The 57,671-nt window shown below is 47.6% G+C and carries 43 protein-coding genes and 1 pseudogene (1 of these 44 running past the window's edge); 31 read left to right on the top strand and 13 right to left on the bottom strand.

Annotated features, from left to right (window positions below; translation table 11 throughout):
- From BC349_RS11390 to BC349_RS11405, 4 genes are all read right to left on the bottom strand, one after another.
- Positions 1-7,070: beta strand repeat-containing protein (locus BC349_RS11390; protein ID WP_343063687.1), on the bottom strand; the 7,070-nt coding region annotated here is incomplete at its 3' end.
- A 534-nt stretch (positions 7,071-7,604) separates the two neighbouring features.
- Positions 7,605-8,669: a TraR/DksA family transcriptional regulator gene (locus BC349_RS11395; protein WP_187256898.1), complete on the bottom strand. Its 1,065-nt coding sequence runs from the start codon at positions 8,667-8,669 to the stop codon at positions 7,605-7,607.
- Positions 8,670-8,706: 37 nt separating this feature from the next.
- Entirely contained in the window at positions 8,707-12,102 is a 3,396-nt protein-coding gene (ileS, locus tag BC349_RS11400) for an isoleucine--tRNA ligase (protein ID WP_187256899.1), read from the bottom strand.
- Positions 12,103-12,629: 527 nt separating this feature from the next.
- Positions 12,630-14,822 carry a TonB-dependent receptor family protein gene (locus BC349_RS11405; RefSeq protein ID WP_187256900.1) on the bottom strand — a complete coding sequence of 731 codons (2,193 nt, stop codon included), beginning with the start codon at positions 14,820-14,822 and terminating at the stop codon, positions 12,630-12,632.
- Positions 14,823-15,034: 212 nt separating this feature from the next.
- Here BC349_RS11405 and hemN point away from each other — a divergent pair, with 212 nt between their 5' ends.
- From hemN to BC349_RS11460, 10 genes and pseudogenes are all read left to right on the top strand, one after another.
- Complete coding sequence (hemN, locus tag BC349_RS11410; RefSeq protein WP_187256901.1) at positions 15,035-16,423, top strand: oxygen-independent coproporphyrinogen III oxidase; 1,389 nt, start codon at positions 15,035-15,037, stop codon at positions 16,421-16,423.
- A gap of 105 nt (positions 16,424-16,528) precedes the next feature.
- Positions 16,529-17,368, top strand: coding sequence for an ATP cone domain-containing protein (locus tag BC349_RS11415; protein ID WP_187256902.1), 840 nt, complete (start codon positions 16,529-16,531; stop codon positions 17,366-17,368).
- A gap of 87 nt (positions 17,369-17,455) precedes the next feature.
- Positions 17,456-17,854 carry an HYC_CC_PP family protein gene (locus BC349_RS11420; protein ID WP_187256903.1) on the top strand — a complete coding sequence of 133 codons (399 nt, stop codon included), beginning with the start codon at positions 17,456-17,458 and terminating at the stop codon, positions 17,852-17,854.
- Between the two features lie 109 nt (positions 17,855-17,963).
- Positions 17,964-18,410, top strand: coding sequence for a DUF3347 domain-containing protein (locus tag BC349_RS11425; protein ID WP_187256904.1), 447 nt, complete (start codon positions 17,964-17,966; stop codon positions 18,408-18,410).
- 197 nt (positions 18,411-18,607) lie between these two features.
- Positions 18,608-21,826 (top strand): annotated as a pseudogene (locus BC349_RS19980) (efflux RND transporter permease subunit).
- The gene (locus BC349_RS11440) at positions 21,813-23,066 is read left to right on the top strand and encodes a TolC family protein (RefSeq protein WP_187256907.1); all 1,254 of its coding nucleotides are present in this window, start codon (positions 21,813-21,815) and stop codon (positions 23,064-23,066) included. Before BC349_RS19980 ends, BC349_RS11440 begins: the two are co-directional and overlap by 14 nt.
- 14 nt (positions 23,067-23,080) lie before the next feature.
- Positions 23,081-24,340: a heavy metal-binding domain-containing protein gene (locus tag BC349_RS11445; RefSeq protein WP_187256908.1), complete on the top strand. Its 1,260-nt coding sequence runs from the start codon at positions 23,081-23,083 to the stop codon at positions 24,338-24,340.
- Between the two features lie 2 nt (positions 24,341-24,342).
- Positions 24,343-25,539 carry an efflux RND transporter periplasmic adaptor subunit gene (locus tag BC349_RS11450; protein WP_187256909.1) on the top strand — a complete coding sequence of 399 codons (1,197 nt, stop codon included), beginning with the start codon at positions 24,343-24,345 and terminating at the stop codon, positions 25,537-25,539.
- Between the two features lie 24 nt (positions 25,540-25,563).
- A complete protein-coding gene (locus BC349_RS11455) occupies positions 25,564-26,124 on the top strand; it encodes a TlpA family protein disulfide reductase (protein WP_187256910.1) in 561 nt (186 codons plus the stop codon).
- Positions 26,121-27,356 carry a sialidase family protein gene (locus BC349_RS11460; protein WP_187256911.1) on the top strand — a complete coding sequence of 412 codons (1,236 nt, stop codon included), beginning with the start codon at positions 26,121-26,123 and terminating at the stop codon, positions 27,354-27,356. The genes BC349_RS11455 and BC349_RS11460 overlap by 4 nt, the downstream gene beginning before the upstream one ends.
- 4 nt (positions 27,357-27,360) lie before the next feature.
- Here BC349_RS11460 and BC349_RS11465 read toward each other — a convergent pair whose 3' ends face one another.
- The 3 genes from BC349_RS11465 to hemH form a co-directional block, all read right to left on the bottom strand.
- Complete coding sequence (locus BC349_RS11465) at positions 27,361-27,903, bottom strand: CopD family protein (RefSeq protein ID WP_222840158.1); 543 nt, start codon at positions 27,901-27,903, stop codon at positions 27,361-27,363.
- Between the two features lie 43 nt (positions 27,904-27,946).
- The gene (locus BC349_RS11470; RefSeq protein ID WP_187256912.1) at positions 27,947-28,354 is read right to left on the bottom strand and encodes a four helix bundle protein; all 408 of its coding nucleotides are present in this window, start codon (positions 28,352-28,354) and stop codon (positions 27,947-27,949) included.
- Positions 28,355-28,440: 86 nt separating this feature from the next.
- The gene (gene hemH, locus BC349_RS11475) at positions 28,441-29,451 is read right to left on the bottom strand and encodes a ferrochelatase (RefSeq protein WP_187256913.1); all 1,011 of its coding nucleotides are present in this window, start codon (positions 29,449-29,451) and stop codon (positions 28,441-28,443) included.
- Positions 29,452-29,679: 228 nt separating this feature from the next.
- Between hemH and hemA the strand changes: the two genes are divergently transcribed.
- The 8 genes from hemA to hemL all read left to right on the top strand — a co-directional run bounded on the left by hemA (position 29,680) and on the right by hemL (position 37,271).
- Entirely contained in the window at positions 29,680-30,933 is a 1,254-nt protein-coding gene (gene hemA / locus BC349_RS11480) for a glutamyl-tRNA reductase (RefSeq protein ID WP_187256914.1), read from the top strand.
- A 1-nt stretch (position 30,934) separates the two neighbouring features.
- Positions 30,935-31,867 (top strand): hydroxymethylbilane synthase, encoded by a 933-nt coding sequence (gene hemC, locus BC349_RS11485; RefSeq protein WP_187256915.1) that lies wholly within the window; start codon positions 30,935-30,937, stop codon positions 31,865-31,867.
- On the top strand, positions 31,857-32,579 hold the full coding sequence (locus BC349_RS11490) for a uroporphyrinogen-III synthase (protein WP_187256916.1): 723 nt from the start codon (positions 31,857-31,859) through the stop codon (positions 32,577-32,579). The genes hemC and BC349_RS11490 overlap by 11 nt, the downstream gene beginning before the upstream one ends.
- Positions 32,580-32,641: 62 nt before the next feature.
- A complete protein-coding gene (gene hemE, locus BC349_RS11495) occupies positions 32,642-33,685 on the top strand; it encodes a uroporphyrinogen decarboxylase (protein WP_187256917.1) in 1,044 nt (347 codons plus the stop codon).
- A 22-nt stretch (positions 33,686-33,707) separates the two neighbouring features.
- Positions 33,708-34,619: an oxygen-dependent coproporphyrinogen oxidase gene (hemF, locus tag BC349_RS11500; RefSeq protein WP_187256918.1), complete on the top strand. Its 912-nt coding sequence runs from the start codon at positions 33,708-33,710 to the stop codon at positions 34,617-34,619.
- Between the two features lie 48 nt (positions 34,620-34,667).
- Entirely contained in the window at positions 34,668-35,642 is a 975-nt protein-coding gene (gene hemB / locus BC349_RS11505; protein ID WP_187256919.1) for a porphobilinogen synthase, read from the top strand.
- A gap of 33 nt (positions 35,643-35,675) precedes the next feature.
- Positions 35,676-35,969, top strand: coding sequence for a YciI family protein (locus tag BC349_RS11510; RefSeq protein WP_187256920.1), 294 nt, complete (start codon positions 35,676-35,678; stop codon positions 35,967-35,969).
- Between the two features lie 12 nt (positions 35,970-35,981).
- Entirely contained in the window at positions 35,982-37,271 is a 1,290-nt protein-coding gene (gene hemL / locus BC349_RS11515; protein ID WP_187256921.1) for a glutamate-1-semialdehyde 2,1-aminomutase, read from the top strand.
- Between the two features lie 91 nt (positions 37,272-37,362).
- Here hemL and BC349_RS11520 read toward each other — a convergent pair whose 3' ends face one another.
- Positions 37,363-39,789 (bottom strand): TonB-dependent receptor, encoded by a 2,427-nt coding sequence (locus tag BC349_RS11520; protein WP_246456923.1) that lies wholly within the window; start codon positions 39,787-39,789, stop codon positions 37,363-37,365.
- A gap of 140 nt (positions 39,790-39,929) precedes the next feature.
- Between BC349_RS11520 and BC349_RS11525 the strand changes: the two genes are divergently transcribed.
- Positions 39,930-40,433, top strand: a complete 504-nt coding sequence (locus BC349_RS11525) for a ferritin (protein WP_187256922.1) — start codon at positions 39,930-39,932, stop codon at positions 40,431-40,433.
- Positions 40,434-40,440: 7 nt separating this feature from the next.
- Here the strand turns inward: BC349_RS11525 and BC349_RS11530 are convergent, their stop codons facing one another.
- Positions 40,441-41,331, bottom strand: a complete 891-nt coding sequence (locus tag BC349_RS11530; RefSeq protein ID WP_246456925.1) for a helix-turn-helix domain-containing protein — start codon at positions 41,329-41,331, stop codon at positions 40,441-40,443.
- Positions 41,332-41,678: 347 nt separating this feature from the next.
- On the opposite strand from BC349_RS11530, the gene gyrB reads away from it, so the two are divergent.
- The 4 genes from gyrB to BC349_RS11550 all read left to right on the top strand — a co-directional run bounded on the left by gyrB (position 41,679) and on the right by BC349_RS11550 (position 46,792).
- Positions 41,679-43,658, top strand: coding sequence for a DNA topoisomerase (ATP-hydrolyzing) subunit B (gene gyrB, locus BC349_RS11535; protein ID WP_187256924.1), 1,980 nt, complete (start codon positions 41,679-41,681; stop codon positions 43,656-43,658).
- 102 nt (positions 43,659-43,760) lie between these two features.
- Positions 43,761-43,964 carry a hypothetical protein gene (locus BC349_RS11540; protein ID WP_039133489.1) on the top strand — a complete coding sequence of 68 codons (204 nt, stop codon included), beginning with the start codon at positions 43,761-43,763 and terminating at the stop codon, positions 43,962-43,964.
- A 75-nt stretch (positions 43,965-44,039) separates the two neighbouring features.
- A complete protein-coding gene (locus tag BC349_RS11545) occupies positions 44,040-45,992 on the top strand; it encodes a lectin-like domain-containing protein (RefSeq protein WP_187256925.1) in 1,953 nt (650 codons plus the stop codon).
- A gap of 65 nt (positions 45,993-46,057) precedes the next feature.
- Positions 46,058-46,792: a 3-keto-disaccharide hydrolase gene (locus BC349_RS11550; protein ID WP_187256926.1), complete on the top strand. Its 735-nt coding sequence runs from the start codon at positions 46,058-46,060 to the stop codon at positions 46,790-46,792.
- Positions 46,793-46,862: 70 nt separating this feature from the next.
- Here the strand turns inward: BC349_RS11550 and BC349_RS11555 are convergent, their stop codons facing one another.
- Complete coding sequence (locus BC349_RS11555; protein ID WP_187256927.1) at positions 46,863-48,059, bottom strand: DUF1501 domain-containing protein; 1,197 nt, start codon at positions 48,057-48,059, stop codon at positions 46,863-46,865.
- A gap of 54 nt (positions 48,060-48,113) precedes the next feature.
- Positions 48,114-49,526 carry a DUF1800 family protein gene (locus tag BC349_RS11560; protein ID WP_187256928.1) on the bottom strand — a complete coding sequence of 471 codons (1,413 nt, stop codon included), beginning with the start codon at positions 49,524-49,526 and terminating at the stop codon, positions 48,114-48,116.
- A gap of 82 nt (positions 49,527-49,608) precedes the next feature.
- On the opposite strand from BC349_RS11560, the gene BC349_RS11565 reads away from it, so the two are divergent.
- Positions 49,609-50,664, top strand: coding sequence for an alkane 1-monooxygenase (locus BC349_RS11565; protein ID WP_187256929.1), 1,056 nt, complete (start codon positions 49,609-49,611; stop codon positions 50,662-50,664).
- A gap of 175 nt (positions 50,665-50,839) precedes the next feature.
- On the top strand, positions 50,840-51,817 hold the full coding sequence (locus tag BC349_RS11570) for a zinc metalloprotease (RefSeq protein ID WP_187256930.1): 978 nt from the start codon (positions 50,840-50,842) through the stop codon (positions 51,815-51,817).
- A 164-nt stretch (positions 51,818-51,981) separates the two neighbouring features.
- Here BC349_RS11570 and serS read toward each other — a convergent pair whose 3' ends face one another.
- Positions 51,982-53,253, bottom strand: coding sequence for a serine--tRNA ligase (serS, locus tag BC349_RS11575; RefSeq protein WP_187256931.1), 1,272 nt, complete (start codon positions 53,251-53,253; stop codon positions 51,982-51,984).
- A gap of 53 nt (positions 53,254-53,306) precedes the next feature.
- Here serS and BC349_RS11580 point away from each other — a divergent pair, with 53 nt between their 5' ends.
- The 5 genes from BC349_RS11580 to BC349_RS11600 all read left to right on the top strand — a co-directional run bounded on the left by BC349_RS11580 (position 53,307) and on the right by BC349_RS11600 (position 55,740).
- Positions 53,307-53,651 carry a hypothetical protein gene (locus BC349_RS11580; RefSeq protein ID WP_187256932.1) on the top strand — a complete coding sequence of 115 codons (345 nt, stop codon included), beginning with the start codon at positions 53,307-53,309 and terminating at the stop codon, positions 53,649-53,651.
- A gap of 18 nt (positions 53,652-53,669) precedes the next feature.
- Positions 53,670-54,362 (top strand): peptidylprolyl isomerase, encoded by a 693-nt coding sequence (locus tag BC349_RS11585; RefSeq protein ID WP_187256933.1) that lies wholly within the window; start codon positions 53,670-53,672, stop codon positions 54,360-54,362.
- An 83-nt stretch (positions 54,363-54,445) separates the two neighbouring features.
- A complete protein-coding gene (gene gcvH, locus BC349_RS11590; protein WP_187256934.1) occupies positions 54,446-54,823 on the top strand; it encodes a glycine cleavage system protein GcvH in 378 nt (125 codons plus the stop codon).
- Positions 54,824-54,832: 9 nt separating this feature from the next.
- Positions 54,833-55,096 (top strand): hypothetical protein, encoded by a 264-nt coding sequence (locus tag BC349_RS11595; RefSeq protein WP_187256935.1) that lies wholly within the window; start codon positions 54,833-54,835, stop codon positions 55,094-55,096.
- Between the two features lie 221 nt (positions 55,097-55,317).
- Positions 55,318-55,740 carry a VanZ family protein gene (locus BC349_RS11600; protein WP_187256936.1) on the top strand — a complete coding sequence of 141 codons (423 nt, stop codon included), beginning with the start codon at positions 55,318-55,320 and terminating at the stop codon, positions 55,738-55,740.
- A 445-nt stretch (positions 55,741-56,185) separates the two neighbouring features.
- Here the strand turns inward: BC349_RS11600 and prfA are convergent, their stop codons facing one another.
- On the bottom strand, positions 56,186-57,250 hold the full coding sequence (gene prfA, locus BC349_RS11605) for a peptide chain release factor 1 (RefSeq protein ID WP_187256937.1): 1,065 nt from the start codon (positions 57,248-57,250) through the stop codon (positions 56,186-56,188).
- 95 nt (positions 57,251-57,345) lie between these two features.
- On the opposite strand from prfA, the gene BC349_RS11610 reads away from it, so the two are divergent.
- A protein-coding gene (locus BC349_RS11610; protein WP_187256938.1) for an amidohydrolase family protein crosses the window boundary here: on the top strand, positions 57,346-57,671 show its start. The gene runs 874 nt beyond the window's last position; the window shows 326 of its 1,200 coding nt (coding positions 1-326); it begins with the start codon at positions 57,346-57,348; its stop codon lies beyond the right edge, outside the window.

Consider the following 57,671-nt stretch of genomic DNA (forward strand, 5'->3'; position numbering starts at 1 on the left):
TGTCCCGCACAATTTGAATAGGTGAACGTATAAACCTTGGTTCCAACACAGGCAGGATCTGAACTCTCAGTCATCACAGGACTAACCGCTGCACCACACGCATCTACCACAGTAGGCGCTGTTGGCACAACAGCATCTGACAGACAGCTAACCACAGATGAACCATTTGCCGGTAAGGTAAATTCTGGTACAGGGAAGGTATAGGTATACACCCAGGTCTGGCTGGCCCCGGAACAATCCGTGTAAGTAAACTCATAGGTCTTCGTTCCTCCACAGGAAGGATCTGCACTTACCACAGGAGCAGATGGTACAAGCGTACGTCCGCAATTATCTGTCACAACAGGGGGAACAGGAACCACCGCATCAGCAATACATGCTACTATAGAAGCACCATTGGCTGGAAGCGTGAAGACCGGAGCACTGATCGTGTACGTATAGGTCCATATTTGGCTACCACCCGAACAATCTTCATAAGTGAAAGTATACACTTTAGTACCGATACACTCGGGATCAACACCTTCGGAAACCGTTGGATCGATTATACGACCACAGTTGTCCGTTACAGCAGGAGCGGTTGGAACTACAGCCTCAGCCACACAGGCAACCACAGATCCTCCATTCGCAGGTAAAGTAAATACTGGTGAACTTAAAGTATAGGTATACACCCAATCCTGGGTATTGCCTTCACAATCGGTATAAGTATAAGTGTAGGTCCTTGTTCCCTCACAGGCTGGCTTTGCACTGATCACAGGAGCTGATGGTGTCAATACATTACCGCAGTTATCCGTTACCGTTGGTAACACTGGTGCGATATCCGTCGCATCCGGACAAGCCACTGTTGATCCCGCATCCACAGGATCTACAAAGGGTTCAAACTCCACAGTATAGGTATACACCCAATCCTGGGTATTTCCTTCACAATCAGTATAAGTATAGGTGTAAGTCCTGGTTCCTTCGCAGGTTGGCTTCGCACTGATGACAGGGGCAGATGGTGTCAATACATTACCGCAGTTATCCGTTACCCTCGGTAACACTGGTGCGATATCCGTCGCATCCGGACAAGCCACTGTTGATCCCGCATCCACAGGATCAGCAAAGGGTTCAAACTCCACAGTATAAGTATACACCCAATCCTGGGTATTGCCTTCACAATCAGTATAAGTATAGGTGTACCTCCTTGTTCCTTCGCAGGTTGGCTTCGCACTGATGACAGGGGCAGATGGCGTCAACACCCTGCCGCAGTTATCCGTTACCGTTGGTAACACTGGTGCGATATCAGTAGCATCCGGACAAGCCACTGTTGATCCGGCATCCACAGGATCAGCAAAGGGCTCAAACTCCACAGTATAGGTATACACCCAATTCTGGGTATTTCCTTCACAATCGGTATAAGTATAAGTGTACCTCCTTGTTCCCTCACAGGTCGGCTTCGCACTGATCACAGGGGCAGATGGTGTCAATACATTACCGCAGTTATCCGTTACCGTTGGTAATACTGGTGCGATATCCGTCGCATCCGGACAAGTCACTGTTGATCCGGCATCCACAGGATCAGCAAAGGGCAAACGCTCCACAGTATAGGTATAAATCCAAACTGAAGACAGACCGGAGCAATCCGTGAATGTGTACCTGTAAGTCCTGGTTCCCTCACAACCTGGTTTCACACTTACTTCAGGTGCAGATGGTGTTAATACATTACCACAAACATCTGTAACCACTGGTAATACCGGAGCTATATCGGTAGCATCAGGGCAGGAAACAATTGAACCCGCATTAGCAGGAACAACTGGCGGTGTTATCCGGTCAATTATATAAGTATAAACCCAGTTGCTGAACAATCCTGCACAATCCGTATAAGTAAACGTATAGGTCTTTGTTCCTTCGCATTCCGGATCTTCACTTGATATAACAGTGGGAGTTATAGGCGTTCCACATGCATCATATACCGTGAATGCAGGGGTAGGCTGAACAGCGTCAGCCGGACATTGAACAGTTGATCCCGCATTAGCCGGAACCTGAGGCGGAGCTGTATTGTTTACCGTTATAGTCTGGTCGCAGGTTATTGAATTACCACAAGCATCGGACGCGCGATATCTCCTGGTTATTGTATAACTATTTACGCAATTGGGATCCTGATTACTGATTATATCTTCTATCCAGGTAATCACTGGTTGCGCATCACAAAGATCAGAGGCTGTTCCCCCGGCAGCTATGAACTGGGCATAATTGACAGCAGGTGCAGGAACATCAGATGGACAGCTAACATTCAAGGCCGGAGGACATGAAATATTAGGCGGCGTTTGGTCAATTACTATGATATCTGCTGTAGCGGTGCCGATATTCCCGCACACATCCGTTGCACTGAAAGTAATGGTTCGAACAAGGTTACATGATTGCGAAAAATTCTGATAATTATTTGTTACAGTTAACTGTACACCAGGATCGGTTGCATCTGTTGCTGTTGCTGTTGCAAGCCATGCCTGTATCACAGCCTGAGCATTCGGATCATTACATTCGATAGTAAGTGGTGATGGCGGTATAACAAAAGGATTAGTAAGATCAAATACCACATCAAAGTTGGCAGTATCAGTATTGCACAAAATGCCGCTTTGAATTTCAGTAACAACTACCGAATACTGACCGGCCGCAGTAGGTTTGTAATTTGCGCTACCACTTGAAACCAAACTACCTGCACCATCATACGCATTGAACCATCGGTAATTAAAAATGGAAGAAGCGGGAGTTGTTACAGCCTGCAGGGTTGGGATATTGTTAGGACAAACAAATGGCGGCACTTCAACTGTAACATTAATCGGAGCCAGAACCTGTACAGTCACCTCCTTACAATCAACTATTGGCTGACCATCGCAAAGCAGGCTACTTGGCAGAGTACCACAAACCTTATAAACAATAGATGCAGGGGCATTTGCATCGGGTGTAAAAGTTGGAGTAAGGCAGTCTGTACAGGATAAATAAGATAGCAGGCTTTGATCATTAGGGCTAACAACAGACCAGCTAACAGTATTGGGATCAACGCCTGTGAAAGACAACTGCCCATTACATTTTGCATCTGCCCTTGTTGTCAGGCCTTCCTGTCCGGTCAAACCACTGATGGACCTGATCGAATATTCGTTTTGATTATTTCCCGGCTTACAGAATGTGATGGTATAGAATTGGTTGCCCGCCAAACAGATCGGCTCTCCAACCGGAATTTCCGGTCCACAGTTAATCTGGTAAAACAATGCGCCAGAAGGGGGTGCGCCAGAATAAATGTCGAAGATGATTCCGACAGCATCCTTATCAAGAAATACGTTAAATGAAATACACCTTGGAGGCGGAGGTCCTGTTACGCCGCAACAAAGACCTTCCCTTATCACTTGAGGTGAAATGTACAAGCTATCGGGATTTCCTTCAAGATTCACTGGAAAGAAAGGAACATTTGACTGGCAAACTGTACAGTTGGATACATCATTCACCGTAATCGTCTGCACACAGGTTGAAGTGTTGCCACAGGCATCGGTTGCCTTCCAGGTGCGCAATACGCTGCTTGGACAAAATCCAGGTTTACCTTGAAGACCTGTATATGTTTCGCTAATTAATTCAATGGTAACCGGCCCGCCGCAGTTATCAATAACTGTAATAGTGTTGTTATCAGGAGGGGGTATATCATTCGGTGTATTTACACTAAAATTAGTACAGGTAATTGTTGGCGGGATTATATCATCAACATTGATGGTTTGAGTTCCGGTAGAAGTATTATTATTTACATCAATGGCAGTCCAGGTGCGGGTAATGGTATACCTTCCGGCGCAGTTACCGGCAATTGTTACATCGCTGTAGTTAATTGTGACTGAACCGGAGCAGTTATCGGTAGCCGTTGCCTGTCCGGTATTGGCAGGCAAAATACTCTGTCCGCATTGAATGTTTGCTGTTGCAGGTATTATAAGAACAGGTGCTATTGCATCATTCACTACTACCGTAGTAGTGGTAGAGAATGAAGCACAACCGTTGGCAGCAGTAATTTGGTAGGTTACAGTATAAGTACCTGGTGTTGTAGCATTCGTATTTATATTACCGTTAGAAGCATTAATTATCAGACCGGGAGTAGACGAAAACGTTCCACCTGTTGTGCCTGTTATGGTAACAGGTTTATTCCCGGTATTCGGACAGAAAGGTCCGCCTGCATAGCTAATGGTAGCTGATGGTGCCTGGGTAATTGTAACAGTAGTTGTTGAAACCAGGTTAGCGCATCCTCCCGATCCGGGTTTTGTATAGGTTACAATATAAGTTCCTGCGGCACTGGTTGAAGGAGTGATTGATCCTGTTGATGAACTAATTGTAAGTCCTGGTGAAGATGCAGAGTATGTGCCACCAGAGTAATTGCCGCTACCAGTAAGTGTAACAGGCTGTGGACTGGTTACACTTGTACAAAAAGGTGTGCCAGCATAAGAAATTATAGCAGTGGGTAATTCTGTTATTGTAACTGAAGTAGTGGTACTAACCTGAGCACAACCTCCGGAAGCAGGAATGGTATAGGTTATTGTATAAACACCTGGGGTACTTCCATTGGGTACAAAAGAACCAGTTGTTGAATTAATAGCAAGTCCGGTTGCAGGGGAAACAGAAAATATTCCGCCACTTGTTCCTGACAAAGTAACATTCCTGGCTGTATTATCATTTTCACAGAATGGACCTCCAAGGTAGGTTATGCCAGCAGTTGGAAGTTCTGTTATCGTTACTGTTGTTGTAACGGGTATGGCCGGACAACCACCAGATGCAGGTATGGTATAAGTGATAGTATAGGTGCCCGCTGCGCTGGTACTGGGTGTAATTGCGCCTGTAGCCGGGTTTAGTGCCAGGCCGGCAGGTGATGAAGAATAGGATCCTCCGGTATAGGCGGCGGTTCCTGTTAGAAATACAGGTTGAGCAGTATTCACTGTACGACAGAATGCCGTTGCAGGATAGTTAATTGTAGCGGTAGGAATCGGGGTAACAGAAATTGTAAATGACTGCGATGGTCCAGCACAACTATTGGCTGTAGGTGTTACTGTAATAGTTGCTGTTACTGGAACAACACCAGTATTTGAAGCAATAAATGAAGGTATATCACCAGTACCATTTGCAGCCAGGCCAATGCTGGTATTATTATTAGTCCAGTTATAGGTAGTGCCATTCACAGCACCAGAAAAATTGATAGCAGTTGTTGCAGCAGCACTGCAAAGTATTTGATTTGCAGGATCAACTACAGTAGGTGTCGGGTTTACTGTGATAGTAAATGTCTGCGGAGTGCCGATACAACTATTCGCTGTCGGTGTTACAGTTATGGTGGCAGTGATCGGAGTTGATCCGGTGTTTACAGCAGTGAACGCAGGTATGTTACCAATGCCGCTGGCACCAAGACCAATCGCAGTATTGTCATTGGTCCAGCTATAGGTAGTGCCAGTTACAGCACCCGTAAAACTAACCGCAGCAGTAGATGACCCGTTACATACTGTCTGGTTTGCTGGATCGGTAACCGTTGCAGTCGGGTTTACTGTGATAGTAAATGTCTGCGGAGTGCCGATACAACTATTCGCTGTCGGTGTTACCGTAATGGTGGCAGTGATCGGAGTTGTTCCGGTATTGGTGGCAGTGAACGCAGGTATGTTACCAGTCCCGCTGGCACCAAGACCAATCGCAGTATTGTCATTGGTCCAGCTATAGGTAGTGCCAGTTACAGCACCCGTAAAACTAACCGCAGCAGTAGATGACCCGTTACATACTGTCTGGTTTGCTGGATCGGTAACCGTTGCAGTCGGGTTTACTGTGATAGTAAATGTCTGCGGAGTGCCGATACAACTATTCGCTGTCGGTGTTACCGTAATGGTGGCAGTGATCGGAGTTGATCCGGTGTTTACAGCAGTGAACGCAGGTATGTTACCAGTGCCGCTGGCACCAAGACCAATCGCAGTATTGTCATTGGTCCAGCTATAAGTAGTGCCAGTTACAGCACCCGTAAAACTAACCGCAGCAGTAGATGACCCGTTACATACTGTCTGGTTTGCTGGATCGGTAACCGTTGCAGTAGGGTTTACTGTGATAGTAAATGTCTGCGGAGTGCCGATACAACTATTCGCTGTCGGTGTTACCGTAATGGTGGCAGTGATCGGAGTTGTTCCGGTGTTTACAGCAGTAAAGGAACCGATATTACCAGTGCCACTTGCTGCCAGGCCAATACCTGGAGTATTGTTTGTCCAATTATATACAGTGCCAGTTACAGCACCCGTAAAACTAACCGTAGCAGTAGATGACCCGTTACATACTGCAAGATCCGCAGGGTCATTTACAGTGGGGACAGGATTAACAGTAACCAGCGAACTCCCCGTTATATCACCAGTCAGGGCCGAACAACCAAAATTATTCGTCAGGCTGGTTACAGGATAAGATTGGGTTGCCGTCGGAAATACCGGGTAAGAAAATGGTGAACTTATATTTGCCCGCGGACTGCCATCCAACTCAAAATTAAATGTTGAGCCACCCGTAAACGTAATATTGATATTTGTTGATTGGCCTGCGCAAATGACAGCATCACCCACACTCAACACCGCAGTTGGCCTGGGATTTACAGCAATAGTTACATTATTGGAAAACGCAGAGCAGGTAGTAGCCCCATCAACCAGGGTTGCAACACGGCGATAAATTGTGGTTGAACTCAATACCGGCACATCATAATCCGGTGAAACGGCACCCGTAATATCTGTCCAACTGGTCCCGTCCGGCGACGATTGCCATTGATACGTGATGGTGTTTAACGGAATGCCCGATTCTGTCGCCGGAGTATTTACATTGAACTGCCCGGGATCTTCACCGGCGCATATTGTGGCTGTATTACCCCCTATTGTTCCACCGAGAATCGGACAACCAACTACAATTGGTTTTTTATTATTCCCAAACCCAACCTCACCCCCACCCGCAAACGCAAATGCAGATGCGTAAAACACCTGCAAAAACAATAGTAAGAGGAACGGAAAATTCAACTTCCGGCTCCTAACATTGCGGTTAGAAATAGGTCTTTCTAGGTTTAAGGTCATTCCTGGTTTTTTCATATCAATGAACTCCGGTTCATTGATAATGTGGATCTGGATATATAATAATCACCCCTGTTCTTGCTTCACATCACTACTTCTATTGTTCAAAAAAGCAGCATTTTCCTCCTGATAATTAATCTGAACAAATTATAATATAATAAAAGATACCGGCTTTTTCAAAAAATATACCAGCCATCTTTCAGGCACAAACCAGCTCTACTTCAAAATTTGATACCTGGGTTGCTTACCAGTAATCGGCAATAGATTCTTGTTGAAATACTCCCTTAAAAACCCAGGCTGCAGAAAACCCGGACTAAATCCATATGATGGATCTATGAAATATCGGTGGAGCATCAGACAGAAATGCCAGTTCTGGTTTCAGTCTTAATGGGGTAGTTCTCGGATTACTCATCAATAACGCCCATGAATAATTTTTATTATATAAATAAAAAAAGCCTCCGTTTGGAGGCTCTTTTTAATTCATACAACTATTTCCACCACTGTTCAGGCTGAAAATCGGCCTGAATCCAGGTATAACTATTTATTCATAGTATTCTTCGCTTCAATACTCAGCGTAGCATGCGGCACAGCGCGCAAACGGGCCTTGTCAATCAGCTTACCGGTTACGCGGCAGATGCCATAGGTCTTGTTCTCAATGCGCATCAGGGCTTTCTCCAGGTGATCAATAAAAGTGATCTGGCGACTTGCCATCTGGGCCAGTTGCTCACGCTCCATACTCACACTGCCGTCTTCCATGGTCATATAACGGCTTTCGCTCTCGTCCCCTCCCATTTCATCCTTACGCGTGATCAACCCCTGAAGGTAAGCCAGCTCTTTTTTGGCAGCATCCAGCTTCTTATTGATGAGCTCTTTGAATTCTACCAATTCACCATCACTATATCGCATTGTCGGCCCGGAAGGAATCGGATTGTCCTGGTCCAGCACACTTTTCGTAAAGTCAGGATTATAAGGTTTCACAGTTTTCGTTTTAATTTCTGGCATCACCACCTTGGATGGTCTTTTCTCCGGAGGAGGTGCCGGTTTTTTGATTGGTATCGGTGTGGTCTGTTTACTGTCGTCCTTAACAACAGCGGGCCTGGCCGTAACAGATTTGGATACCGCTTTAATAGTTTTTACAGGGGCAGATTTACCAGCCGCTGCTTTCCCACCGTTGGCGGAGGTTTTGGCAGGGGCAGCTTTTACTTCAGCAACCCTTTTTGCGGGTTCTTCTTTTTTAATTACAGGTTTTGACGGCGCAGGGGCAGCTTTTTTCGGTGCAGGCACATCAGCCTTTTTAACCGGTGCTACAGCCTTGCCTGCCTTTGACGGCGGTACAGCAGCTTTAGAAGCTTTGGCAGCAGGTTTGATGGGCTTCGCCGACCTGGCAGGCGCAGGGGCTGCCTTGGATGCAGTCTTTTTATCCGGCGTTGCAGCCTTTTTTGCCACTGGCTTGGCAGCCGCCTTTTTGGCTGGCGCCGGGGCCGGTTTGGCAGAGGCTGTATGCTTTGCCGGAGCAACCTTTTTCGCCGCAGTAGCCGAGGCTTTCGCGGTTCCACCCGCTTTAGTCTTGGCGGAAGCGGAGGCCTTTTTGTTTGTTGCCATATTTCTTCCTTTTATCCGGTGATGAATTTTTCTTTTATCAGGATCGGGTCGCTTTTTCCACCCAAACTTTCACAGATTGCTCATTCACTTCAATCGCCATCGCCTCTTCTCCCATAGTATCAACCAGTTCCAAACCGTCTGCCAGGACCTCCGCCTTAATATAAGACGAAAACTGGCGGATCGATTCAGCAAGATTGCCTGCTTCTGCCAGCTTCACCAGGATTCGGTCGGTCAGCTCATAGCCGTTGTCCTTCCGGATCTTCTGGATCCTGTTCACCAATTCCCTTGCATTACCTTCCTGCTCCAGCTCAGGAGTAACCGTTACATCCAGTGCAACCGTTAAGGCCCCTTTCGAACTCACCATCCAGCCGGGAATATCCTCACTGGTTATTTCAACCTCATGGATTTGTAATATTAAGGGTTCGCTATCAAATTCCAAAGAATATGAACCTTCTTTTTCCAGCTTTGAAATGGCTTCCTGGTCAAATTCCGCAATCGCTGCACTCACCGCTTTCATTTTTCCACCCAATCGCTTACCCAGGGCCTGGAAATTGGGTTTGATCTTTTTCTTGATGAAACCATCCGCGTCTGTCAGGTACTGAACCTCCTTCACATTGACCTCAGATTTCACCAGGTCCGCCACTTTTTCCAGCTGCTCCCTCATAGCAGGATTCAAAACAGGGATCAATATCCGCTGCAAGGGCTGCCTTACCTTGATATTTACCTTCTTGCGCAGCCCTAGCACCAATGAAGACGCATCCTGGGCCAGTTGCATCCGCTCTTCAAGGGCGGGATCCATCTTTGTTCCATCTGCAACAGGGTATAATACATGGTGAACGGATGTCTCGGCATAACGGCCCGTTACCGCATTCAGGTTACCAAATAACCAGTCCGCAAAGAATGGCGATACCGGGGCTATCAGGCGCGTTATGGTTTCCAGGCACTCATACAGGGTCTGGTAGGCCGCTATCTTGTCTGCGGAATAGTCTCCCTTCCAGAACCGGCGACGGCAAAGCCTTACATACCAGTTACTGAGGTGTTCATCCACAAAATCTTCCACCAAACGACCCGCAATGGTCGGTTCATAATCGTCAAATGCCACCGTCACATCCTTCACCAGCGTATTCAGTGAGGAGAGTATCCAGCGGTCAATTTCAGGCCTCTCCGACAAGGGTATATAGGCCTCCCTGAAGGCAAACCCGTCTACATTGGCATAAAGGGCAAAAAACTGATAGGTATTATATAAGGTACCAAAGAATTTACGCTGAACTTCCTTGATCCCTTCCAGGTCAAATTTCAGGCTGTCCCAAGGGGATGCATTGGTAATCAGGTACCACCTGGTGGCATCAGCCCCATAGGTTTCAATGGTCCTGAACGGGTCCACCACATTACCCAGACGCTTACTCATCTTGTTGCCGTTCTTGTCAAGTACCAGCCCGTTGGACACAACGGTCTTATAGGCTACACTATCAAACAACAAAGCCCCCAACGCATGCAGTGTATAGAACCATCCCCTTGTCTGATCCACCCCTTCACAAATAAAATCAGCCGGGAAATTCTGGTCAAAAGGTGCATTGAATGGTTTGTCGGATCCGGCTTTCAACTTTTCCTGGTCCAGCCCCCATTGTGCATAGGGCATGGCCCCGCTGTCGAACCAAACATCGATCAGGTCCGGTTCGCGATGCATTGGCTCCCCCTTAGAGCTTACCAGCACCACCTCATCTACATAAGGTTTGTGCAGGTCAAGGATACCATTATGCAGGTAATTTTTATTCACTTCACCACCAAGCACTTCGCCGGCCTTGCGGATCTCCGAATTAAGTTCCTCTATTGAGCCGATACATTTTTCTTCAGCGCCGTCAGCAGTGCGCCAGATGGGCAGGGGCGTTCCCCAGTAACGGCTCCGGCTCAGGTTCCAGTCAACCATGTTTTCCAGCCAGTTTCCAAAGCGGCCCTCGCCGGTGGCCTTTGGCTTCCAGTTGATGGTCCTGTTCAGTTCCACCATCCTGTCCTTTATTGCAGTGGTTCTGATGAACCAGGCATCCAGGGGATAATACAATACCGGCTTGTCAGTCCTCCAGCAATGCGGGTAACTGTGTTCGTATTTTTCTACCTTAAAGGCCCGGTTCTCCTTCTTCAGTTTTACGCTGATGTCGATATTGACGTCCACATAATTTGCATCGTCCTTGTAATTCTTTACATAACGATTGCTGAATTCGCCAAGGCCGTCAACAAACTTACCTTCACGATCCACCATTGTCAGGATTCCAATGCCATACTTCTTACCCACTTTATAGTCATCCGCTCCGAATGCCGGCGCCGTATGTACGATACCGGTACCGTCTTCTGTGGTTACAAATGTGTCACACAATACCCTGAATGGATCCCCTCCTGCCTTCTCTGCACTGTTTGCTTCATAAGGGAGTAACTGTTCATAACGGCAATGCTCAAGTGTTTTTCCCTTGCACTCCGCAATGATTTCCCAGGGAAGCAGTTTGGTTTCAGCAGTATAACCCTCAAAGTCGCCATTCTCCCCTTCCGGCTTGAAATACTTACCCAGCAAGGATTTTGCCAGCACAACATTTACCGGAAGGTGCGTATACGGATTGAATGTCTTTACCAGTACATAATCTATATTCGGTCCAACGGTCAGGCCCAGGTTGGATGGCAGGGTCCAGGGTGTGGTTGTCCATGCGAGGAAAAACACTTCTGGTGAAGACTGATCGCTGCCGGTTGAAGTCTGATTAGCGGCATCAAAAAGGAACTGACTTTCCGAATTTTCAATAACCTTGAACATCGCAACGGCAGAGGTATCCTTTACATCCTTATAGGTACCGGGCTGATTCAGTTCATGTGAACTGAGTCCGGTTCCTGCAGCCGGAGAATAGGGTTGGATGCTTACACTTTTATATAATAATCCCTTTTCATGCAGTCGCTTCAACAGCCACCAGAGGGTTTCAATGTATTCATTCTGAAATGTGATATAAGGATCGTTCAGGTCAACCCAGTAACCCATTTTATTGGTGAGGTCATCCCATTTGTCTTTGAAGCGTAATACGGCTTCACGGCATTTCTGGTTGTACTCCTCTACACTGATAGTTTTTCCAATGTCTTCCTTGGTGATGCCAAGTTCCTTCTCCACACCCAATTCTATAGGCAGACCATGGGTATCCCAACCACCCTTTCTTTTTACCTGGTACCCCTGCATGGTCTTATAGCGGCATACCAGGTCTTTAAGGGTCCGCGAAATAACGTGATGGATTCCGGGCATTCCATTGGCACTTGGAGGTCCCTCATAAAACACAAATGGAGTGGCGCCTTCCCTGATCGAAACACTATGTTCAAAAGCCTGGTGTTCGGTCCATTTGGCCAGGATCTCTGTTTCGATGGAGGGCAAATTCAACTGTTGAAACTCACGATACTTCGCTGCCATATATAAAAACGCTGATTCTTAAGGACTTATAAAATCGATATTTCGAAATAGACGCGAAGTTACTGAAATTCCGCGGCAACCGGATGGATTAGGGTGCTGGCCGCGTTCGTAATCACACGCTGCCCCTGGTGAAATATTTCGTTGCAGTTTTACGAGTACCGATTCGTAGATAAACCAACGGTGATGGTTAAACGGATAAATTTCAAAGAAAATCTGTTAAAAAACTCATTTACAGCCTTTAAGAGGGATTGACTTTTCCACATTTTCGGCGTTTGGCATAATTTCTGAAACTATTTATCCAAAGAACGCAACGAAATTAATGGTGATCAGGTCACCTTAAAAATACTCCGGAATTATACCGGAAAACTATCTACGGTTTAGGGTTTAGGGGTTAAAATAGGGGGTTGTCTAGCCCCCTTCCTCTTTTTATGCGTCTGACGCGCGTCTGACGTACGTCAGACGCGCGTCAGACGCATAAAAACGCCCGGCTTTCGCCAGGCGCCAGATATAACGGTTCTTCAAATGTCTTAAAACACTATATCAATCCCCGCAGTTACAAAAGCCGGCAGCCCCACTTTAATTCCTTCAGGACGCCTGCTGGCGATATACCGGTTATCACCCAGATTTTTGGCACAGACACTCAGGGTAATATTCCTGCTCGGAAACTGATACCAAACACTGGCATCAAATAAAAACCTGGCATCAATCTTACCGATACGTCCATTGGCAGTTGGCAGCTCAGTATTCAGTTCATCCGAATATTGCTCCGTCACATAATTTCCCAGCATTCTCAGCCCCCAGCCTTTTTTTGCCTCAAACCCAATCGAACCATTCCAGATAAAGGAAGGCGCATAGGGCAGCTTGTTATCCCTTACATTAACCTTGTCACTGCCACTTTCAATGAATCGGTCTTCCACATAACGACTATCTACAAACGTAAAATTATTCCCAACTGTCAGCGAATGCTCCCAACCAAAAGCTTTTCCCAGGTCAAGCTGCAAGGCGCCTTCCAGCCCTTTATGCAGGGTACGTCCGCCATTGGCCAACCCGGTTGCATTGGAATTGCCACTTGACTGTGAAACAGGTATGATCTGGTTACCAAAACTCATGGCGAAAAATGTCAACTCACCACTGACCCACTCATTATTATTATATCGCATACCCAGTTCGTAATTCCAGCTGCTTTCTTCATCCAGCTGAATCGCCATACCGGTTGATGTGATCGCATCCTTGGTACGCGGAGGTGCAAACCCTTTATGCACCCCGCCAAAAATAGTGATGTCATCATGAAGCAGGTAAGAAAAACCGGCACCGGGAATTATCCCAAATACCTTATCCTTTGCAACCACATTTGTATCTGCTACAACCGTAGTTCCGTTTACAGAAAAACGACCGCGAAGAATTCTGCGCGCATAATCAAAATGCTCCATCCTTACACCCGCATTGATGGTTAATCTTTCTGTCAGGTTCAGTTCATCCTGTAAATAAGCACTGAGGGCATTGCCACTGCGAACCTCGTTATCGCGCAGGTCACCTGCTGTTGCATCGGCCTTTTTCCCAACGATAAACTGCTCGTTTGCTTTCTCATATAAAAACCGAACACCTGTCTGGAGTTTATTTTCCTTTCCGGCAATCATTCCTTTTACTACCAGCCTGGGTTCCACCCCCGCTACCTCAAATTGCCTGTTCCGGTGCCCATTGCTGTTCTGCATAAATAAGGCCCCGCCCGGCACAGAAGGATCGCCCCACACTTCACCGGTTTGGTTTGTCGCAGCCGGATTGGAGCTGAAATTCTGCCTCTGCCAGTTGCGGGTGGTAGTGTAGGCAAATGCCGTGGTCTGAAGGCTTGCCCTTTCCGTAAACTTATACTGGTGGGTTACACTGAAATTATACCTGCGGACCGGCAAACGGTCATGGGGTGCTATCCGGGCATAATCTGTCCCCCCCTGGTCCCACATTGTTTGTGTCAGCCCAACATAGGTTGAATTGGATATCTCATCATAAAAACCCAGTTTCATCCCGACACTTCCTTTTTCGCTTAGTTTAACCCTGACTTTAGCACTCACATCATTAATGCGAAACCAGGTGGGACCAATATTATCTGCCTGTTTGCGCAGGACGCTCACAATGAATCCGACATTGCCGACGGTATTACCATAACTGGCATAGCCTGAAAAAAATCCGCCCTGCCCGCCTTTGATCCGCAACTCCGTTTTTTCTTTCTCCGGCGGGTCGGCAGTAATCAAATTCACCACTCCCCCGATTGTCTGCGGACCAAACATCACCTGGCCGCTTCCTTTCAGCACTTCAATATTTCTTACCTTATCAATAACAGGAGTGAAATACATTTCCGGCTCGCCATAAGGATTCAATGCCACAGGTACGCCGTCTTCCAGCATCAGCAGATTACGGCTCCTGTCCGGGTCAAGCCCCCTTACCCCAATATTTATCCTGAGCCCGGCTCCTTCCTCATCCACCACATTCAATCCGGGTACCCTTTTCATCACATCATTGCCGCTAACCGGCGCCATCTGCCGGATATCCTTAAAGCGTAACACCGAAACCGAGCCGGGAACTTTACTTAACAATTTATCCTTATATCCTACCACCAGAACCTGGGGCATGTCCTGCCTGAAAGCCCCGGTATCCTCCCCTTTCTGTGCAACGGCCGCAATCGACCATCCAAATACCAAAAACGACAATAAAGTAATTTTTCTCATAAAACACTATTCGGACGCAAAACTCGCTCTGTATCACCTGTGTCAGTTTACGCAATCAGGAAAAAGGACTTACGCAATCAGGAAAAACAAACCAACCTGACAGTTCCATGACATTGCGATGATAAATTGATTAAAATCATAAAGCCCAATTGCAGAAGTCAATCCACGCCCCTGCCAACTGCTATTATTTTGCCCCTTAATAAAACTGAAATATGATAAGCCAGGGACTACTGGAGAAATATAACCTGCCCGTGCCACGTTACACGAGCTACCCGACGGTGCCTAATTGGAAGGATGAGATCGACCCGGCAGAATGGGCAAAAAATTTTGCGCAGCAATTCCAGGTACACAACCAAAAGGAAGGAATCAGCCTCTACATCCACCTGCCCTTCTGCGAATCACTCTGCACTTATTGCGGCTGCAATAAAAAAATCACCACTAACCACCATGTGGAAGGGGAATATATCAAGGCAGTGGTTCGTGAATGGCGTCTCTACCTGCAGATGATGCCGGAGAAACCCGTCATCCGCGAATTGCACCTGGGGGGCGGAACACCTACTTTTTTCTCCCCCGCCAACCTGCATAAATTGCTTTCCACTATCCTTCAATTTGGCGTCATCCATCCCGATCATTCTTTCAGCGTGGAAGGCCATCCCAACAATACTACCCGGGAACACCTGCAGGTACTCTACGATCTCGGCTTCCGCCGGGTTAGCTACGGGGTGCAGGACAATGATCCAACTGTCCAGTTTATCATCAATCGCATTCAGCCTTTTGAAAATGTTGCCAGGGCTACCGCGATGGCCAGAGAAATCGGTTATACTTCAGTGAACTTCGACCTGATCTATGGCCTCCCCAGGCAAACCCTGGAAAGCATGGAACGAACACTGGATCAGGTTATTTCTCTGAAACCAGACAGGGTAGCTTTTTACAGCTACGCACATGTACCCTGGACCAGCCGCGGACAAAGGCTGTTCGACGAAAAAGACCTGCCTTCTGCTGATCTCAAAATGCAATTATACCGTCTCGGAAAATTCCACTTCGCCATGAACGGATACAGCGATATCGGAATGGACCATTTTGCACTTCCCTCAGATGAATTGTACAGGGCCAGATATGGTTCAGTAACTGAAACAACCAACCAGCCAAGGTTGCACCGGAATTTTATGGGTTATACCACACAGGCAACTTCCATGCTGATAGGTCTGGGCGTATCAAGCATCAGTGATATCGGTAATGCATATGCGCAAAATAAAAAAACCATCAGGGAATATTATGCCGCCATCGAAGCAGGTAAACTGGCCGTAACCAAAGGATATTTTCTGACTACTGAAGATGAGGTGTTTAAACAATACATACTGGACATCAGTTGCAGGGGCACCGCAGCATTCGATCCCGCTCACCTTCCCCTGCTGGAAGCCTTCAGCTTTCCTCTGCTGCATTCCCTCGCGGCCGATGGCCTGGTTGCCTGGGATTACAGTGGATTGTCGGTAACCAAAAAAGGACACCATTTTATCAGGAATATCTGCAGTGCATTTGACCTGCATTTACAAAGAAAAAATAAATCCGGTGTCAATCAACTGTTCAGCAAAGCCATTTAATCTCTTATGAGCATGCCGGTTCAATTTGTATCTTGCACCAAATGGCGCCCTGGTTAAAAGGCCACCAAAGAACATTCTTATCACCAGTTGAATTCCTGATTCCCCATGCCGGAAAAAAAGATTTTTGTAACTAAGATGTCGGGCGAGATGGCAGAATTTGATGAGCAAAAACTCAGAAATTCCCTGATGCGTTCCGGCGCAGCAGAGAAAGAAGTTGAAACCATCATCGATCAGGTGAATGCTTCTCTTTTTGAGGGCATGTCAACCAGGGCCATCTATAAAATTGCATTCTCCCTGTTGCGAAAAAAATCACGACCGGCAGCCTCCCGATATAAACTGAAAAAAGCCATTTTTGAACTGGGTCCCACGGGATTCCCTTTTGAAAAATATATCGGCGAACTGATGAAATTCCAGGGATATAAAATTTCGGTAGGTAACATAATCGCCGGCAATTGCGTAAACCATGAAGTTGACATCCTGGCAGAACTGGAAGACAGTTATTTCATGGTGGAATGTAAGTTTCACCATGAACAGGGACAGTTCTGCAGCGTGAAAATCCCCCTGTACATCCAGGCAAGATTTACAGACATCATTGCAAACTGGCTCAAACAAACAGGAGACGGGGAGAAGAAGCACAGGGGCGGACTGGTTACCAATACCCGGTTTTCTGCGGACGCACTCGCCTATGGAGAATGTATGGGACTGTTAATGATCAGCTGGGACTACCCCGCTAATAACAGCCTGAGACACAATATCGACAAATACAAGCTTTACCCGGTAACCAGTTTAATGTCTATCACCAACCACGAGAAAAAATCGTTACTCGAAAAAGGGATCATCCTGAGCAAATCCATCATCGGCCAGGAGCAGATACTGACCGAATTGAATATTTCGGAAGAAAGAATCAGCAGAATTATCAGGGAAGCAAAAATCCTTTGCGAGTAAATCCCGGCCAGAAATCATATAAGTTTCCCCGGAAATTTTGTAAATTATATGGTTGAATTAACTCTACTTTTGTAGCTGCTTCCTTTCATGAAAAAGATTCTGGTAGCCATATTAACCTTTGTTTATTTCACCGCCACCACAGGCGCAACAGTTCAGTTGCATTACTGTATGGGAAAACTGGTGGATTGGGGCCTGGCTGATAATGAATCGAAACATTGTGCTAATTGTGGCATGGATAAAACAGTTGGCCAGGACAATGGCTGCTGCAAAGACGAAGTAACCCAGATAAGTATAGAAAAGGACCAGAAGACGGTCCAGACTTTCTACCAGTTGATGCAGGTTACCTTATCAGAATTGCCGGTTGCTTTTTATGAATTACCCGCAGCCACCATTCCTTCCCTTGCGGAAGAAAAGCCTGTAAGCAATGCCCCGCCCCGACACACCGGCATTGAACTGCATATCCGTAATTGTGTTTTCCTGATCTGATTCCTGTTAAGTTGTAGCGCCCGGGCAAAATTCTGCCGGGCTATCTGCATTTCCATCATCCGGGCTCACGGAACATCGTTATCAAATTAACCTATCAAACAAATTTTTTATGAACAAGCTCATATATGGCCTGATCATCCTTACTGCTATTGTATTCACTTCCTGCAACGACCATAAAAATACATCTCATGAAGACCACCATTCCAGTCATTCAGGTGACAGTTCCACACCTCATGCAGCAGCAACCGAAACGCATGAAATAAAAATAATTCCGGTTTTATTTAAAAATACAGACCCGGTAATTTCTTCTGCCCTGGAAACAATTACCGGGAATTACCTAACCATCAAGAACGCACTGGCATCAGATAACCCGGTTGAAGCGGCCGCTGCGGCAAAATCACTTTCGGAAAATCTTGCTGGTATTGACAAATCAAGATTTTCAGCAGAACAGAAATCAGCCTTCGACAAATCGGAACAAGGCTTGAGCGAACATGTTGTTCAGATCACTACCAGTGCCGGCGATATCAAAGGGCAACGCAATCATTTATCCTGTTAAGTAACTCTTTCTACGAGCTGGTCAAAAATTTTGGCGGTGGCCGCACCCTCTATCATGCGCACTGTCCCATGGCCAATAATAACCAGGGAGCCCTATGGCTCAGCGAATCCATGGAAATAAAAAATCCCTATTTCGGTTCTGAAATGCTTACCTGCGGTTCAATTGAAGAACAGATTCAATAATTACAACCAAAAATCATGGTTCAGAAATTAATAGAGTTGTCGCTGCGTAACAGGTTCATCGTGCTGCTGCTGGCAGCAGGCCTGTTTGCCTGGGGCATTTATTCTATCAGGCAAAACCCGATCGACGCCATCCCTGACCTGAGCGAAAACCAGGTAATCGTATTTACCGAATGGATGGGACGCAGCCCCCAGGTCATTGAGGACCAGGTTACCTTCCCACTGGTAAGCAACCTTCAGGGCATCCCAAAGATCAAAAACATCCGGGGATCTTCCATGTTCGGCATGAGTTTCGTGTATGTCATTTTCGAAGACAATACCGATATCTACTGGGCCCGTACCCGCGTACTGGAAAGATTGAATTTCGCGCAGCGGCTCCTTCCCCAGGGAGTAACCCCCAGCCTGGGTCCCGACGGTACAGGTGTAGGACATATTTACTGGTATCACCTGGATGCCCCGAAAATGGATCTCGGCGAACAAAGGGCATTACAGGACTGGTACATCAAATTCGCGTTGCAAACGGTGCCCGGTGTGGCAGAAGTAGCATCCTACGGTGGATTTGAAAAGCAATACCAGTTGGTAGTTGATCCGGTGAAGCTGCAGTTCTATAACATCTCCCTGATGGATGTCATGAACAAAATAAAAGCCAATAACAATGATGTGGGTGGAAGGAAATTTGAGATGAGCGATATGGCCTATATCATCCGCGGCCTCGGATATATTAAGAATATTGAAGACGTTGAAAGCATTGCCCTTGGAAATTACAATGGTATCCCGGTAAGGGTAAAAGATATCGGCAGTGTTCAGATGGGTGGAGATCTTCGGCTAGGCATCTTCGATATGGATGGAAAGGGAGAGGTTGTCGGGGGCATTGTGGTGATGCGCTATGGTGAAAATGCCGACAAGGTAATCCGTAACATCAAAATCAAAATGGCGGAAGTGGAAAAAGGACTGCCGGAAGGCGTAAGTTTTAAAACCTCCTACGACCGCAGCACCCTTATCGGTGAGGCTATTGAATCCATAAAAGGTTCATTGATCGAGATCATGATATCGGTTTCCATCGTGGTGCTGCTGTTCCTTTTTCACTGGCGCAGCGCGCTTGTCATCCTCATCCAGTTACCCATCTCCGTGGCCATCGGTTTTATCCTGCTGGAGGCCTTTGGCATTTCCTCCAACATCATGTCCCTGACCGGAATTGCGCTTGCCATCGGAGTAGTGGTAGATGACGGCATCGTAATGGTTGAAAATGCGTACAGGCATCTCAGTGAGGCCCAATCAGAAAAAACAACTTCAACTCCTTAAATCCACACTATGACTAAGTGGTTTAAAAATAATAAGGATCCCCTGTCGGGTGAAGAACGACTGGGGATCATAGAAAAATCATCCAGACAGGTCGGGCCCGGGGTTTTTTATTCGACCATTATTGTAGTTACTTCTTTCCTGCCCGTTTTCCTGCTGACCGGAATGGAAGGAAAACTGTTTCATCCGCTGGCCTGGACAAAAACCTTTATCCTGCTGGTTGATGCTGTGCTGGCCATTACCCTGACCCCGGTGCTGATTTCATTTCTCTTGAAAGGCCGCATGAAACCGGAAAATGCCAACCCCATTACCAGGACACTTGAAAAAGTATATACCCCCATCCTGACATGGTGCCTGAAATGGAGGAAAACGGTCATTGGTATTAATATCCTGGCCCTGGCTACAGGCATCATCATGATGACCCGCCTTGGTTCTGAATTCATGCCACCACTCGATGAAGGCTCACTCCTGTTCATGCCTGTGACCCTGCCCGATGTTTCCAATGCGGAAGCCAAAAGATTACTCCAGGTGCAGGACAAACTGATCCGCAACCTGCCCGAAGTTTCGCATGTACTGGGAAAAGCAGGCCGCGCCAATACAGCCACCGACAACTCCCCCATCAGCATGATCGAAACCATCATCCTGCTGAAACCCAAACAGGAATGGAGAGCCGGACTTACCAAAAACGACATCATTAACGAGCTTAATGCAAAAATGCAGATACCAGGCGTAACCAATGGCTGGACGCAACCCATCATCAACCGCATCAACATGTTATCTACCGGTATCAGAACGGATGTAGGTTTAAAAGTTTATGGACAAAACCTTGATTCCATTTATGCCTTTGCACAAACCATCAAAAACCAGCTACAGGGTATTGATGGCATCAAGGACCTTTATGTGGAACCCATCACCGGAGGCAGGTATATCGATATTACCATTCGCCGCCATGAGATTGGCCGATACGGGTTAAGCGTGGATGATGTAAATGCCGTGATTGAAAGCGCACTTGGCGGAATGAAGCTTACCACCACCATCGAAGGCCGGCAAAGATTTTCGGTTAATGCCCGTTATGGACAGGATTTCAGAAATAACCTGGAATCATTAAAACGGTTGCAGGTGCAGACCATGGACTTTGGCCCTGTTCCCCTGGAGGCTGTGGCTGATATAAAACTCAACGATGGCCCTCCTATGATCAATTCTGAAAATGCCATGCTGAGGGGAACCGTATTATTCAATGTTCGCGAGCGGGATCTTGGCAGCACCGTACAGGAGGCCCAGGAAAAACTGAACCAGATGATCACCCGCCTGCCCAAAGGTTATTTCCTGGAATGGAGCGGACAATGGGAAAACCAGATCAGGGCCAACCGAACCCTTACCATGATCCTGCCAATTGTAATCGTCATCATCTTCCTGGTACTCTATTTCACCTACCATTCCTTCAAAGAAGCAATGGTAACCATGATAACCGTACCATTCGCCCTGATAGGCGGCATATTCATGGTGTATTTCTACGGAGTCAATCTGTCTGTTGCAGTGGCAGTTGGCTTTATCGCCCTCTTCGGAATGGCCATAGAAACCGCCATGCTGATGACCATCTACCTGAATGAAGCGATGGAGAAAATGGTGGCGAAATACGGCAACAACAAGTCAGCATTGACCCCAGCGATTATTCGCGCATACGTTCTGGAAGGTTCCGTGAAACGCCTTCGGCCAAAACTGATGACGGTATCAGTCGGACTCTTCGGGCTGATCCCCATCCTGTGGGCCACCGGAGTCGGAAGCGATATCATGCGCCCCATTACCATCCCATTGATCGGCGGAACTATCAGTTCTACCATCTACGTACTGTTGATAACACCCGTTGTTTTTGAAATGATAAAAGAACGGGAATTAAAAAGAAAAGGAAAAATTGATTTGATCGATGTCAAAGAATAAAACCATTCCGGCTTTGTTGCTGAGTTTTCTCGCAATTACCGGTAAAGCACAAACGCTGAGCATTGATTCCATCCTGGACAGTATTGCCACTGCACACCCATCTGTTAAGATGTATGATGCCGAGATCAGTTCGATGGATGCCGCCGCGAAAGGGGCCCGTTCCTGGATGCCACCGGAAGCAGGCGCAGGGCTTTTCATGGCCCCTTACAATCCAAAACTCATGCGCAAGGACGGCGATATGAAGGGCATGGGTTCCTTTATGTTAAGCGGACAGCAGATGTTTCCGAATAAAAAGAAACTGGATGCCGATGAAGCCTATATGACCCAAATGTCATCCGTAGAAAAAGAGAACAAAAAAGCAACACTCAATGAATTGTATTCCCAGGCGAAACAATCCTACTACGAATGGATCCTGCTGAAAAAGAAAATCGGCGTGCTGGATGAAAACAGAAAACTGCTGGACTTCATGATAAAGAATGCAGAAATCCGGTACAAAAACGGAATGGAAAAGATGAGCGCCTACTACAAAGCCAGGGCGGCCCTGGGCAACCTGGAGAATATGCAGTTGATGCTGGAAAATGAAATAGCCAACAAACGCATCAGGATCAACAGCCTGATGAACAGGCCAACTTCCATTCCATTTGATATTGACACCACCTACACGGTGAGGGATTACCATCCGGGTGATTGGGACACAACAAAATTATCGCAATCCCGCAGCGACTTAAAGGCAATCGACCAGGAGATCAGCCTGGTGTACCTCAAACAGGAAACGGAAAAGCAAAGCCTGAAGCCTCAGTTCGGTATAAAATATGACCACATGTTTGGCTTCGGCGGACAACCCCTGCAGTACAGCCTGATGGGAATGATTAAAATTCCAATGGCCAGGTGGTCGGCAAAAATGGCAAAAGCAAATGTGGAAAGCCTGCACTATAAAGCACAGGCACTGGCTTCCCAAAAACAAATGATGCTGAACGAAATGACCGGCATGGCCTATAATATGTATTCTGAAATAAGCCTGAAAAAAAACCAGCTGCGACTGTATGAAACGAATATCATCCCTGCCCTCAGGAATAATTACCGGACCATGCAATTGGGCTATGAACAGAATACGGAAGAATTGTTCATGTTATTCGATGCCTGGGAATCTTTGAATATGACCCAATTGGACTACCTGGACAAATTGCAGGAATTACTGATGCTCCAGGTTGACCTGGAAAAGATCCTGGAAATAAAATAACTAACCGGCAAATCATGAAAAAACAATTAACAATATGGGGACTGCTGTTAACGGTGGTGATCAGTTCCTGCAACAACACGAAGGATCAGGATGCAGATCAGCACAGCCATGTCAGCGACAAGGAAAGCAAACCGCTATACACCTGTCCAATGCCCCAGGATTCCGTGTTCAGCGACAAACCTGGCAAATGTCCAAAATGCGGCATGGAACTGGAATTGGTAACGAATAAATCAAGCACAGCAGGGTTGGAACCGGAAAGCATTCTGCAACCTGCCAACGAGTTTGTGGTGTCCTCCATTCCCGTTACCACCATGCAACCCAGGGCCGAACAAATAGAGATCGAAACTTTAGGTTATATCAGCTATGACAACCGGAATGCCGGCAGTATTGCAGCCAGGGTTTCCGGGAGGATTGAAAAACTGTATGTCCGATATCGTTTCCAGAAAGTAAACAAGGGCCAGCGAATCATGGATGTTTACAGTCCGGAAATCCTGACGGCACAACAAAACCTCCTGTTTCTCCTGAAGAACGACCCGGACAACGTTTCTCTGGTACAGGCGGCCAGCGATAAACTTCGACTGCTGGGAATGAGCGATCGGCAATTACAGGACCTTATTAAAAATCGGACTCCGGCATTCACCATTGCCGTCTACAGCAACTACAGTGGTCATATCCATGAATCTTCCAATTCCGGTGCCATGGATAATAAGGAGGGGAACATGAAAGACATTTCCCTGCTTACCGAAGAGCTGAACATTAAGGAAGGTATGTATGTGCAGAAAGGCCAATCGGTTTTCAAGGTTTACAACCCCGACAAAGCCTGGGCATTGCTGAATATTTATGCCGACCATCAGGCGCTGGTAAAAAAAGGAAACACCGTCCGTGTTGTTCCTGAAACAGCACCTGGCAAGGACTTCAGGGCAACCATTGATTTTATAGAACCCTTTTTCCGGGTGGAAAATAAAACCCTTACAGCCAGGGTAAATTTTGATAATAGTTTACTTAAAATACCTGTAGGGAGCCAGGTAAAGGCCACGATTTTTGGCAACACAAAAAAAGCATTCTGGCTACCCAGGCAGGCAGTATTATCGCTGGGCCTGGATGCCGTTGTTTTCAGGAAATATGACAATGGATTCAAAGCTCAAAAGATCAGCACCGGTATGCTGCATGATAATAATATACAGGTGCTGGATGGATTGTCAGAAAAAGACTCTGTCGCCATCAATGCCCAATACCTGATGGACAGTGAAAGTTTCATTAAAATAAAAAATTAGTCATGAGATACCTGATTATAATTTTCTGCACCATATTTTTCTTTTCGGCCTGCAGGAATAAAAACGAACAAAAGATTGATCCGGACACCTATTATACCTGCTCCATGGATCCGCAGGTAATAGAATACAAACCGGGGAAATGTCCGATCTGCAAAATGGACCTCACACCGGTCAGGAAAAAAAATGGTGAGAAAAAAGATGAGATCCAGCTAAGTGAACAACAGATCCAGCTGGGAAATATCAGAACAGATACCCTGGGAGCCGGTTCAATTGGTAACCAGCTTGTACTGACCGCCACCTTAAACTTTGACCAGTCAAAAACAAATGGCATCAGCTCAAGACTGATGGGCCGCATTGAAAAACTCTATTTCAAAAATGAAGGCGACTATGTGCCCAAAGGGGCCGCACTCTATACACTTTACAGTGAAGACCTGAACAATGCCAAACAGGAATATCTGCTGGCTTTGGAAAGAAAGCAGGTATTTGCCAATGAAACTGCCATTGATTTTGACCAGCTCCTGCAAAGCGCAAGGCACAAACTCCTTCTTTGGGGTTTAACGGAAGGACAGCTACGTGACCTGGAAAAATCTAAGAATGCCGAACCCCTCACCACCTTTCACAGCAATGTTTCAGGATATATTACCAGTTTGGAAGTCAGTGAAGGCGATTATGTGATGGAAGGAGGATCTATTGTTACACTGGCAGAATTATCAACCCTGTGGGCAGAGGCACAGGTCTATACATCACAACTGTCAGATATTGACAGGCACTCTGCGGCAAGGGTACAGATTCCGGATATGGAAGGCAAAGAGATCAGGGGAAAAATCGAATTCATTAATCCCGAAATCAACCCGGATACCCGAATCAACCTCATCAGGGTTACCATCCCCAACAGCGGAAACCAGTTAAAACCCGGCATGCCCGCATATGTCAAATTAAAAACACAGGAACGGAATGCACTTACCCTGCCCATTGATGCAGTGATCCGGGATGGAAAAGGCGCCACTGTATGGGTAAAAACAGGGCAACACAGTTTCACCAGCAAAATGGTGGAAACAGGCCTTGAAGTGAATGACCGGATCGAGATAAAATCCGGTCTCCAAAAAGGGGATATCGTGGTGGTATCAGGGGCCTACCTGCTGCACAGCGAATATGTGTTTAAAAAAGGAGTCAATCCAATGGAAGGACATAATCATTAAATTACAAATGCCAGAGCTTAAAAAATGAATACAGTCATCGCACCCGGTTTTAGAAATTATTCGCGCCTGAAATTTTCAAGGCCCCCATTTATGCTCCTTATTGCCTGCGTATGGGTGTTCCTGTTAGCCTGTAACAATGCCGGGAGCCCGGCATCCGAAGCTTCCACCCAGACAGGAAAGGAAGCTCCGCCAATCAGGTTAACCGACCTGGATGGCATCCCCATTGATTTGCAGCAATTCAGGGGAAAAAGCCTGTTCATTAATTTCTGGGCAACCTGGTGCAAGCCCTGCCTCAGGGAAATGCCATCTATTCAGAAAGCTATGCAACTACTGGAACAAGAGGCTGTGGTATTTCTGTTTGCCTCTAATGAAGAAGTTGAAGAGATAAAAATTTTCCAGCAGGAGAATATTTATGATTTCAGGTACCTGAGAATTGAAAATGCAGAGGAAATCGGCCTGGAAGCACTGCCCACCACCTATATCATCAATCCGGAAGGGAAACTTGTATTTTCTGAAAGCGGTTACCGCCAATGGGACAGCGATGAAAATGTAGACATTATCCGGAACACAATAAAACAACCATGAGAAAAACCATTCCAATTCTAACCCTCGGTTTTGCGATCATTTCATGTAACAACCCTTCCACCAACTATTCTGACAGGAATACCGTACACCCGGATCGTCCTGCTGCAACGATAATTAACCTCCCCTCACCTGCCGACTCCATTGCTGCAGAACCCTGGTTATTTACAGATAAAAACGGAGAAGTATATTTATCCTGGATCCATAAATCTTCCGATTCAGGCATATTGAAATTTTCTGTGCTGGGAAAGGAACAATGGTCTGTTCCTAAAACAATTGCATCCGGAAAAAACTGGTTTATCAACTGGGCAGATTATCCGGTTCTGGCAGCTGATGGCGAAGGTAACCTGGTGGCACATTTCCTGGAAAAATCCGACTCCGGCAAATTCACTTACGATATAAAGATCACTTCCTCCCAAAATGAAGGAAACGCATGGTCCACCCCCCTGTCGCTCCATGATGACGGACTGAAAGCAGAACATGGATTTGTTTCCATGATGCCCTACCAGGATGGTTATTTTATTTCCTGGCTGGACGGAAGGAATACGGTAATGCCGGAAGGTTCGGGAAACCATGAAGGACATCATGGACAGATGACCTTACGGGGAGCAATAGTCGATAAGCGGGGGAATAAAACCAACGAATGGGAACTGGATGAAAGGGTTTGTGATTGCTGCCAGACAAGTGCCGCTATAACATCCAACGGCCCGGTTTTAATCTACCGCGACAGATCAGCTGATGAAATCCGTGATATTTCCATAGTACGAATGGTGGGGGGGAAATGGACAAGTCCTGAAGCCATACACGCCGACAACTGGAAAATTACCGGCTGTCCGGTGAATGGCCCGCGCATTGATGCAGCAGGAAACAATCTCGCCATTGCCTGGTTCTCATCGCCGGAAAAGAATCCACAGGTAAACGTTATTTTCTCAGAAGATGGCGGCGCCAGTTTTGGAAAGCCTGTACGTATGGATGAAGGCAAAGCCATTGGCCGCGTGGACCTGGTGATGCTTGATGACCAGAGTGCAGTTGTAAGCTGGATGGAGGGTTCAGAAATAAGGGCTGCAAAAGTTTTTAGCAACGGGAAGAAAGAGCCATCCATTTTAATTGCAGCCTCTTCAGAATCCAGGTCAGCCGGTTTTCCCCAGATGACCAAAACTGAAAACGGGTTGGTATTTGCGTGGACAGATCCAACAGTCAAAACAATACGTACGATAAAACTTCCGCTGAAGTAATTGCCTATTTACGAAGCGTTTTATAAATCCTGATTGCTGCCATCAGGACAATGATCAATGCTACCAGTCCGCCCAGTCCCCAAACCAGGCTGATGCTCTGCTTTACAGCCACCAGCATCACGATGGCGAAAAGGAAGACCGTAGCTACTTCATTCCACATCCTGAGTTGGTTGGAGCTGTATTTATAGATTCCGTCCAGTTCCTGCTTCACCAGTACCTGGAGGGAAAAATGGTAAGCATACAATCCCAGGATAAAAATCCATTTGACCAGGAACCAGCGCCCTTCCGGTTGAAACAGCGTTACATGCCAGTTTCCCATAATCATCACTGTTACACCCAGTATCAGGGTCAGTACAGCCGATGGCCAGGTAATACCATACCACAGACGTCGCATCATTATGGCGAATTGCGCTCTCAGGATATCCCTTTCCTGATCGGGTTTATCGCCCGCCTCTGTGCTGTAAATAAAGAGGCGCGGCATATAGAACAACCCGGCGAACCAGGTTACGACGAAGATGATATGGAGGGCTTTGATGTAGGCGTACATGATGGTGAATGGTGAATGGTCAATGGGTCAATGGGTCAATGGGTCAATGAGTCAATGAGTGAATGGGTGAATGGGTGAATGGGTCAATGGGGGGATTTTGGGTTTTTAAAAGGTTCGATAGGGTGCCGAAAGTTTTTCTCATATTTGAAGCGATGATTTCACAGTCATAATTTTTTAGATACCCGAGATCATTACAAATCTCAAGTGCTGCATCCAATTCAATAACTGATCCCCTGGCAATCTCATAAAAACGTTTTCTTTCCGCAGCAGATTTTCTGGAAGAACCTTCTGACAAATTCAACATTACAGAAATGGATGCCCTTCTTATTTGTTGAACAAGATTAAACCTTTCTTCAGATGGCAAAACAGTGGTAATTCTATAACATTCCAAACATAATGCTTTGGCATATTGGTAAGCAGCCAATCCCTGATGATTTAATCTGAGAAACATACAATCCTGTTTACCCGAATTTCAGCTTTCCCCACAATAATCACCACCGTTTTTTCACCCATTCACCCATTGACCCATTGACCCATTCACCCATTCACATACCCCACCAGCGTCTTCACCCACATCGGATGCACATTCAAACAGGGTATCATGGTAAAAGTCTCGCCGCCGGCATGCAGGAATTCTTCCTTTCCCTCTTCAGCAATCTCTTCCAGCGTCTCCAGGCAATCGCTCACGAAAGCCGGACAAACAACGAGCAGTTTTTTAATTCCTTCTTTTGGCATCTCTTCAAAACGAACAGCCGTATAGGGTTGCAGCCAGGGATCACGACCCAGTCTCGACTGGAAACTGAAACTCCATTTACCCTCCGGCAATTGCAGGTATTCAGCCATTTTTTTGGTAGTAAACACACACTGGTGACGGTAACACTGTTTGTGTGCCGGGGAATTCACTTCACAGCAATTGGCTACTTTAAGGCAATGCGAACCGGTGATATCCCCTTTGTGGATATGCCTTTCCGGTACGCCATGGTAACTGAATAATATATGGTCATACTCCTGCTCCAGGAAGGGTCGGATGCTTTCCGCCAGGGTTTCCAGGTAATGCGGTTCGTTGTAATAAGGTGGTACAATATCTAACTTAAATGTATAACCGCCTTTCAGGTGCTGTTCCTTCGCATATTCCACTGCAGTCTCATAACTGCTCATGGCATAATGCGGGTACATGGGCACCAGGATCACTTCTTCCAATCCGGGTTCACGCCGCAATAATTCATCATATGCCTGTTTCGGGGAGGGATTTCCATACCGCATGGCAATGGCCACGGGTTCGGCCACCTGCTCCTGAAGTGCCGCCTGCAGTTGCTTTGTCAGTACAATCAGCGGAGACCCTTCGTCTGTCCAGATCGAAGCATACGCCTTTGCCGATTTAGGAGCCCGGAAGGGAACGATAATCCCCCTAACCAATAACAATCTACCTAAATATGACATATCAATTACCCGCTCATCCATCAGGAATTCATTCAGGTACCTCCTTACATCCTTCACAGAAGTGGAATCGGGTGAGCCCAGGTTCATCAGAATAATGCCACGCTTCATATTATATTTCAAATTATATGGGGTGAATAACACCAATTAAGCCACAAAGTTGCAAAACTAATCCTGCATTTGGCAAGCGACCTGAAATTGCCAACTCATCCCGGCAAAATGACAATTGACTGACTATTTGCCCTGCCGCACCCGTAATATGACATTTCACTGACAGAACAGGTTATGACTTTCGCGAACCAGGAGTTATTTTTGCACCTGCATCTGAGATCAAAACGTATGGGAGAGTTTCCGACAGATTTACAGCATTTTTTCGTCGCCGGCATCAGTTACAAAAAATCTGATTCCGCGGTGAGAAGCCGTTTTGCCATCAGCAATGACCAGTACGAACAAATCCTTCATGCAGCAAAAAGCAGGGGAATTACTGAATTATTCGTTCTCTCCACCTGTAACCGGACCGAAATTTATGGGGTAGCCCGCGATATTGAGCAACTGGTTTCCCTGATCTGCGAAGCCACCGGGCAGAGTGCAGATGAATTTCGCAATTTCGCCTACCTCCTCAGGGGAGAAGATGCCACCCAGCACCTGTTTGAAGTGGCTGCGGGACTCGATTCTCAGATCCTGGGCGACTACGAGATCGTTGGACAGATCAAGCTGGCAGTAAAATTTTCCAAGGAAAGATCCGGCATCGGTCCATTTATCGAAAGGTTGTTCAACCAGGTATTACAGACTTCCAAACTCATCAAGAACAATACCGCGCTCAGCAGCGGAACGGTGTCAGTATCCTTTGCAGCCATCCAGTACCTCAAAGAACAGGTGCCTGACGTGGCTGATAAAACTGTGTTACTGATTGGCACCGGAAAAATCGGCCGAAATACCTGCAAAAACCTGATCGATTACCTGGGCTGCCAGAATATTACCCTGATCAACCGCACCCACGAAAAAGCAGAGGAACTTGCCCGCGAGCTCAACATCGAAGCCCTGCATTCCAGCCACCTGAACCAGGCTCTAGCCCAGGCAGATATCATTGTAGTGGCTGCCAATGCCCCGGAGCCTATTGTCTCTGCCGCGCACCTGACAGGTTCCCACAACCAGTGGATCATTGATCTTTCCATTCCCAATAACGTTCATACAGATGTTGCTTCCCTGCCAGGAAAGCAATTACTCAATGTGGACGAATTGTCAAGAATGAAGGACGAAAACCTGCTGAAACGCCAGGCCGAAGTGCCTAAAGCACTGCAGATCATCGCTGACCAAACCGCCGAATTTCTCGAGTGGTGTCGCATGCGCAGGCAACTGGCGGTACTCCGCGTCGTGAAACTGAAACTGGAAGAAATCCATACCAGCACACTTACCACTAACCCTGAACTACAGCAATGGGTCTATAATACTACCTTAGCATCTTCGGATGATGCCGCTTCCAGGATCCAGAAAGTCCTGAACACCATGGCCGCCAAGATGCGCGTAAAAAATCAGCGTGGCTGCCATTACCTGGAAGCCATTAACGATTTTATCGCATTTGGTGCCAACTAAGATGACAAACAAGATTATCAGAATCGGAACAAGAGACAGCCAACTGGCCATCTGGCAGGCTACACAGGTACAGGAACAATTAGCGGCAAATGGCTTTGCTGCAGAACTGGTGCCATTGAAGAGCGAAGGTGACCTGGACCTTGTTACCCCCTTATACGAAATGGGGGTCCAGGGCGTTTTCACCAAAACCCTTGATGCCGCATTGCTCAGCGATCGCTTTGATATTGCAGTCCATTCCATGAAAGATGTTCCCACCCAAACGGCAAAAGGAATTGTTCCCGTTGCCGTTTTGAAGCGGGGTAGCCATAAAGACCTGCTGGTTCCCAAAAATGGAACCGGCTTCCTGGAGGATGATCAGTACAAGGCACTCATCGCCACCAGCAGTATCCGCCGCCGCGCCCAATGGCTGCACCGCTTTCCACAACATAATATCACCAACCTTCGCGGTAACGTGAACACCCGGCTCCGGAAATTATCTGAAGAGAATTGGGATGGCGCCATTTTCGCTGCAGCCGGACTGGAACGAACAGAATTAAAACCTGCCGGATCCATTGAACTGGACTGGATGCTGCCCGCGCCTGCACAGGGAGCCATCCTGGTGGTATGCCGCGAGGAAGACCGTTTTTCGTATGATGCCTGCCGTTTGCTCAACCACGCCCCCACAGAACTCTGCACCAGAATTGAACGCGATTTCCTGCGCGGCCTCATGGGCGGATGTTCCACCCCCATCAGCGCACTGGCATCAATAGATGAAAACACCCACACAATAAGTTTCAAAGGCAATATCTTTTCCACCGATGGCAAAGACCATTTATCAATAGAACTGGAAGAAGCCCTTGTTGCCGGAAATGCCTCCCTCGGCACCCGGGCTGCTGAAAAATTACTGGCACAGGGGGCTGCACGAATTGTTGAACAGATTAAAAATGGCAACTGATCCCACCACCATAAGACCCAGGCTATTAAGCACCCGGCCATTATCCGATGAGCTGATCAATAATGCCGCGTCCAGGGGTGTTGACATCACAGAACTTTCTTTCATAGACGTAGCCCCCATCGAAACAACCGAAGTGCTGGAAGAAATAAAGGAAACCCTGCTGATGGGCGCCACAATAGTTTTTACCAGCATGAATGCTGTAGAAGCCGTGGCCAATGTTCTGGAGGGACATCAACCTGACTGGCAGATATATTGTATTGGTCATGCAACCCGTGAATTGGTTGAGATCTTTTTTGGAGAAGAAGCCATTGCCGGTACTGCGGAAAGTGCCATTGCACTGGCCGACAGGATCATCGAAGATGCCATGACTGATGAAGTGATTTTTTTCTGTGGTGATCAGCGTCGCCCGGAATTACCGGACATGCTCTTTGCTGCCGGAATTATCGTTACAGAAATAGTGGTGTATGAAACCATCGCCACGCCGCACAAACTGAACGAATCTTATGCCGGAGTGTTGTTTTATAGCCCGTCTGCCGTAGAGAGTTTTTTCCGCAACAACAAACTGCCGCAACAAACACTGGCTTTTGCAATAGGATCCACCACAGCTGACGCTATAAAAAAACATTGTCGCAATAAAATTATAAAAGCTGATGAACCGGGAAAAGAAGCCCTGGTGAAAAAAGCCATCGGAATATTAGGGAACGGTCACTGACCCATTCACCTTTTCACTTTATCACCTTTTCACTTAAATAACCGAAAAAACCCTTACATAACATGTCTCTCAAAAACGATCTTATCCTGCGAACACTCAGAGGCGAAGAAACCGAAAGAACTCCCGTATGGATGATGCGCCAGGCAGGAAGATACCTTCCCGAATACATGGTGCTGCGGGAAAAATACGGCTTCTTCGAAAGATGCCAGACACCAGAGCTGGCCTGCGAGATCACCCTGCAGCCGGTGGACATTGTTGGCGTAGATGCAGCAATCCTGTTTTCTGATATCCTGGTGGTTCCGCAGGCCATGGGACTGGAAGTGCAGCTGATCGAAAGTAAGGGTCCGTTTTTACCGGACCCAATCAAACAGCTGAACGACCTGCAGCGTATAACCATACCCGATGTAAATGACCGCCTGCACTATGTATTCGATGCCATCAGCCTGATCAAAAAAGAACTGAACGACCGGGTTCCGCTGATCGGATTTGCCGGTGCACCCTGGACACTGCTCTGTTATATGGTACAGGGAAAAGGCTCCAAAACTTTTGATGAGGCCAAGGCCTTTTGTTATACCCAGCCGGAAACAGCTCATAAGTTGCTGCAGATGATTACCGACACCACCATCGCTTACCTGAAAGGACAGGTAAGGGCCGGTGCCGACCTGGTGCAGATCTTCGACAGCTGGGGTGGATTACTGAGCCCTGCTGACTTTGAAACTTTTTCCCTTCAATACATCCGCCAGATCGTTGCGGCCTTGAAAGACGAAGTACCCACCATCATCTTTGCCAAAGGCGCATGGTTCGCACTGGAAGAGATGGCAGCCACCGGCGCACATGGACTTGGCATTGACTGGTGCATCAAACCCGGACTGGCAAGAAAGTTTGCCGGACCAGATGTTACCCTGCAGGGAAATTTCGACCCCGCAAAACTGATGGCTCCAATCCCGGTGATTCGCCAGGAAGTTCAAACCATGCTGAATGCCTTTGGTCCTAAGCGCCATATCGCAAACCTGGGTCATGGCATCCTGCCCAACATTCCCGTAGATCATGCCAAGGCATTCGTCGAAGCAGTAAAGGAATTCGGTACTCACCCATTGACCCATTGACCCATTCACCCATTCACCAGCCATGAATCCCAAAGACGCCTTCTCCTCCTATATCCACGACCTTCAAAACCGCATCTGCGCGGCCGTTGAAGCATCCGATGGAAAAGCAAAGTTTATAGAAGACGAATGGCGGCGCCCTGAGGGCGGCGGCGGAAAAACAAGGGTCATTTCCAATGGGTATGTTTTTGAAAAAGGAGGCGTGAATACCTCCTTGGTGTATGGTGAGGTTACAGAGGCTATGCGATCACAACTGAAGATCAGCGGCGCCAGGTGGTACGCCTGCGGACTAAGCCTGGTATTGCATCCCGCTAATCCATTTGTACCAACCGTTCACTGCAATTACCGCATGTTTGAACTCTACAATGAAAATGGTGAAGTGATTGATCGGTGGTTTGGCGGCGGTACCGACCTTACACCCTACTATTTGTTCGAAGATGATGCCCGGCATTTTCACCAGACTTATAAAAATGCCTGCGATGATTTTGATCCGGCATTTTATCCCGAGTTCAAGAAAACCTGCGACAATTACTTTGTGAACTGGCATCGCAACGAGGAAAGAAGGGGCATTGGCGGCATTTTCTACGATCACCAAAGACCTTCAGCGGAACGGGATGTAAATTGGTGGATCGATTTCGCAAAACGCTGTGGCGATGCATTCATGGAAGCCTATATCCCGATCGTTGAAAAAAGGAAAAACACTCCATATACGGCGGAACACAAACACTGGCAGGAGATCCGCCGTGGCCGTTACACAGAATTTAACCTGGTACACGACCGGGGTACAATCTTCGGACTGAAGACAAATGGCCGCATCGAAAGTATCCTGATGAGCCTTCCCCCTACTGTTCGTTTTGAGTACAATTACCAGCCGGTTCCTGGCAGCGAGGAGGATAAATTATTGCAGGCCTGCCTGCACCCGGTAGACTGGGTCTGAATCGCGGGCAAATGACCGATTATTTGTAAATTTCTGAACAACACAATTATGATACTCCAGAGAAGAAACAGGATTTTGAGACAATCAGTCGCCATACGTTCAATGGTCGCTGAAACCAGGCTGAGCCCGGATGATTTTATCGTTCCCTTATTCATTGATGAAGGAACAGGTGTGAAAACAGAAATCGCATCCATGCCCGGCTATTACCGTAACAGTCTCGATTATACTGTTGCAGAAGTGAAAGAACTCTGGTCAATGGGACTCAAATCAGTATTACTTTTCATCAAGTGTAAAGACGAATTAAAGGATAACACCGGAAAGGAAGCCTGGAATGCTGGTGGCCTCATGCAAAGAAGCATCAAAGCCATCAAAGACGCGGTTCCTGAAATGCTGGTCATGACCGATGTGGCACTGGACCCTTATTCCTCTTACGGACATGACGGCATCGTTGAAAACGGCCAGATCGTAAACGATCCCACCGTGGAAGCCCTGGTGAAAATGAGTATCTCCCACGCTGCCGCCGGCGCCGATTTTGTTGCACCCTCTGATATGATGGACGGCCGCATCGGCGCCATCAGGAAAGGACTCGAGTCCGAAGGCTTCACCAATACAGGAATCATGAGCTACAGCGCAAAATACGCTTCCTGTTTTTATGGCCCCTTCCGTGATGCCCTCGACAGCGCCCCCGGTTTCGGCGATAAGAAGACCTACCAGATGGATTATGCCAACCGAACCGAAGCAGTAAAGGAAACCCTGATGGACATTGAGGAAGGTGCAGATATCGTGATGGTAAAACCCGCCCTCTCCTATCTGGACATCATAAGGGATGTTAAAAATAGTGTATCCGTTCCCGTTAGCGCCTACAATATCAGCGGTGAATATGCCATGATAAAGGCAGCTGCCAAAATGGGCTGGATCAATGAAGACAAAGCCATCCTCGAAACACTTACCTCCATCAGGCGCGCAGGCGCTGACCTGATTGCCACTTATTTCGCGAAGGATGCAGTAAGACTGATCGGCTGATAAATGAACCATTAACCTTAAATTAACCTGTATATGTTTATCATCGAATTGACCTACAATGTTCCGGTAACAGAAATTGATGCGGCAATGGCCGGTCACATAGAATACCTGGAAAAATACTACCACAAGGGGAATTTCCTGGCATCCGGGCGGAAAGAGCCCCGTGATGGCGGACTCATTTTTGTGAAGGCAACCAACAGGCAGGAAGTTGAAAACATTATTAAGGAAGATCCCTTCAATATCAATGGCCTGGCAAATTACCGGATCATTGAATTCAAAGCCACCAAAAAAATCAAGGCTTACAATGACTTTTGCGGTGATGAGTAAAAATTACACATAATGAACAATATATCCATCAGCAAACAGCTTTTTGCACGTGCACAGGAATCAATTCCCGGTGGCGTCAACTCACCGGTACGGGCATTTAAAAGCGTGGGAGGCACACCTCTATTTATCCGCAGGGCAAAAGGCGCACATCTCTTTGATGTGGATGACAATCAATATATCGATTACATCGCATCCTGGGGACCAATGATCCTCGGCCATGCCTATGAACCTGTGGTGAAAGCCATCCAGGAATATGCTGCTTATTCAACTTCCTACGGCGCGCCCACAGAGCTGGAAATAAAAATGGCAGAACTGATCAGGAGCATGGTCCCCAATGTTGACCTGATCCGCATGGTTAGCAGTGGTACCGAAGCTTGCATGAGTGCTATCCGCGTGGCCCGTGGTTATACGGGAAGGAATAAGATCCTGAAATTTGAAGGTTGCTATCATGGTCACGCCGACTCCTTCCTCGTAAAAGCTGGAAGCGGAGTGGCTACATTTAATATCCAGGCTGTACCGGGTGTAACAGCGGGAGTAAGCGCAGATACCCTGACCTGTGCCTACAACGACCTGGATGCTGTGAAGCAACTGGCGGCTGCACACAAAGGAGAGATAGCCGCCATTATTGTTGAGCCTGTTGCAGGTAATATGGGCTGTATTCTGCCCCAGCCAGGCTTTCTTGAAGGCATACGCCAGATCTGCGACGAGGATGGCATCGTTTTCATTTTCGATGAAGTGATGACCGGATTCCGCCTGTCACAGGGTGGAGCCCAGCAAACCCTTGGAATCAATGCTGACCTGGTTACCTATGGCAAAGTGATTGGCGCCGGAATGCCGGTTGGCGCTTTCGGCGGAAAAAAAGAAATCATGCAGGTGGTGGCACCGCTTGGTAATGTGTACCAGGCAGGCACCCTCAGCGGTAACCCGATTGCCATGATCGCAGGTTATACTTTGCTGTCTGAACTCCGGAACAATCCATCTCTCTACCATGAGCTGGATACCAAAACTGCCTACCTGAAAGACGGCTTGCAAAATGTACTGGATAACTGGGGACAACCATTTGTTATCAACCATTTTGGCTCCATGATCAGTATCCATTTCAGTGAAAAACCGGTAACCGATTTCGCCAGTGCAGCCGCCGCCAATAATGCTCGTTTCTCATCCTTCTTCCATGCCATGCTGCAACACGGTGTTTACCTGCCACCCTCCGCCTTCGAAAGCTGGTTCCTCAACAACGCATTGAGCTACGAAGACCTGGATAAAACCATTGAAGCCGCCAGGCAAAGTCTTGCCGGACTGTAACACCAGAAAACTCCTTTTACTGACCAGATAAAAAAGTCCCGCAGTTTAACATACTCTGCGGGACTTTTTATTGACTGCCTAAATATTTCAATTACAATTTATAAGCAATGGTCGCAGTAAATTGCCTTGGCGCAATTGGGTTCACACTGTTATCATCATGTACATTATAACTAAGTTTATTGAGCAGGTTGGTCATTTTCAACCGCAGTGAAAAATTGTGCACAATGTACCCGGCAGAAAGATCAAATAAAGTATAATCGGGCAGGGCCATCAGCTTGTAATTGGGGTTTAACCCGGAGGGGTTTCTTCCGGCCAGCCTGCTGCCCACATAGTAAACATTCATGCCGGCATTGAATCCACGCAGTGCAGATCCTTCGCTGAAACTATAGAATAAACCTGCATTGGCCGTATGCGCAGGATTATAACGGAGTCGGTCACCCGTAATAAAGTTCCTGCCATTCCCACCTGTATATTTTGTTTCATTGTAACTATATCCAGCCATGAAACTAAATCCATGAACAGGCTTGGTGGCAATATCAAGTTCCACACCTTTGCTGGTTACCTCTCCAGCCAGTTCCCTTATATTATTATTGGTATTGGGCGTGGTGCCATCGGCAAGAAACAGCGCTGTTTGCGCAAAATTACCGTTGACAATCTGGTAGAGAGTGATGTTCACGGAAACCAATCCTTTAAAAAGATCAGTCTTGGCTCCTACTTCAAACTGGTCAACAATGGATGGTGCCAGGTTTTCATTGTTTACATCCACGCCAGTGTTCACGTTGAAAGAATTGGTATAGCTGGCAAAAACCGATACTTGTTTTATTGGCTGGTATACAATGCCCAGTCGAGGACTGAAAGCATCATTGCTATACCCGGACACATAACCTGTGGAGGCTTTTGCAATGCTGTCAACGGTAGCACGCTGGTTGTGCTGGTAACTGTAACGGATACCCGCCAGTAATTTGATCTTTTCGGATACACAGATCAGGTCCTGCAGGTAAATGCCTGAACGGACAATGGGGCTGGTGGTAATCCGGTCAGTTGCAAGGAAGGGAATATCGTTCCGGCGGTCGAAACTTGCTGGATCAAAAATGTTAATCGTGTCATACACATTCAGATTTCGGATGGATGCATCAGAGCCGTTTGCATTATACCGGTTATTGACAAAAGCAAAAGATCTTGTTTTATATTGATCCATATCTGCCCCAAAAAGAACAGTGTGACTGATTTTACCGGTCTTGAACTTACCCGTCAGGTCAAGCTGGGCCAGGTAGTAATCTTCCTCCGTTCTGCTTTTCTGCAAACCTCTCGCCCAGGTCCCGTCCTCTCTGATCCCAATAGGTCGGGCAGCACCAAACAATTCCACCTTGTAAGCCTGGTAAGATGCCTGCCCGCGTAACTGCCAGTTTTTCTTCAGTTCATGGGTAAGCGTTGCAGTAGCAGTTTTTTGCTCTGCCTTATTATAACCCCAGGAGACACCCAGGTAACGACTTCGGGGAACATTGGCGATAGTATAGTTGATGGCCCCTGTTCCAAAATCTGGTGTGCGGTTGTCTTTCAGGAAATCTCCTTCCAGTAAAAACTGTGTCTTTCTTCCGATGTTCACCAAAAAGGATGGGTTAATATAAAACCTTTCAGCTTTCACATCATCCCTGTAACTCCCATTCTTCTGGAAGGTAGTATTGATACGGTATGCAGCAGTTTTGTTTTTATCAAATGCGCCATACAGATCGATGGAAGGTTTATAAAAATCATAGCTGCCTGTGCGGAACGATATCTCACCACCATTTTCAAATTTTGGTTTCTTGGTTACTATATTCAGGATACCGCCAGCGGCTACATTACCAAACAGGATGGCATTGCCGCCCTTAAGGAATTCCACTTTCTCTACACCGCTCATTTCAGGCATGGCGCCATTATTATAACGGGATCCGTTCTTGAAGGTATTATTGCTGCCGAATGAAAAACCGCGGCCCGCAATTTCTTCCTGGTAACCACCGGTTGTTCCCATCAGGTAAACCCCGGTGACATGCTGAAGCACATCACTCAACTGCAGCACCTGCTGGCGTTCAAGCATATCCCTGCCGATCACTGCAACACTTTGCGGAAGATCCATTGGTTTGATGGATACTTTTCCGGCACTGACTGGTTTCTCGTTCATTCCCCTTCCATAGGTAACGATCACTTCAGCCAGTTGATCATTGTTTTCTTCCAGACTGAAATCAGTTACTATACTTTGATCAGCAGACAACTCTACTACCTGCTCCTGTGTTTTGACACCTACAAAGGATACAATAATGGTATACCTGCCAGCCGGTAATTTGGGCAACTGGTAGTTTCCATCCTCTGTACTGATAGTGCCGCGCCTGATTTCCTTTAACCTTATACTTACAGCCGAAACAGGCTTACCATCACTGGTCAGTATCCGGCCCTTAATCATTCCTTCCTGGGCGATTGCATCAAGGGCGACCATGGAACAAAACAATACCATAACATATCTGAATAATAAATTCTTCATTTTCTCAAAGGCATTTTTTTAAGCCGGCGCAAACTTCCGTTATGAAGGCCCGGCTCTGTTACCGCAATCGGGAAAAGGGTTTACGCAATCGGAAAAATATCCCCGCATATTTTTTGTAACTTCAATAAAAACCGATTGCTATGTTATCCAAAACCATGCAGGATGCACTGAACAAACAGGTTCAGATGGAAGCAGAATCATCACAGGCTTACCTGGCCATGGCCTCCTGGTCAGATATACAACCAGGACTGCAGGGCGTGTCAGCATTCTTCTACAAACAGTCCGAGGAGGAAAGAATGCATATGCTGAAACTGATCAGCTTCATAAATGAAAGGGGTGGATTTGGAATGGTGCCCGCGCTGGAACAACCCATCCTCACTTTCGTTAGTCTTCAATCTGCTTTTTCAGAATTCCTGAAACATGAACTGAAAGTCAGCAACAGCATCAATGAACTGGTACACCAGGCATTGGCAGAGAAAGACTATGCAACACATAACTTCCTGCAATGGTATGTAACGGAACAGATGGAGGAAGAAAGGGTGGCACGCACCTTAAACGAAAAACTGGAAATGATCGGGGAAGACAAGAGCGGCCTTTACCTGTTTGATCGGGACATCATGGCCTACCGTGGGCAGCCTTCGTGAAGGTGAATCAGTGAAGCAAGAGTTCACAGGGTTTGATACCGGTGTGCTTTTTAAAGGCGGTGGAAAAATGCGATATGGAAGAGTATCCAAGCATCATCGATACTTCCGTAACACTGAGACCTTTTTCGTAAAGAAGGTAACGGGCATGTTCCATCCGCTGGCCCTGGTAAAAATCAAACACGGTGGTTCCGTATAATTCCTTGAATCCTTTTTTCAGGTAACATTCATTGATGGCAACTTTGCGACTCAGTTCCTTGATGGTAATGGGCTCGCCGATGTGCTGCAATAAAATCTCACGAGCTTTTTCAATCTTCTCACGGTCAGCCTCATTGGCCAGGAACTTGCACGAAAAGGATGTTTCCTCTTTATCACCGATCATGCATTCAAGACTGAACAGCAACAGCATCTGCATCTGGGCATTGAGGAAAATATTCTCCATGGCCCCGGAATAATTATGGTTCAGCAGACCTTCGAGCACCGTTCGGGTGCGGCCACAAAGGGAAAGGGTTTTGGAAAAGGACGAACTGTGTTTGAAATGAATGATTTCATCCGGCAGGGTTTTCATTTTCCCCGCGCTTATAAACTGCGACAAATGGGTAGGGGAAAACAAAAAGCTCATGACATCAATACTGGGTGACCTTTGCTCGCAAACCGGACTGGATCCGAATTTACAACTGTCGCATTCCGCCTGCTTGTGCCGGCAATACATATTTCCGGAAATACAGAACCTTAATTCAAGGTAATTCTCAGCAGATTTATTGTCCACCTTATGGTAGATCAGCATGCCCAGGTCATCCACCTCAAATTGGGGCATTTTCCTGTACCGGTAAATCGAGAACTGCACCGAGCCGGGAATCTGCTGCTCTTTTTGCTGCATCAATTCCAGTTCATCGTACATAACCGGCGATTTCCGGGCCATGGATAATATGTCGGGCACCTGGTGCATAAAGGGCAAAACTACTGCAATTCAATGTCACGCCATCGTCATTTGTTCACCCGTCGGGTGCCACCCGACGGGTGAACTGTGATTCTCCCCCTCAGTCTTTGTGCAGGAAACCCGCCAAACGCGGATTTTGCTTCTCACCCGTCGGGTGGCACCCGACGGGTGAAGCCCTCCCCAGCCCACTTATCCACATTTCTTCACAGACCAGGTTTCTCGCACTCAACACCCCTGCCTCTTGGCCCTTTTTCCGTACATTTGCCAATAGTCTTTTTTTAATCCAGAAAAGCGTTACAGAAGCATATATGAGCACAGAAATTCAGGAACCGAGCCTGACAAATACCGGTAGTTACGGCGCCGACAGCATCCAGGTGCTGGAAGGATTGGAAGCAGTAAGAAAGCGCCCCGCAATGTATATCGGTGATATCGGTGTAAAAGGCCTTCACCACCTGGTATATGAGGTGGTAGACAACTCCATCGATGAAGCCCTGGCGGGTTATTGTAAGAATATCATCGTTAACATCCACGAAGACAATTCCATTTCCGTTTCCGATGACGGCCGGGGTATCCCCACCGCCATGCACACCAAGGAAAAGCGAAGTGCACTGGAAGTCGTAATGACCGTCCTCCATGCCGGGGGAAAATTTGACAAAAACACTTATAAAGTTTCCGGCGGTCTGCACGGTGTGGGCGTAAGCTGCGTGAACGCACTCTCTTCAAAACTGCTGGTAACCGTTCAACGCGAAGGCAAGATCTTCGAACAGGAATACAGCATCGGGATTCCAAAATATGCGGTTCGTGAAATCGGAACCTCCGAACTGACCGGCACCAAGGTCCATTTCTGGCCAGACCAGAGCATTTTCACCCATGCCGTTTACAATCGCGAGATACTGGAAGGCCGTCTCAGGGAACTCGCATTCCTGAACCGCCGCATCAACATCATCCTCAACGACCTGCGCGAGGTGGACGAAGCGGGCAACCACTACAGCAACACCTTCTACAGCGAAGGCGGTATTGTGGAATTTGTTGAAATGCTGGACTCAAATGCCAATCGCACACCATTGATATCCAAGACATTATATGTCGATGGGTACGATGAAAATTCACACGTGGCGGTGGAAGTGGCACTGACCTACAACAACGACTTCAAGGAACATATCTTCAGTTATGTAAACAATATCAATACCATCGAAGGTGGTACCCACGTAACCGGTTTCAGGCGCGCACTTACCCGCGTGTTTAAAAGCTACGGTGACCGGGAGGGCATGTTCGAAAAAGCCAAAATCGAAGTGGAAGGCGATGACTTCCGCGAAGGCCTAAGCTCTATCATATCGGTGAAAGTGCCCGAGCCTCAGTTTGAGGGACAAACAAAGACCAAACTCGGAAACAGCGATGTGAGCGGCGTGGTTGAAACGACCGTAAGCCGTGCACTGGAAGCTTACCTGGAAGAGAACCCGAAAGAAGCCAAAAACGTCATCTCCAAGGTAATCCTGGCAGCCCAGGCCCGGGTAGCCGCTAAAAAAGCACGGGAAATGGTCCAGAGGAAAACCGTTCTCAGTGGTGGCGGCCTCCCAGGAAAACTTGCCGATTGTTCTGAAAGGGATCCCGAACGCTGCGAACTCTACCTGGTCGAAGGAGATTCGGCAGGTGGTACCGCCAAACAGGGGCGTGACCGTAATTTCCAGGCCATCCTGCCACTCAGGGGTAAGATCCTGAACGTGGAAAAAGCCATGGAACACAAGATTTACGAAAACGAAGAAATCCGCAATATTTATACCGCCCTCGGTGTAACCGTCGGTACGCCGGAAGACCCGAAGGCACTGAACCTTTCCAAACTCCGCTACCACAAGCTCATCATCATGACCGATGCCGATGTGGACGGATCGCATATTGCCACCCTCATCCTCACCTTTATTTACCGCTATATGTCAGAATTGGTAAAAGGTGACCACGTTTACCTGGCCCAGCCACCGCTCTACCTGGTGAAAAAAGGAAAGGAACAGGAATATGCCTGGGGCGAAGACGATCGAAAAGCCTGGGTAGAAAAACTGGGCGGGGGCAAGGACGATAGCGTATCCATCCAGCGCTACAAGGGTTTGGGAGAGATGAACGCCACACAATTGTGGGAAACAACCATGAACCCCGATACCCGTACGCTGAAAAGAGTAACCCTCGAAAGCGCAGCAGAAGCAGACCGCGTATTCAGTATGCTAATGGGTGATGAAGTGGCCCCACGCCGCGAATTCATTGAATCCCATGCCAAATATGCAAAAATTGATACATAAATTAATTTTCGGGCACTGATTTTGCCGGTTATCGGTAATTTTAGCTAGCTTGTATGCCAGCAAACATTAATATTTATTCACTAACCATAAAAACAATTCATTATGGCTGATATCAAATTGACCGCATATAACGTGAAAACAAAAGAAAAAGGCGTTGAAATTAAAGATGCGGTGATTACAAAAACTGCCCGCGGCGGTTACATGGCCCAGGGTAATGACGGCAAGGGTAATAAACTTACCACTATGCTCGGTGAAGAAAAAGCGCTGGCTGCTATCAAAGCAGGAATCGCAAAACAAGGTTGGTAAAATTTTGAACCGTTTATTATAAAAAACATCATTCTGTATCAGCAGAATGATGTTTTTTTATTCCCTTAATCAGCTTTGAATAACAAACTTACCGTATACCTGCTCCTGGTTCTCGCCACCTGCCTGCTGGCAAACAGAACAATCGCCCAAAGCGTGGTGGACAGCCCCTACCATATCAACGGTTCCGCTTTCAAAGAAAACTGCAACTGTTATACCATCACCCCCAACAGCCAATTCAAATCCGGTTCTGTTTGGAATATCAATAAAATTGATCTCAGGCAGTCCTTTGAATACAGTTTTGAAATTAATTTGGGCTGTAATGACGCAACTGGTGCAGATGGCATCGTATTCGTTTTGCAGCCTGTCAGTACCAATATCGGCACAAGCGGCGAGGGACTGGGTTTTGCAGGGGTGAGTCCATCCATAGGAATAGCCATCGACACCTGGCAGAATAACAACCTGAATGATCCCGACTTCGACCACATCAGCATCCAGCGCGATGGTGATAACAACCATATTTCACCCAATAATCTCGCCGGCCCCGTGCCCGTATCTGCTTTCAGCGACAATATTGAAGACTGCCGCTGGCACGTTCTCAAAATCAGGTGGAATGCAAATGTCAATGTCCTGTCCACCTATATCGATGACCAGGAAAGGGTTTCAGACACCATTGACCTGGTAAAGGATGTTTTTAAAAATGATCCTTTTGTTTTTTGGGGATTCACCGGCGCAACCGGCGGTTCCACCAATCACCAGCGATTCTGCACTTCCCTGAATGCCGACTTTACACAGAAACCAATGACAGAAACCTGCGCACCCCAGGTAATAGAACTGGTCGACCAGTCCAGGTCCTTTGGCACCATCGTCGATTGGTTCTGGGATTTCGGCGACGGCACCACTTCAAAAGAAAAAAATCCGCCGCCGCACTTTTACCCCAATCCAGGTAACTATACCGTTTCATCGGTTGTGCTGGGAAATAATGGCTGCTGGTCCGATACGTTCAAACAGGTCATCACCATCGGCTCTGTTCCCATTGCCGATTTCCGGATACCCGACACTATCTGCGGTTCAACTGCCTTTCAGCCATTCGATTTATCATACGTTGAATTCGGCAGCCTCAATGAATGGAACTGGACCATCAACGGTATTGCCTTTAGCGGACAAGCCCCGCCCCTCCAAAACATTGCCGGCCAGGAAACCGTGCTGGTCAGCCTGCAGGTCAAATCAAAAGAGGGATGTATCTCTGAACCTGTTCAAAAGACAATTAACCTTCTCAAACAGCCCACCATCCTCCTTCCCGCAGAAAGCAGTGTTTGCGCGGGCGATACCCTGCTGCTGCAGGCAGTCTCGACCCTGCCCGGAAACCCCGTTGCCACCTGGAACTGGCAGGCCTCAAACGGCTTTCCCGAACAGGACAAATACCGCTTCACCAGTGCGATCGCCGGTGAATTCCGCATATCCCTCACAGGTATCGGAGAGAATGGTTGCGTAAGTGATCCGGTCAACCATACCACAACCTTTTATCAAACCAATGCTTACGCCGGAAAAGATACTGTTGTTGCCGACAACCAACCGGTTCAACTCACAGGAACCGGGGGCCAATATTATTCCTGGACGCCTGCTGCCGGCTTATCAGACCCCAATATTGCCGACCCGGTTGCAGTTGTCAGCCGCGAAACTTCCTATATCCTTAAAGCATTCACAGACGCAGGTTGCACCACCACTGATACCATCACCATCAAAGTTTACAAAGGTCCGGAAATTTATGTCCCCAATGCCTTCACTCCCAACGGGGACAGCCGCAATGACCAGCTTCGGTTCATTGCCGTGGGTATGCGAAAACTTCATTATTTCAGGATTTATAACAGGCTGGGGCAGTTGGTGTATGACAGCCTTGACAAATCAGGGTGGGATGGCAGTTTCAGGGGCACAAAACAGGCCTCAGGCAACTTTACCTGGATGATCAGCGGTGAAGATTATAACGGTAATGCCTATCGTAAAAAAGGCAGCCTTCTGCTGATCAGGTAATTAAGGTCGGGATTTCTTACCTTTAAACATAACCAACCAAATATTAACGATAAGCAAGCTTCATCATGAAAAACATCTTACTCACCACAGCCTGCATACTTTCCTTTTCCGCCATCAGCAAGGCACAGCAGGGCGATCCGAAAGCTACCGAACAATGGAATCCGGTTCCCGCCGTGATAGATCCGGGTAATGACCAGAAAGCGCCTTCGGATGCCATCATATTGTTTGACGGGAAAAACCTGAATGAATGGGTCAGCGCCAGGACCGGCGGGGCCCCGGCCTGGAGCATCGAAAACGGCGTGATGACCGTGAAGGGCGGCACCGGTGATATCAAAACCAAACAGGTCTTTGAAGACTGCCAGTTACACATCGAATGGAGAACTCCCTCAAAAGTGGAAGGAGAAGGACAGGGCCGTGGCAACAGCGGTATTTTCCTGATGGAGAACTATGAATTACAGGTGCTGGATAACTACAACAATGTCACCTATTCAAACGGTCAGGCAGGCAGTATTTACAAACAATCCATGCCCCTCGTAAATGCCTGCAGGCAACCGGGCGAATGGCAGACCTACGATATCATTTTCACCGCTCCCCGTTTTTACGAAAATGGTATGCTGAAGTCACCTGCACGGATTACCGTACTGCACAACAATGTATTGGTCCAGCATAACACGGAAATCAGGGGCGCTACCGAATACATTGGCCTTGCCACTTACAAAAAGCATGGTCCCCTGAGCATCAAATTGCAGGACCATGGCAATCCTACCAGCTTCCGCAATATCTGGCTCCGAAAATTATAATTGAACAGTGTTCACCCGTCGGGTGGCACCCGACGGGTGAACACTGTTCAACCAGTAAAGGCATCGTTATTTACAGGAATGATAATGGCGTAAAACTTTCCCCAAGAATAGCCGAATGTGCCACTCCCAGCCATTTATCCAGCAGAGTGGCGTACACCTGCCTGAAGTCTACCTGGTATCGCAGATCGCCGTCATCCAGTTTTGACAGATCGGGCATAACATTGAGAATCCCCTTTTCCTTTAAGGCGCCGCCAATAAAAAACATGTTATTCGCAGTGCCATGATCCGTTCCTCCGCTGGCATTCTGCGCCACGCGCCGGCCAAACTCAGAGAAGCTCACCAGCATCACATCATCGAAGCGGTTATTCTTTTTCAGATCATTCACAAATGCATGTACCGCATCATTCATTTCGGTGAAGAGTCGCCGCTGCTGTGCATCCTGCGCAATATGGGTATCAAAACTTCCCAATGACACATAATACACTTTGGTATTGATATCAGAGAAAATAAGCGAGGCAATTGTCTTCAGGCTTTTCCCAAGTTCCGTTGCCGGATAAGATCCGCTTGCAAATTGGCGGCTGTGCCGGAAGATGTATTCCGCACTGTTCTTGGTATCAGCAAGTGTTTTATAGAGGTATGCCGCGGTATGCTCCGCATGTTCCTGTTCGTGATGCTTCAGCAGGTCATCCAGTAAAGGACTTCGGCTGGTCTGGTACAACCTTCCCGGATCCTTCACCGCTATTCCGTTCCAGTCGGAACCTTTTAAAGCCAGGCTCAGCACATCATCCATTTCAAGTGCCTGTGTAGGGTGCGCACAATCCTTACACTGCAGATCCAGATAACGTCCCAGCCACCCGGTCTGCAAATATTCATCGCTCCTGCTGGCAGTTTGCCAGATGTCCATGCTCCTGAAATGGGAACGGTCCGGCTCCGGGTAGCCCACACTGTTCAGTATTCCCAGGCTGCCCTCATCGTAGAGCGATTTGAATGCAGGAAGTGAGGCATGCAGGCCAGCTTCATCTGTCAGCCGTAAACTGTTTTCTTTCCTGATACCAATCCCGGGCCTCGATCTGTAATAAATATCATTCCTGTATGGGATGACAGTATTCAGGCCATCGTTTCCGCCGGTCAATTGCAACACCACCATTACTTTATTTCCCGGGGGAACCCGGGTACTGCCTTCCATCGCCTGCAGAAAGCGCGGCACCATCAGTGATGCAGCAGCCAGTGTACCGGTTTGAAGAAATGTCCTCCTTTGTATCAGCATATCATTTTTTTTAAAAGATGGTTATTGAAAAAACATCCAACAACTAAACGTCAATCAGCATAACTGGTATTCAGGACAACTCATCATGCTGATGGTAAGTGTGCTGATATAAGCCTCCCTGCCCGATTGGTCCGTATATCGATGCAGTAATGCCTCGTCGGGAACAGTGCCGGATTGCAATACAAACCCTCTCAGCGTGGACAAAAGGTCCTCCCTCTTTACCTGCTGAAATGCCGCGGCAAACTTACCCCAGTCAATCTTAGCGCCGAAGCCCCGGGCACCTGCAGGGGCAGCAGCCCTGCCCATCTGTTGGTCATCATCTGATTTAGGCCTGATATTAAAACCCGTGTTTGCCTGCAAAACCTGGGGAAGCCGAAGCCTTAATAAAAGCGAACTTCCATCGATCCAGTTACGACCGCCGGGCCAGCCCGCCACATTTGGCGGGTACAGTAATATTTGCCCCAGTAACCGTTGCAATACCAGTTGCATCGACTCATTTTCCAGTGTCATCGGCAATTGTCTTTTCATGCCCACCCATAACTCAACCGGCGATTTGATCCGGTTGCCTATATTGGATGGATCATAAAACCATTCACTGGTGTATATTTCTGTCAGCAATGAAAGGATATTGTAACCCGACTGGTAAAACCTTGCAGAGAGTTGCTCAATCCTTTGCGGATCGATTTCATCATTCACAAAAAACCTGTACATCTTTGCAGTAATGAAACGCGCTGTGGCACGCTGTTCCAGCAGGATATCCAGTATATCATCGCCGGTAAAATCCCCCTTCCTTCCCAGGAAGTTTTTCTCACCCGCATCATGTTGAAATTTCCTGAATACAAATTCGCCCTGCGGGTTGGCACCCCAGCCTGTGAAGGATCTCGCAGCTTCTTTCACATCCTCTTCCGAATAATTTCCTTTACCGATCGTAAACAGTTCCATCACTTCCCTTGCAAAGTTTTCGTTGGGATGTCCTTTCCTGTTCTGGTTATTGTTCAGGAAATTGATCATGGCCGGACTCTTACTGACAGCCCGCAGCAGGTCACCAAAATTTCCGAGTGCGTTTTTCCTGATATCATTCAACAGCAATTGCTGAAAATATCCGTTCTGGCTCCTGCAGGCAAAATGCCCATGCCAGAAGAAGGCCATCTTTTCGCGAAGCTGCGCCGGGCTGCTGACCATCTCATCCAGCCACCGCAGGTTCAGGTTTTTAATATCCTCCCGGCTTTGCTGCCGCAACTTTCGTTTTTCTTCTTCCGGGATGTCGCGGGAAATTGTTCCCATAGTTTGTGAGTCCGGCGGATTAACAACCACTTCAATATCTGCAGGTGGGTTGGCCGAGGCCTTTTTCAATTCGTCAAATAATTGCCGCGGCTTTAGTTGCCGGATCCGGAGGGTTTCCTGTAATGCCGGACCGAAGCTGGCCCGCCAGGCCAGATGCTGGTTTTGGTTCTGGTTAATTTTCACCTGGATAATTTAGCAGTTTTGACCGCAAAAAAAGGAGTAAGTTTAATACAGGTGGTGATATATTTAAAACACCCGACCTCATATGATTCGTGCTGCCAAATACCTGACCCCGCTGGTGGTTTTCCTGCTGGCTCTTCTTGCATTCAACAGCAGGGGGATTGCCTGTTATGGCACGGTCATCTTTGCATGGATCATGATCCCGGCCTTCGAGTTATTGCTGCAACCCGACCCTGCAAATCTCAGCGCAGCCGAAGAAGAGATGGCGCGCAAAAACCCGGTCTACGACTGGATTCTGTACACCATCGTAATACTGCAGATACTTACTTTGTTTTATTTCCTGCAGCAAATGAAAACTGATAGCCTTTCCCTGTCCGACATCATCGGCAGGGTGCTTACGATGGGATTGTTATGCGGTACATTCGGAATAAATGTCGGCCATGAACTCGGCCATCGTGTGAAGCCCCACGAAAAATGGCTGGCCAGAATCTCACTGATGTCATCCCTCTATATTCACTTTTATATAGAACATAACAAGGGCCATCATAAAAGGGTAGCCACCCATGATGATCCCTCCACTGCACGTTATGGTGAACCGGTTTACAGTTTCTGGATCAGGAGTATCTCAAACTGTTACCTGGGCGCCTGGCAGATTGCCAATAAAGAAACCCGCAAAAAAGGAAAACCCGTTTTTAGTTTACACAATGAAATGCTTCAGGTCCAGCTTTTCCAGCTGGCATTTATTGCCTTGTTGTGGATGCTGTTTGGATGGCCCACAATTCTGTATTTTTTCCTCGCCGCACTGATCGGGATCCTGTTACTGGAATCGGTAAATTATATTGAACATTACGGCCTTCAGAGAAAACAGATTGCTGATGGCAAATTTGAAAGAGCAATGCCGGAACACAGCTGGAACAGCGACCACCTCATCGGAAGGCTACTGCTGTTTGAATTGAGCCGCCATAGTGACCACCATTATCTCGCGAGTAAAAAATACCAGGTACTTAACCACCACGATGATGCACCACAAATGCCTACCGGATACCCGGGCATGATTCTGCTTGCACTGGTTCCCCCACTCTGGTTTTTTGTTATGCACCGCCAGATCAACCGGTTCACAAAACTGAAAACTTCGGCGTAAGCTTTCTATAGGAAAATTCCGAAATCCAGGTCTCCCTCCCAAAGTTCCGCCGGTAGCCGATTCACCAATTTACCCACTAACCCCGGAATGCAACTTTGTGTAAATATTTCCCCTTTCAACTTATCTAGTTTTCCGATAATTTCCTGCCAGATTTTTAACCAAAAACACACCATTAATGAGAAAATTGCTCTTAAGCTTTGCCGCGGCCACATTGCTGCTGGCAAGCTGTTCGAAGTCCGATTCCAGCCAGAAGGATGAGCTGACCACACCCGAATCACTGTCCATGTCGGACCAGCGTAATTGCGGTGCGATGGAAGTACTGGCTGCTGATATGCAAAATGATCCGACCCTTGCGCAACGCATGCAGGAAATTGAAGAATTCACGGCAAAGGCTATCCGAAGCAGGAGCATGCAGCTGGCAGGTACCGGAATCATTACCATTCCGGTTGTTGTGAATGTCTTATACCGCACGGCTTCAGAAAACATTTCAGACGCGCAGATCCAGTCACAGATAGATGTGCTGAATGAGGACTTCAATGGCACCAACAGCGATTTCACCAAAACCCCGGCCATCTTCAGCGGGGTCGCTGCCAATGTTGGCGTGCAGTTTACACTTGCAGGAGTGGTTCGTAAATATTCAAGCAAAAGAAGCTGGCGCACGAATAACGATATGAAGAGTGCGGCAAAAGGTGGTATTGCCGCTACCGATCCGGCGAACAACCTCAACATCTGGGTAGTAAACGATATGGGCGGCATACTCGGATATGCCCAGTTTCCGGGTGGAAATGCTTCCACAGACGGTGTGGTCATTGCACATAAATATATGGGACGTATCGGCACAGCCACATCTCCCTATAATCTCGGACGCACTGCGACCCATGAAGTGGGCCACTGGATGAACCTCCGTCATATCTGGGGTGATGCCACCTGCGGCAACGACCAGGTTGCAGATACGCCCCAGCACAACACATCCAACGGCGGATGCCCGGCTTACCCGCATTACAGCACCTGCACCGGCACTCCGGTTGAAATGACTATGAACTACATGGACTACACTTATGATGCCTGCATGTACATGTTCTCCAATGGTCAGAAAGACCGTATGCTGGCAGTGTTTGCAACAGGTGGCCCAAGGGCTTCGTTTGCCAATTAATAAAAATACCGGTCAGAAAACCTTACCTGTAAAAAAAGAGGGTATCCCGTAAAAAGGATACCCTTGTTTATTGTGCCTGAACCTATTTGTTCAGATCAGCTGCTTTCTTTTACCAATGATGTAATCAACTCCAAACTGGAAACTCTGGAACATCCAGGAATTGATTACAAAGTAATCCTGTCCGCCCCGAAATAAGGCTGCACCGCTTTCGGCAACAGAATGCCTTCTTCCGTTTGTTTATTTTCCAGCAAAGCTGCCACTATGCGCGGAAGCGCCATGGAGCTGCCGTTCAGCGAATGGAGCAACTGTGGCTTACCGTTACCATCCTTGAACCGGATCTTCATGCGGTTGGTCTGGTAAGATTCAAAATTAGATACGGAACTTACCTCCAGCCACTTTTCCTGCGCCGCGCTGTACACTTCAAAATCATAAGTCAGTGCAGAAGTAAAGCCCATATCGCCGCCGCATAACCGAAGAATGCGGTAAGGCAGCTCCAGGCTCTGGATCAGTTTTTCCACGTGCAGCACCATCTGGTCGAGCACTTCATAACTAATGTCAGGATGCACGAGTTGAACGACCTCCACCTTATCAAACTGGTGAAGCCGGTTCAGCCCCCTTACGTCCTTGCCATAACTGCCTGCCTCGCGACGGAAACAGGGCGTATAGGCGGTCATCATGATCGGCAGTTCTGACTCCTTCACGATCTCATCCCGATAAATATTTGTTACCGGAACCTCGGCCGTCGGGATCAGGAAAAAATTATCCGCAGTAGCATGGTACATCTGCCCTTCCTTATCCGGCAGCTGACCGGTACCGTAAGCCGATGCTTCATTCACCATATACGGCGGGATGAACTCCGTATAACCCGCAGCGGTATTGTAATCCAGGAAATACTGGATCAGCGCGCGCTGTAGTTTGGCACCCTTGTTTTTATATACCGGGAAACCGCTGCCGGTGATTTTATTGCCCAGTTCAAAATCGATCAGGTTATACTGCTGCACAAGATCCCAGTGTGGTCTGGCACCTGCATGCAGTAGAGGCTTTTCACCTCCTGAACGCACCACAATATTATCCTCCGGCGTACGACCAACCGGTACCTGGCTGGATGGCAGGTTCGGGATCTGCACCAGTATTCCATGAATGGCTGATTCTATCTGATCGAGTTCAGACACATCCTCCATCCTGGATTTCAGTGCCGACACTTCCTGTTTCAACAGTTCGGCCGCTTCCTTTTTCCCCTCACGCATCATCTGGCCGATCTCTTTGGAAGCCGCGTTTACCTTACTTTGTAACTCATCCCGGTCGAACTGCAGCCTGCGCCTTTTTTCATCCAGCGCAATCAGTTCATCTACCAGTCCTGTCTGGGCAAAATGCTTCACCGCCAGTCTTTCTTTCACCAGCTCAGCGTTTTGCCGGATAAAGTTCACCTGTAACATCTTTTCACAATTTGTCGCAAATATAAGCGGCTTGCGCGGTTATCTTTGCGCTTATGAATGTACATGACGACCTGCAGGTCCGCTGGTGGAACCTGGAATCGAAACTGGTAGAGCGTTTCGGGAAAAAACCCGATATGGAAACCATACTCTTCCTGGTAGGTATCCAGGAATTCGGTGATATCCGAGAAAAATTTACCAAAGAACAGAAACAGGACCTGATGCATATCGCAGTTTGCTCTCTGCTGGCGCAAAGCGGGTATTATGAACTGGAGGGGAAGGACAAAGACGGCTGGCCTCATTTCAGGCAACTAAAAGCCCTGCCGGAACTGAATCCGGCTGAACAGGAAAACTTCCTGAAAGACCATGTATTATTGTATTTCGAAAAAACCGGGTTCTGAATGGTTTAATCCCTGAGTATGAAAATCGTATATGCATTTGCGTTGATATTTCTGGCGGGATGTAATCCCAGGGTAGCAGAAGGGCTGCGTGAAAACGACCTGCAAAAGGACGTACTGCTGCAAACTACCAGGGGTGATATCCGGCTCAGGCTTTACGAAGAAACACCCCTCCACCGGAATAATTTCCTAAAACTGGTGAAGCGGGGTTATTACGACAGGATACTATTCCACCGGGTAATCAGCCGGTTCATGATCCAGGCCGGTGACCCCAAAAGCAAAACAGCTGCAGATACCGCCAGGCTGGGCAGCGGGGGACCTTCCTATACCGTTCCTGCAGAGATCCGCCCCGAACTTTTTCATCGCAAAGGGGTACTGGCAGCAGCCAGAATGGGCGACGATGTGAATCCGGCCAGAGCCAGCAGCGGCAGTCAGTTCTATATAGTTCAAGGCAGAATATTCAATGACACCGAGCTTGACTCAGTGGAAATCCACCGGCTGAAAGGCCGGAAAATCCCCCCTGCCCACCGCGAAGTGTATAAAACCATCGGAGGTGCACCGCACCTCGACCAGGCCTACACCATTTTTGGGGAAGTGATCAGTGGTCTCCCGGTGGTGGATTCCATCGCGGCGGTGAAAACAAGCGGAAGAACAGGTGGAGACCGCCCGCTGGAACCTGTTCGCATTAAAAAAGCAAAGCTGGTGAACCGCTAACAGAACTATAACCTAATAATCCGGTAGCCGCACGGGGAAATTCCAAAAATTCCAACGTTATTTGCAGGACAAAATTTCACCTCATGAATATTCCTGAAAATTTACGTTACACCAAAGATCACGAGTGGATCAGCCTGGAAGGAAATATCGCTACTGTTGGAATTACCGATTTCGCCCAGGGTGAATTGGGAGATATTGTTTACGTTGAAATCGAAACTGCCGGAAAAGCACTGGCTGCCGAAGCTGTTTTCGGAACTGTTGAGGCTGTAAAAACCGTATCTGACCTTTTCCTGCCCTTATCAGGAACGATCAACGAGGTTAATCCTGCCCTGGCTGCCAACCCCGAACTGGTAAACAGCGATCCCTATGGCGCAGGATGGATGATCAAAATGACCGTGGATAATCCCGCCGATTTTGAAGGACTGTTGGATGCTGCCGGATACAGGTCAATTGTCGGATAATCTTCCTGATTGACCACAACTCAAACATACCCGGAACCGGAACTGTTTGCTCTCCCGCAGCAAAAGGACGAGGCTGCTTTTTGTTACCTGTACGATCACCATGCCGGTGCCCTGAACGGTAACATTCTGCAGATCATTCCCGACCAGGCTTTGCCGGATGAAGAGTGGCAGGAGGTATTTGTCAATATCTGGCGCGGGATGGACAGTTATGCAGGACCGGCAAAAGACCAGGCACCCTGGTATGCAGCAGATAAAAATGTCGGCTGTCAATAATACAAACAGCCAAACCACCGTTTACCGGGATGTTATATCCAGGGATGTGTACCTGATGGTCAACCTGCTTTCGCAACCAGGCGCCGGACAGCAATACCAGCTATGGGTAATTGCAGACCTGGCTAGCAGATGCCTTTGCCATTACCCTGGAAAAAACCGGCGGAAGCCTATGCCCTACCCTTACCGCTATGTATATTATGGGAAAAGTTTAATTACCTGAAATGTTGCACTCATTTTTTGAGCGAAGAATTTTTCCACTCATCTGGACATTCTTTTTACATCTTGCGCTGTTGTTTCCCGACAGAAACCTAAATGAAAGGAAACTGATCCTGATTCCGCATTTTGACAAACTGGTGCATTTCGGTTTGTACTTTATCCTGGTTGCCGGCTGGGTTGTTTTCTTCAACCTCAAAACAGACCTTACTACTCACCAGAAAAGGAACTGGAATTACATACTAATACTGGCGGCAATTGCCCACGGAATTATTATCGAATTTTTGCAGGGAAGTGAATTCATCAGTCGCGACTTCGACTGGTATGATGCGCTGGCAGACGGTTTCGGCGCCATTGCAGGAATGATGGCCGGACAGATTTTCACCAAAAAAATCCTCCGCCAAAGCTCCAGACAAATCTCCCCCCGATAAACCATTCACCCTTCACCCTTCACCATAAGAAAAGCCCCTGTGGAAACAGGGGCCGTAACCAAAACTAACTGCTTATGAGAAAATTGACTGCTTATGTGAGAGTCAAAAAATTTGGATCGTGTTTTATATATAACGCTTAATTGCTTAAAATGGTGTGCAGCTAAACGTTAAAGAACTTTAAAATCTACCCATCGCCTCTTTTATTCCTATCCTCACTAATTACCATACAAAGTAACGATACTATTTGTGGCTACACAAGAATCCGGACCTGATTTTTAAAATAATTAACATGGCAGCCCGCACCACGACTGAATTCGTTTCAAACCGGGCACCAGGTTCCGGGGTTCCGGATTGGCCGCCAGAGGCTACCCTTTGCGTTTTTTTCACATAATTCAGCGTCCGGGCCATTTCCTGCCTCCGGATTCTGTAAAATTTACCGCAAAAATTATTGCTGGCTGGTCATTTTTTCGGCATTTTCTGCGAACTGGAGCTGGTCGATAAAATCCTGGATCTCGCCATTCAGCACTGCGTCCAGGTTATAAGAGGTGTAATTGATCCGGTGGTCGGTCACCCTTCCCTGTGGAAAATTATAGGTCCGGATCTTGGCACTGCGGTCCCCACTGCTTACCAGGCTCTTTCTATGTCTTGAAATTTCTTCTTCCTGCTTGCGGACCTGCTCTTCATAGAGCTTGGTACGCAGCATCTGCATGGCTTTTTCCCGGTTGGCCAGCTGCGTCCTCTCGGTCTGGCAGATGACAACAGTTCCTGTTGGAATATGGGTCAGCATTACCTTGGTCTCCACCTTGTTAACGTTCTGTCCACCTGCACCTCCACTCCGGGATGTTTCCATCTTTACATCGGCATCCCTGATCTCAACATCCACTTCTTCTGCCTCCGGCATTACAGCCACCGTAGCAGCACTGGTATGCACCCGGCCGCTGGCTTCGGTTGCTGGTACCCGTTGAACCCGGTGTACACCGCTTTCAAATTTGAGGGTCCCGTACACATCATCGCCAAGCACTTCCACGTTTACTTCCTTATAACCACCAACAGTACCCTCACTTTCACTCAGAATGGCGGTTTTCCAACCCTTGCTATTGCAATAACGCAGGTACATATTCAGCAGGTTGCCGGCAAAAAGCGAAGCTTCATCCCCACCGGTTCCCGCCCTGATTTCCAGGATCGCATTCTTTTCGTCCTGGGGATCCTTAGGTATCAGCATTTGCCTGATGGCAGCCGCCAGTTCGGTTTCCTTCTCCTCAAGGACAGGCAACTCTTCCTTTGCCAGTTCACGCAATTCGGCATCATCACCATTCAGGGCCTCGCGGTAAGTATCCAGGTCAGACAATACTGTTTTATAGGCCTCGTACTGCTGTACAATTTTTTCCAGGCTCCGGTACTCCTTGCTGAGTGCGCTGAATTGTCTGTTATCACTCACAATGGCCGGGTTGGTGAGCGCTACCCCCAGGTCAATAAATCTGGCCTTGATCGCCTCCAGTTTGTCTAACATAGTACCTATTTTTTATTGCTTTCTAAACATTCCCCGCATCTTTGCGTGAAATCTCCCACCCTCAAAAGGCCTGCAAAATTAACTCAATTAAACGCATGCGCTACCGAAAATTCAAAGCCGACCACCTTTTCACCGGAACCGCCTTCGCTCCTGCCGGGTCCGTACTCATCTCAGATAGCCATGGCCGCATTGAAACCATCCTGCCCGAATCAGAGGCCGGAGAAGATATTGAAACCTTCCGGGGCATACTGGGCCCGGGTTTCATCAACTGCCATTGCCATCTCGAACTCAGCCATATGAAGGGATCAATTCCCCCGGGTACAGGTATGGTCCCCTTCCTGCTGGCAGTATTGGCACAAAGATCATCCCCCACCGAAAATATCCTGGAAGCCATTGCAGCCGCTGCAACACAGATGCACCT

The organism is Flavihumibacter stibioxidans, from assembly GCF_014332695.1.
GTDB lineage: Bacteria > Bacteroidota > Bacteroidia > Chitinophagales > Chitinophagaceae > Flavihumibacter > Flavihumibacter stibioxidans.

Coding starts and splice junctions, on each gene's coding strand:
- BC349_RS11395 (WP_187256898.1), bottom strand. CDS start 8,669: ATGGCAACAAACAAAAAGGCCTCCGCTTCCGCCAAGACTAAAGCGGGT.
- ileS (WP_187256899.1), bottom strand. CDS start 12,102: ATGGCAGCGAAGTATCGTGAGTTTCAACAGTTGAATTTGCCCTCCATC.
- BC349_RS11405 (WP_187256900.1), bottom strand. CDS start 14,822: ATGAGAAAAATTACTTTATTGTCGTTTTTGGTATTTGGATGGTCGATT.
- hemN (WP_187256901.1), top strand. CDS start 15,035: ATGATAAGCCAGGGACTACTGGAGAAATATAACCTGCCCGTGCCACGT.
- BC349_RS11415 (WP_187256902.1), top strand. CDS start 16,529: ATGCCGGAAAAAAAGATTTTTGTAACTAAGATGTCGGGCGAGATGGCA.
- BC349_RS11420 (WP_187256903.1), top strand. CDS start 17,456: ATGAAAAAGATTCTGGTAGCCATATTAACCTTTGTTTATTTCACCGCC.
- BC349_RS11425 (WP_187256904.1), top strand. CDS start 17,964: ATGAACAAGCTCATATATGGCCTGATCATCCTTACTGCTATTGTATTC.
- BC349_RS11440 (WP_187256907.1), top strand. CDS start 21,813: ATGTCAAAGAATAAAACCATTCCGGCTTTGTTGCTGAGTTTTCTCGCA.
- BC349_RS11445 (WP_187256908.1), top strand. CDS start 23,081: ATGAAAAAACAATTAACAATATGGGGACTGCTGTTAACGGTGGTGATC.
- BC349_RS11450 (WP_187256909.1), top strand. CDS start 24,343: ATGAGATACCTGATTATAATTTTCTGCACCATATTTTTCTTTTCGGCC.
- BC349_RS11455 (WP_187256910.1), top strand. CDS start 25,564: ATGAATACAGTCATCGCACCCGGTTTTAGAAATTATTCGCGCCTGAAA.
- BC349_RS11460 (WP_187256911.1), top strand. CDS start 26,121: ATGAGAAAAACCATTCCAATTCTAACCCTCGGTTTTGCGATCATTTCA.
- BC349_RS11465 (WP_222840158.1), bottom strand. CDS start 27,903: ATGTACGCCTACATCAAAGCCCTCCATATCATCTTCGTCGTAACCTGG.
- BC349_RS11470 (WP_187256912.1), bottom strand. CDS start 28,354: ATGTTTCTCAGATTAAATCATCAGGGATTGGCTGCTTACCAATATGCC.
- hemH (WP_187256913.1), bottom strand. CDS start 29,451: ATGAAGCGTGGCATTATTCTGATGAACCTGGGCTCACCCGATTCCACT.
- hemA (WP_187256914.1), top strand. CDS start 29,680: ATGGGAGAGTTTCCGACAGATTTACAGCATTTTTTCGTCGCCGGCATC.
- hemC (WP_187256915.1), top strand. CDS start 30,935: ATGACAAACAAGATTATCAGAATCGGAACAAGAGACAGCCAACTGGCC.
- BC349_RS11490 (WP_187256916.1), top strand. CDS start 31,857: ATGGCAACTGATCCCACCACCATAAGACCCAGGCTATTAAGCACCCGG.
- hemE (WP_187256917.1), top strand. CDS start 32,642: ATGTCTCTCAAAAACGATCTTATCCTGCGAACACTCAGAGGCGAAGAA.
- hemF (WP_187256918.1), top strand. CDS start 33,708: ATGAATCCCAAAGACGCCTTCTCCTCCTATATCCACGACCTTCAAAAC.
- hemB (WP_187256919.1), top strand. CDS start 34,668: ATGATACTCCAGAGAAGAAACAGGATTTTGAGACAATCAGTCGCCATA.
- BC349_RS11510 (WP_187256920.1), top strand. CDS start 35,676: ATGTTTATCATCGAATTGACCTACAATGTTCCGGTAACAGAAATTGAT.
- hemL (WP_187256921.1), top strand. CDS start 35,982: ATGAACAATATATCCATCAGCAAACAGCTTTTTGCACGTGCACAGGAA.
- BC349_RS11520 (WP_246456923.1), bottom strand. CDS start 39,789: ATGAAGAATTTATTATTCAGATATGTTATGGTATTGTTTTGTTCCATG.
- BC349_RS11525 (WP_187256922.1), top strand. CDS start 39,930: ATGTTATCCAAAACCATGCAGGATGCACTGAACAAACAGGTTCAGATG.
- BC349_RS11530 (WP_246456925.1), bottom strand. CDS start 41,331: ATGTACGATGAACTGGAATTGATGCAGCAAAAAGAGCAGCAGATTCCC.
- gyrB (WP_187256924.1), top strand. CDS start 41,679: ATGAGCACAGAAATTCAGGAACCGAGCCTGACAAATACCGGTAGTTAC.
- BC349_RS11540 (WP_039133489.1), top strand. CDS start 43,761: ATGGCTGATATCAAATTGACCGCATATAACGTGAAAACAAAAGAAAAA.
- BC349_RS11550 (WP_187256926.1), top strand. CDS start 46,058: ATGAAAAACATCTTACTCACCACAGCCTGCATACTTTCCTTTTCCGCC.
- BC349_RS11555 (WP_187256927.1), bottom strand. CDS start 48,059: ATGCTGATACAAAGGAGGACATTTCTTCAAACCGGTACACTGGCTGCT.
- BC349_RS11565 (WP_187256929.1), top strand. CDS start 49,609: ATGATTCGTGCTGCCAAATACCTGACCCCGCTGGTGGTTTTCCTGCTG.
- BC349_RS11570 (WP_187256930.1), top strand. CDS start 50,840: ATGAGAAAATTGCTCTTAAGCTTTGCCGCGGCCACATTGCTGCTGGCA.
- serS (WP_187256931.1), bottom strand. CDS start 53,253: ATGTTACAGGTGAACTTTATCCGGCAAAACGCTGAGCTGGTGAAAGAA.
- BC349_RS11580 (WP_187256932.1), top strand. CDS start 53,307: ATGAATGTACATGACGACCTGCAGGTCCGCTGGTGGAACCTGGAATCG.
- BC349_RS11585 (WP_187256933.1), top strand. CDS start 53,670: ATGAAAATCGTATATGCATTTGCGTTGATATTTCTGGCGGGATGTAAT.
- gcvH (WP_187256934.1), top strand. CDS start 54,446: ATGAATATTCCTGAAAATTTACGTTACACCAAAGATCACGAGTGGATC.
- BC349_RS11600 (WP_187256936.1), top strand. CDS start 55,318: ATGTTGCACTCATTTTTTGAGCGAAGAATTTTTCCACTCATCTGGACA.
- prfA (WP_187256937.1), bottom strand. CDS start 57,250: ATGTTAGACAAACTGGAGGCGATCAAGGCCAGATTTATTGACCTGGGG.